This is a genomic window from Micromonospora sp. BS32 (genome assembly GCF_059089345.1).
Window position 1 is genome coordinate 1 of the sequence record NZ_JBSSHR010000017.1, and the last position, 56,310, is coordinate 56,310.

55 protein-coding genes and 2 tRNA genes (1 of these 57 only partly in view) are annotated in these 56,310 nt (G+C 72.2%); 20 read left to right on the plus strand and 37 right to left on the minus strand.

Annotated elements, in window-relative coordinates:
* Positions 1 to 613: 613 nt before the first annotated feature.
* Positions 614 to 838: a hypothetical protein gene (locus tag AC5RWQ_RS22585; RefSeq protein WP_494284679.1), complete on the plus strand. Its 225-nt coding sequence runs from the start codon at positions 614 to 616 to the stop codon at positions 836 to 838.
* An 8-nt stretch (positions 839 to 846) separates the two neighbouring features.
* Here AC5RWQ_RS22585 and AC5RWQ_RS22590 read toward each other — a convergent pair whose 3' ends face one another.
* From AC5RWQ_RS22590 to AC5RWQ_RS22620, 7 genes are all read right to left on the minus strand, one after another.
* Entirely contained in the window at positions 847 to 1,644 is a 798-nt protein-coding gene (locus tag AC5RWQ_RS22590; RefSeq protein WP_494284680.1) for a carbon-nitrogen hydrolase family protein, read from the minus strand.
* A gap of 39 nt (positions 1,645 to 1,683) precedes the next feature.
* Entirely contained in the window at positions 1,684 to 2,517 is an 834-nt protein-coding gene (locus AC5RWQ_RS22595; RefSeq protein ID WP_494284681.1) for an EamA family transporter, read from the minus strand.
* A gap of 109 nt (positions 2,518 to 2,626) precedes the next feature.
* The gene (gene clpX / locus AC5RWQ_RS22600) at positions 2,627 to 3,922 is read right to left on the minus strand and encodes an ATP-dependent Clp protease ATP-binding subunit ClpX (RefSeq protein WP_334487184.1); all 1,296 of its coding nucleotides are present in this window, start codon (positions 3,920 to 3,922) and stop codon (positions 2,627 to 2,629) included.
* A gap of 212 nt (positions 3,923 to 4,134) precedes the next feature.
* Positions 4,135 to 4,797 (minus strand): ATP-dependent Clp protease proteolytic subunit, encoded by a 663-nt coding sequence (locus tag AC5RWQ_RS22605; RefSeq protein ID WP_030333536.1) that lies wholly within the window; start codon positions 4,795 to 4,797, stop codon positions 4,135 to 4,137.
* A 10-nt stretch (positions 4,798 to 4,807) separates the two neighbouring features.
* Positions 4,808 to 5,449 (minus strand): ATP-dependent Clp protease proteolytic subunit, encoded by a 642-nt coding sequence (locus AC5RWQ_RS22610; protein WP_494284682.1) that lies wholly within the window; start codon positions 5,447 to 5,449, stop codon positions 4,808 to 4,810.
* 172 nt (positions 5,450 to 5,621) lie between these two features.
* On the minus strand, positions 5,622 to 6,974 hold the full coding sequence (gene tig / locus AC5RWQ_RS22615) for a trigger factor (protein ID WP_494284683.1): 1,353 nt from the start codon (positions 6,972 to 6,974) through the stop codon (positions 5,622 to 5,624).
* 148 nt (positions 6,975 to 7,122) lie between these two features.
* Positions 7,123 to 7,196: transfer RNA gene (locus AC5RWQ_RS22620), tRNA-Pro, on the minus strand.
* 261 nt (positions 7,197 to 7,457) lie between these two features.
* Between AC5RWQ_RS22620 and AC5RWQ_RS22625 the strand changes: the two genes are divergently transcribed.
* A tRNA-Gly gene (locus AC5RWQ_RS22625) sits at positions 7,458 to 7,531 on the plus strand.
* A gap of 209 nt (positions 7,532 to 7,740) precedes the next feature.
* The gene (locus AC5RWQ_RS22630; protein WP_494284684.1) at positions 7,741 to 8,403 is read left to right on the plus strand and encodes a 2'-5' RNA ligase family protein; all 663 of its coding nucleotides are present in this window, start codon (positions 7,741 to 7,743) and stop codon (positions 8,401 to 8,403) included.
* Between the two features lie 204 nt (positions 8,404 to 8,607).
* On the opposite strand, the gene AC5RWQ_RS22635 is transcribed toward AC5RWQ_RS22630, so the two are convergent.
* The 3 genes from AC5RWQ_RS22635 to AC5RWQ_RS22645 form a co-directional block, all read right to left on the minus strand.
* The gene (locus tag AC5RWQ_RS22635; protein ID WP_494284685.1) at positions 8,608 to 9,720 is read right to left on the minus strand and encodes a hypothetical protein; all 1,113 of its coding nucleotides are present in this window, start codon (positions 9,718 to 9,720) and stop codon (positions 8,608 to 8,610) included.
* A complete protein-coding gene (locus AC5RWQ_RS22640) occupies positions 9,717 to 10,235 on the minus strand; it encodes a SigE family RNA polymerase sigma factor (protein ID WP_494284686.1) in 519 nt (172 codons plus the stop codon). The genes AC5RWQ_RS22635 and AC5RWQ_RS22640 overlap by 4 nt, the downstream gene beginning before the upstream one ends.
* Positions 10,236 to 10,839: 604 nt before the next feature.
* On the minus strand, positions 10,840 to 11,319 hold the full coding sequence (locus AC5RWQ_RS22645; protein WP_494284687.1) for a heme-degrading domain-containing protein: 480 nt from the start codon (positions 11,317 to 11,319) through the stop codon (positions 10,840 to 10,842).
* 289 nt (positions 11,320 to 11,608) lie between these two features.
* On the opposite strand from AC5RWQ_RS22645, the gene AC5RWQ_RS22650 reads away from it, so the two are divergent.
* Entirely contained in the window at positions 11,609 to 11,917 is a 309-nt protein-coding gene (locus AC5RWQ_RS22650) for a hypothetical protein (protein ID WP_494284688.1), read from the plus strand.
* Between the two features lie 164 nt (positions 11,918 to 12,081).
* Positions 12,082 to 12,828, plus strand: a complete 747-nt coding sequence (locus AC5RWQ_RS22655; RefSeq protein ID WP_494284689.1) for a phosphotransferase family protein — start codon at positions 12,082 to 12,084, stop codon at positions 12,826 to 12,828.
* A gap of 615 nt (positions 12,829 to 13,443) precedes the next feature.
* Here the strand turns inward: AC5RWQ_RS22655 and AC5RWQ_RS22660 are convergent.
* Entirely contained in the window at positions 13,444 to 13,875 is a 432-nt protein-coding gene (locus AC5RWQ_RS22660) for a hypothetical protein (RefSeq protein WP_494284690.1), read from the minus strand.
* 374 nt (positions 13,876 to 14,249) lie between these two features.
* The gene (locus tag AC5RWQ_RS22665) at positions 14,250 to 15,026 is read right to left on the minus strand and encodes a nucleotidyltransferase domain-containing protein (RefSeq protein WP_494284691.1); all 777 of its coding nucleotides are present in this window, start codon (positions 15,024 to 15,026) and stop codon (positions 14,250 to 14,252) included.
* 191 nt (positions 15,027 to 15,217) lie between these two features.
* Here AC5RWQ_RS22665 and AC5RWQ_RS22670 point away from each other — a divergent pair, with 191 nt between their 5' ends.
* The 3 genes from AC5RWQ_RS22670 (at position 15,218) to AC5RWQ_RS22680 (ending at position 19,467) form a co-directional block, all read left to right on the plus strand.
* Complete coding sequence (locus tag AC5RWQ_RS22670; protein WP_494284692.1) at positions 15,218 to 15,637, plus strand: hypothetical protein; 420 nt, start codon at positions 15,218 to 15,220, stop codon at positions 15,635 to 15,637.
* Positions 15,638 to 15,745: 108 nt separating this feature from the next.
* Entirely contained in the window at positions 15,746 to 18,676 is a 2,931-nt protein-coding gene (locus AC5RWQ_RS22675) for an Hsp70 family protein (protein ID WP_494284693.1), read from the plus strand.
* A gap of 80 nt (positions 18,677 to 18,756) precedes the next feature.
* Positions 18,757 to 19,467, plus strand: a complete 711-nt coding sequence (locus AC5RWQ_RS22680) for an alpha/beta hydrolase (protein WP_494284694.1) — start codon at positions 18,757 to 18,759, stop codon at positions 19,465 to 19,467.
* Between the two features lie 27 nt (positions 19,468 to 19,494).
* Here AC5RWQ_RS22680 and AC5RWQ_RS22685 read toward each other — a convergent pair whose 3' ends face one another.
* The gene (locus AC5RWQ_RS22685) at positions 19,495 to 21,378 is read right to left on the minus strand and encodes a propionyl-CoA synthetase (RefSeq protein ID WP_494284695.1); all 1,884 of its coding nucleotides are present in this window, start codon (positions 21,376 to 21,378) and stop codon (positions 19,495 to 19,497) included.
* Positions 21,379 to 21,533: 155 nt separating this feature from the next.
* Here AC5RWQ_RS22685 and AC5RWQ_RS22690 point away from each other — a divergent pair, with 155 nt between their 5' ends.
* On the plus strand, positions 21,534 to 21,797 hold the full coding sequence (locus AC5RWQ_RS22690) for a hypothetical protein (RefSeq protein WP_494284696.1): 264 nt from the start codon (positions 21,534 to 21,536) through the stop codon (positions 21,795 to 21,797).
* A 67-nt stretch (positions 21,798 to 21,864) separates the two neighbouring features.
* Here the strand turns inward: AC5RWQ_RS22690 and AC5RWQ_RS22695 are convergent, their stop codons facing one another.
* Positions 21,865 to 22,404: a hypothetical protein gene (locus AC5RWQ_RS22695; protein WP_494284697.1), complete on the minus strand. Its 540-nt coding sequence runs from the start codon at positions 22,402 to 22,404 to the stop codon at positions 21,865 to 21,867.
* 111 nt (positions 22,405 to 22,515) lie between these two features.
* Between AC5RWQ_RS22695 and AC5RWQ_RS22700 the strand changes: the two genes are divergently transcribed.
* Together AC5RWQ_RS22700 and AC5RWQ_RS22705 are read left to right on the plus strand one after the other, a co-directional pair.
* The gene (locus AC5RWQ_RS22700) at positions 22,516 to 23,751 is read left to right on the plus strand and encodes a GNAT family N-acetyltransferase (protein WP_494284698.1); all 1,236 of its coding nucleotides are present in this window, start codon (positions 22,516 to 22,518) and stop codon (positions 23,749 to 23,751) included.
* A gap of 50 nt (positions 23,752 to 23,801) precedes the next feature.
* Entirely contained in the window at positions 23,802 to 24,131 is a 330-nt protein-coding gene (locus AC5RWQ_RS22705; RefSeq protein WP_494284699.1) for a hypothetical protein, read from the plus strand.
* Positions 24,132 to 24,172: 41 nt separating this feature from the next.
* On the opposite strand, the gene AC5RWQ_RS22710 is transcribed toward AC5RWQ_RS22705, so the two are convergent.
* The 4 genes from AC5RWQ_RS22710 to AC5RWQ_RS22725 form a co-directional block, all read right to left on the minus strand.
* A complete protein-coding gene (locus tag AC5RWQ_RS22710; protein WP_334487233.1) occupies positions 24,173 to 24,640 on the minus strand; it encodes a ribose-5-phosphate isomerase in 468 nt (155 codons plus the stop codon).
* A gap of 71 nt (positions 24,641 to 24,711) precedes the next feature.
* Positions 24,712 to 25,914: a DUF1015 family protein gene (locus AC5RWQ_RS22715; protein ID WP_494284700.1), complete on the minus strand. Its 1,203-nt coding sequence runs from the start codon at positions 25,912 to 25,914 to the stop codon at positions 24,712 to 24,714.
* Between the two features lie 70 nt (positions 25,915 to 25,984).
* Positions 25,985 to 26,338: a hypothetical protein gene (locus tag AC5RWQ_RS22720; protein WP_494284701.1), complete on the minus strand. Its 354-nt coding sequence runs from the start codon at positions 26,336 to 26,338 to the stop codon at positions 25,985 to 25,987.
* A 173-nt stretch (positions 26,339 to 26,511) separates the two neighbouring features.
* A complete protein-coding gene (locus tag AC5RWQ_RS22725; protein WP_494284702.1) occupies positions 26,512 to 27,135 on the minus strand; it encodes a mycothiol-dependent nitroreductase Rv2466c family protein in 624 nt (207 codons plus the stop codon).
* Between the two features lie 222 nt (positions 27,136 to 27,357).
* Here AC5RWQ_RS22725 and pepN point away from each other — a divergent pair, with 222 nt between their 5' ends.
* Positions 27,358 to 29,904 (plus strand): aminopeptidase N, encoded by a 2,547-nt coding sequence (gene pepN / locus AC5RWQ_RS22730; RefSeq protein ID WP_494284703.1) that lies wholly within the window; start codon positions 27,358 to 27,360, stop codon positions 29,902 to 29,904.
* Positions 29,905 to 30,031: 127 nt separating this feature from the next.
* On the opposite strand, the gene AC5RWQ_RS22735 is transcribed toward pepN, so the two are convergent.
* The 14 genes from AC5RWQ_RS22735 to AC5RWQ_RS22800 form a co-directional block, all read right to left on the minus strand.
* Complete coding sequence (locus AC5RWQ_RS22735; protein WP_494284704.1) at positions 30,032 to 30,445, minus strand: DUF5130 family protein; 414 nt, start codon at positions 30,443 to 30,445, stop codon at positions 30,032 to 30,034.
* The gene (gene ctaJ / locus AC5RWQ_RS22740; RefSeq protein ID WP_494284705.1) at positions 30,432 to 30,731 is read right to left on the minus strand and encodes an aa3-type cytochrome oxidase subunit CtaJ; all 300 of its coding nucleotides are present in this window, start codon (positions 30,729 to 30,731) and stop codon (positions 30,432 to 30,434) included. The genes AC5RWQ_RS22735 and ctaJ overlap by 14 nt, the downstream gene beginning before the upstream one ends.
* A gap of 54 nt (positions 30,732 to 30,785) precedes the next feature.
* Entirely contained in the window at positions 30,786 to 32,249 is a 1,464-nt protein-coding gene (locus AC5RWQ_RS22745; protein WP_494284706.1) for an amidase, read from the minus strand.
* Between the two features lie 51 nt (positions 32,250 to 32,300).
* Entirely contained in the window at positions 32,301 to 33,398 is a 1,098-nt protein-coding gene (locus tag AC5RWQ_RS22750) for an amidohydrolase family protein (protein ID WP_494284707.1), read from the minus strand.
* Positions 33,398 to 33,922 (minus strand): 3-hydroxyanthranilate 3,4-dioxygenase, encoded by a 525-nt coding sequence (locus AC5RWQ_RS22755; RefSeq protein ID WP_494284708.1) that lies wholly within the window; start codon positions 33,920 to 33,922, stop codon positions 33,398 to 33,400. Before AC5RWQ_RS22755 ends, AC5RWQ_RS22750 begins: the two co-directional genes overlap by 1 nt.
* Positions 33,919 to 34,341 (minus strand): RidA family protein, encoded by a 423-nt coding sequence (locus tag AC5RWQ_RS22760; protein WP_494284785.1) that lies wholly within the window; start codon positions 34,339 to 34,341, stop codon positions 33,919 to 33,921. Before AC5RWQ_RS22760 ends, AC5RWQ_RS22755 begins: the two co-directional genes overlap by 4 nt.
* Positions 34,342 to 34,364: 23 nt before the next feature.
* The gene (locus tag AC5RWQ_RS22765; RefSeq protein ID WP_494284709.1) at positions 34,365 to 35,138 is read right to left on the minus strand and encodes a 2-keto-4-pentenoate hydratase; all 774 of its coding nucleotides are present in this window, start codon (positions 35,136 to 35,138) and stop codon (positions 34,365 to 34,367) included.
* Positions 35,135 to 36,217 carry a 4-hydroxy-2-oxovalerate aldolase gene (gene dmpG / locus AC5RWQ_RS22770; protein ID WP_494284710.1) on the minus strand — a complete coding sequence of 361 codons (1,083 nt, stop codon included), beginning with the start codon at positions 36,215 to 36,217 and terminating at the stop codon, positions 35,135 to 35,137. Before dmpG ends, AC5RWQ_RS22765 begins: the two co-directional genes overlap by 4 nt.
* Entirely contained in the window at positions 36,214 to 37,146 is a 933-nt protein-coding gene (locus AC5RWQ_RS22775) for an acetaldehyde dehydrogenase (acetylating) (RefSeq protein ID WP_494284711.1), read from the minus strand. Before AC5RWQ_RS22775 ends, dmpG begins: the two co-directional genes overlap by 4 nt.
* A gap of 58 nt (positions 37,147 to 37,204) precedes the next feature.
* Entirely contained in the window at positions 37,205 to 37,999 is a 795-nt protein-coding gene (locus AC5RWQ_RS22780) for a 2-keto-4-pentenoate hydratase (RefSeq protein WP_494284712.1), read from the minus strand.
* 75 nt (positions 38,000 to 38,074) lie between these two features.
* Positions 38,075 to 39,556 carry a 2-hydroxymuconic semialdehyde dehydrogenase gene (locus AC5RWQ_RS22785; RefSeq protein WP_494284786.1) on the minus strand — a complete coding sequence of 494 codons (1,482 nt, stop codon included), beginning with the start codon at positions 39,554 to 39,556 and terminating at the stop codon, positions 38,075 to 38,077.
* A 20-nt stretch (positions 39,557 to 39,576) separates the two neighbouring features.
* Positions 39,577 to 40,911, minus strand: a complete 1,335-nt coding sequence (locus tag AC5RWQ_RS22790) for an FAD-dependent oxidoreductase (protein ID WP_494284713.1) — start codon at positions 40,909 to 40,911, stop codon at positions 39,577 to 39,579.
* The gene (gene kynU / locus AC5RWQ_RS22795; RefSeq protein ID WP_494284787.1) at positions 40,908 to 42,224 is read right to left on the minus strand and encodes a kynureninase; all 1,317 of its coding nucleotides are present in this window, start codon (positions 42,222 to 42,224) and stop codon (positions 40,908 to 40,910) included. Before kynU ends, AC5RWQ_RS22790 begins: the two co-directional genes overlap by 4 nt.
* Complete coding sequence (locus AC5RWQ_RS22800; RefSeq protein WP_494284714.1) at positions 42,200 to 43,102, minus strand: tryptophan 2,3-dioxygenase; 903 nt, start codon at positions 43,100 to 43,102, stop codon at positions 42,200 to 42,202. The genes kynU and AC5RWQ_RS22800 overlap by 25 nt, the downstream gene beginning before the upstream one ends.
* Positions 43,103 to 43,248: 146 nt before the next feature.
* Between AC5RWQ_RS22800 and AC5RWQ_RS22805 the strand changes: the two genes are divergently transcribed.
* The 3 genes from AC5RWQ_RS22805 (at position 43,249) to AC5RWQ_RS22815 (ending at position 45,215) form a co-directional block, all read left to right on the plus strand.
* The gene (locus AC5RWQ_RS22805; RefSeq protein WP_494284715.1) at positions 43,249 to 43,722 is read left to right on the plus strand and encodes an Lrp/AsnC family transcriptional regulator; all 474 of its coding nucleotides are present in this window, start codon (positions 43,249 to 43,251) and stop codon (positions 43,720 to 43,722) included.
* A 146-nt stretch (positions 43,723 to 43,868) separates the two neighbouring features.
* Positions 43,869 to 44,393, plus strand: coding sequence for a hypothetical protein (locus AC5RWQ_RS22810; RefSeq protein WP_334487277.1), 525 nt, complete (start codon positions 43,869 to 43,871; stop codon positions 44,391 to 44,393).
* A 12-nt stretch (positions 44,394 to 44,405) separates the two neighbouring features.
* Positions 44,406 to 45,215: a class F sortase gene (locus AC5RWQ_RS22815; protein ID WP_494284716.1), complete on the plus strand. Its 810-nt coding sequence runs from the start codon at positions 44,406 to 44,408 to the stop codon at positions 45,213 to 45,215.
* Positions 45,216 to 45,256: 41 nt separating this feature from the next.
* On the opposite strand, the gene AC5RWQ_RS22820 is transcribed toward AC5RWQ_RS22815, so the two are convergent.
* Entirely contained in the window at positions 45,257 to 45,790 is a 534-nt protein-coding gene (locus AC5RWQ_RS22820) for an HNH endonuclease (RefSeq protein WP_494284717.1), read from the minus strand.
* Between the two features lie 284 nt (positions 45,791 to 46,074).
* On the opposite strand from AC5RWQ_RS22820, the gene AC5RWQ_RS22825 reads away from it, so the two are divergent.
* The 3 genes from AC5RWQ_RS22825 (at position 46,075) to AC5RWQ_RS22835 (ending at position 49,236) form a co-directional block, all read left to right on the plus strand.
* Positions 46,075 to 47,121, plus strand: a complete 1,047-nt coding sequence (locus tag AC5RWQ_RS22825) for a mechanosensitive ion channel family protein (protein WP_494284718.1) — start codon at positions 46,075 to 46,077, stop codon at positions 47,119 to 47,121.
* Between the two features lie 249 nt (positions 47,122 to 47,370).
* Entirely contained in the window at positions 47,371 to 48,744 is a 1,374-nt protein-coding gene (locus AC5RWQ_RS22830) for an MFS transporter (protein ID WP_494284719.1), read from the plus strand.
* A 63-nt stretch (positions 48,745 to 48,807) separates the two neighbouring features.
* On the plus strand, positions 48,808 to 49,236 hold the full coding sequence (locus AC5RWQ_RS22835; protein WP_494284720.1) for a globin: 429 nt from the start codon (positions 48,808 to 48,810) through the stop codon (positions 49,234 to 49,236).
* A 28-nt stretch (positions 49,237 to 49,264) separates the two neighbouring features.
* Here AC5RWQ_RS22835 and AC5RWQ_RS22840 read toward each other — a convergent pair whose 3' ends face one another.
* The 4 genes from AC5RWQ_RS22840 to ettA all read right to left on the minus strand — a co-directional run bounded on the left by AC5RWQ_RS22840 (position 49,265) and on the right by ettA (position 52,785).
* Entirely contained in the window at positions 49,265 to 49,849 is a 585-nt protein-coding gene (locus AC5RWQ_RS22840; RefSeq protein WP_494284721.1) for a type III secretion system chaperone family protein, read from the minus strand.
* Positions 49,850 to 49,980: 131 nt separating this feature from the next.
* Positions 49,981 to 50,658, minus strand: coding sequence for a DUF8185 domain-containing protein (locus AC5RWQ_RS22845; RefSeq protein WP_494284788.1), 678 nt, complete (start codon positions 50,656 to 50,658; stop codon positions 49,981 to 49,983).
* 14 nt (positions 50,659 to 50,672) lie between these two features.
* Positions 50,673 to 51,116, minus strand: a complete 444-nt coding sequence (locus AC5RWQ_RS22850; RefSeq protein ID WP_334487287.1) for an acyl-CoA thioesterase — start codon at positions 51,114 to 51,116, stop codon at positions 50,673 to 50,675.
* On the minus strand, positions 51,109 to 52,785 hold the full coding sequence (ettA, locus tag AC5RWQ_RS22855) for an energy-dependent translational throttle protein EttA (protein WP_494284722.1): 1,677 nt from the start codon (positions 52,783 to 52,785) through the stop codon (positions 51,109 to 51,111). The genes AC5RWQ_RS22850 and ettA overlap by 8 nt, the downstream gene beginning before the upstream one ends.
* Before the next feature lie 382 nt (positions 52,786 to 53,167).
* On the opposite strand from ettA, the gene AC5RWQ_RS22860 reads away from it, so the two are divergent.
* Positions 53,168 to 54,568 carry an alpha,alpha-trehalose-phosphate synthase (UDP-forming) gene (locus tag AC5RWQ_RS22860; RefSeq protein ID WP_334487291.1) on the plus strand — a complete coding sequence of 467 codons (1,401 nt, stop codon included), beginning with the start codon at positions 53,168 to 53,170 and terminating at the stop codon, positions 54,566 to 54,568.
* Positions 54,565 to 56,310: the 5' portion of a trehalose-phosphatase gene (gene otsB / locus AC5RWQ_RS22865; RefSeq protein WP_494284723.1), read on the plus strand. It continues 861 nt past the right edge of the window; the window shows 1,746 of its 2,607 coding nt (coding positions 1–1,746); the start codon lies at positions 54,565 to 54,567; its stop codon lies off the right edge, out of view. Before AC5RWQ_RS22860 ends, otsB begins: the two co-directional genes overlap by 4 nt.

The window sequence follows — 56,310 nt, forward strand, 5'->3', positions numbered from 1 at the left end:
GCCAAAGGAATCCCAACCAACAGACCCTCCCAAAAAGAAGGACTGCCAGTCCGGGGTATAAATCATAATTGGCACTGGCTTATCAAGCACCCTGTTGAGTTCTCAAAGAACAACCACACACCATCCGAAAGCCCTACACCGTAGGACCCCGTCCGGGGCAACCTCTCTAACCTACTCGGTCCGTCCCGCACTGTCAACCCCGTATCCGAGGTTTTCAACTTGATCCGGTCCGATCCACGCTGACGCACGCCGTATCCGGCGGTCGTTTCTGTCGTGGGAAGCCGCAGACCGGCCGATCGCCGCTTCGCGGCTATCCGCCCGGCTCCTGCCGGCTCTCGAACTCTACCCGGTCGGTTTCGCGAGCGCAACCCGGTGTTCCGGATTGGTCGCACCGCCCGATCCTCAGTCTCGCTCGGCGTTTCCGCCACGATCCTGGTGCCCGTTCTCGGCCCGTTTGTCCGGCCTCCCGCGTGCAGAGAGAAAGTTACGCGGAGGCGTCCCGGAAGGCAAATCAAAGATCGTCGCTGGGATCAGGGAGCCGGCGGCAGAGCCGCAGAGATCGACACGGGCCGGGCGCCGTCCATCGACACGTGGACGTGCCAGAGTGGCTGCCATGGATGAGGTGTCGCGGAACCCGACCGGCCCGCTCGCCGATGAGGCGCTGCTCGGACTGCTGCTGCCCTTCTGGCAGCTGGTGATCGGCGCGGTCGTACTCGTCGTGGTCGTGCTCTCGATCGGCCGGCTCGCCCGACGCGGTCGGTCCCGGATGACCACCGCACTGCTGGTGACCGCCTCGGCAATCGTCGGCCTGGCGGTGGTCGGCGTGCTGTTGCAGTAGGAGGGCGCTCAGAGCCGGCGGTTGGCCAGGCTCGGTACCTCGGTACGGATCGTCCGCAGCCGGTCGAGGTCCAGGTCGACCACGGTCAGGCCGGGGCCGTCCGGCACCTGGCCGAGCACGGTCCCCCACGGGTCGACCACCATGCTCCGCCCGAAACAGGTCCGCCCGGGGTCGTGGTCACCGGTCTGGCCGGCGGCCGCGACGAAGCACTGGTTCTCGATCGCACGGGCGCGCAGCAGCACCTCCCAGTGGTCCCGGCCGGTGTGCATCATGAACGCCGCCGGGACGACGAGCAGTTGGGCTTCCCCCTCCGTCGCCAACTGCCGGTACAGCTCCGGGAAGCGGAGGTCGTAGCAGATGGAGAGGCCGACACGCAGGCCCTCGACATCGACCACCACCGGCTGGTCCCCCGGGGCGACCGTCGCCGACTCCCGGTACGACACCCGGCCGGGGATCTCCACGTCGTACAGGTGGATCTTGCGATAGCTGGCGGCGAGCGCGCCGGAACGGTCGAAGACCAGCGAGGTGTTCCAGGTGCGCGCCGGATCGGGACCGGCCTCGTGGAAGGAACCGGCGACCAGCCAGATGCCGAGCCGCTCGGCCACCCCGGCGAAGAACGTCCCGACCGTCCCGTCCACCGGCTCCGGCGCGGGCATCCGGTCGGCGTGCCCGAGGTAGTCGACGTACTCCGGGAGGACCGCCAGATCGGCGCCGGCCGCCGCGGCCCTCGCCAGCACGGCCTCCGCCGCGGCCAGGTTGGCCGCGCGGTCGTCGCGGGCGTTGAGCTGGCAGACGGCGACGCGCATGGGGACCAGGGTACGGGCGGACCGACGCCGGGGACAGGATCAGATGCTCGCCAGCACCAGGGCGCCGGCGGCGAAGCCGAGTCCCGCCAGCTGCACCGGGCGCAACCGCTCGCGGTCGACGGCGAGGGCCAGCAGCACCGTGCTCGCCGGATAGAGCGCGGCGATGGCCGCCACCACGCTGAGGTGCCCACGGCCGGCAGCGGCCAGATAGAGCGCATTCGCGGCGCTGTCCAGCAGACCCGCGGCCGCCGCCCAGCCGAGCACCCGCCGGTCCAGCCGCAGGCCGACGCCCGTACCGGCGGCGAGCGCGACCCCGAAGACGATCGAGCTGAGCCGGACCGCCGCCACCGGCCACATGCCGGCCTCGGCGTCGGCCTGGCCGAGCAGGGCGAAGAAGACGCCGAAGAGCCCGCCGGCCGCGAGCGCCAGACCGAGGATCCCGGTGGAGACCCGGCCCCTCACGCCACCATCGCCGAGGCTGACCAGCGCGATGGCGACCACGGCCAGCACCGCGCCGCAGAGCGCCAGGGTGCCCGGCGAGCGGGCGGTCACCAGCCCGGCGACGATCGGCACCACTGCGGCGGTGATCGCGGTGACCGGTGCGACCACGGCCATCATCCCGGCGGCGAGCGCCCGGTAGAGCAGCATCACCCCGGCCGCACCGGCGACGCCCGCACCGAGACCCCAGGCCACGTCGACGGCGGTCGGGGTACCCGGCACCACGAGCACCAGCAGGAGCAGCAGCGGCACGCTCAACAGCTGCGACACCACCGTCACCGCGACGGGGTCGGCGCGGCGGGAGGCCTTGCCGCCGGAGAAGTCGGCCGTACCGAACGCGAGTGCGGACAGCGCCGCCAGCAGGATGGGGAACACCGGACGGTCCTACCAGACGGGTCGGGTCGGGGCCAGCGGGATCCCGGACGGACGGAAGCACGGCCACCCGGAGGCTGCCGTGCTTCCCGGACGAACTATGCGCCGGAGGTCAGGCCGACTTCTCCTCGCGGTCGCGGCGGGCCCGGCGGCCGGTGAACTCCCGCGGCACGATCGTCGGGTTGACGTTCTCCAGGACCACCTCGCGGGTGATCAGCACCCGGGCGGCGTCGGGGTTGCTCGGGACCTCGTACATCACGGAGAGCAGGACCTCCTCCATGATGGCGCGCAGGCCACGGGCGCCGGTGCCGCGGAGCATGGCCTGGTCGGCGATCGCCTCCAGGGCCGGCGGCTCGAACTCCAGCTCCACCCCGTCGAGCTCGAAGAGGCGCTGGTACTGCCGGACCAGGGCGTTGCGCGGCTCGGTGAGGATGCGCACCAGCGCGGAGCGGTCCAGGCTGCGGACGTTGGTGATCACCGGCAGCCGGCCGATGAACTCGGGGATCAGCCCGAACTTGAGCATGTCCTCCGGCATGACCTGGCTGAAGATGTCGTCGGTCGACCGATCGGAGACCGACCGGAGCCGGGCACCGAAGCCGGTGCCGCCGTGCCCGGTGCGGGACTCGATGATCTGGTCGAGCCCGGCGAAGGCGCCACCGCAGATGAACAGCACGTTGGTGGTGTCGATCTGGATGAACTCCTGGTGCGGGTGCTTGCGGCCGCCCTGCGGGGGCACGTTGGCCACGGTGCCCTCGAGCATCTTCAGCAGCGCCTGCTGGACACCCTCGCCGGAGACGTCCCGGGTGATCGACGGGTTCTCCGACTTACGGGCGATCTTGTCGACCTCGTCGATGTAGATGATGCCCGTCTCGGCGCGCTTGATGTCGTAGTCCGCGGCCTGGATCAGCTTGAGGAGGATGTTCTCCACGTCCTCGCCGACGTAACCCGCCTCGGTCAGCGCCGTGGCGTCGGCGATGGCGAACGGGACGTTCAGCATCCGCGCCAGGGTCTGCGCCAGGTGCGTCTTGCCGCACCCGGTCGGGCCGAGCAGCAGGATGTTGGACTTGGCCAGCTCGACGGCGTCACTGCCGGAACCCGGCGCGCCGGCCGACTCGGCCTGGATCCGCTTGTAGTGGTTGTAGACCGCTACGGCGAGCGCCTTCTTGGCCTGGTCCTGGCCGACGACGTAGTTGTCGAGGAACTGGCAGATCTCCATCGGCTTGGGAAGCTCTTCCCACTTCACCTCGCCGGACTCGGCCAGCTCCTCCTCGATGATCTCGTTGCAGAGATCGATGCACTCGTCACAGATGTAGACCCCGGGGCCCGCGATCAACTTCTTGACCTGCTTCTGCGACTTGCCGCAGAAGGAGCATTTCAGTAGGTCGCCGCCGTCACCGATCCGTGCCACCTACGTTCTCCCTGCACTCGTCGACCGGAACGCCGGCCCTTACCTGCGGACGCCGCGCGCCCGTCCGTGGTGAATCCCCACCGCCGGTCCGACCCGGCGCAGCGGTACAGACCCGACGTTACCCGCTGGCGGTGGTTTCTCCGACCCCCAAAACGGGTGTGTCAGAGGTCGGCCGGGAACCCTGCCCCGGCCGACCTCCGACCCGGTGTTGCTCAGCGAGCCGCGTTGGCGGCCAGCAGGCCCTTCTTGCGGCTGGTCAGAATCGTGTCGACCAGCCCGTACTCCTTGGACTCCTCGGCCGTCATGATCTTGTCGCGGTCGATGTCCTTGCGGACCTGCTCGATCGGCCGGTTGCAGTGCCGGGAGAGCATGTCCTCCAGCTGGGTCCGCATCCGCAGGATCTCCCGGGCCTGGATCTCGATGTCCGAGCCCTGCCCGTAGCCGCCCTCGGTGGCCGGCTGGTGGATGATGATGCGGGAGTTCGGCAGCGCCATCCGCTTGCCCGGAGTACCGGCGGACAGCAGCACCGCCGCGGCGCTCGCCGCCTGCCCCAGGCAGACCGTGGAGATGTCCGGCCGGACGTACTGCATGGTGTCGTAGATCGCCGTCATGGCGGTGAACGAGCCACCGGGCGAGTTGATGTACATGATGATGTCGCGGTCCGGGTCGGTGCCCTCGAGCGTCAGCAGCTGCGCCATCACGTCGTTGGCCGACGCGTCGTCCACCTGGACGCCGAGGAAGATGATCCGGTCCTCGAAGAGCTTGTTGTACGGGTTGGACTCCTTGACCCCGTACGACGTGCGCTCGACGAACGACGGCAGCACGTAGCGGTTGTGCACGGCCGCGAACTGGGGCGGCAGGCTCAGGTCGGTCATCGTCAGCTCCTCAGCTCAGGGTCCCGGCGCCATCCGGAACCTGGGCGGCCCCGATGATCACCTTGTCGATGAAGCCGTAGTCCATGGCCTCCTGGGCCGTGAACCAGCGGTCACGGTCGGAATCCGCCTCGATCTGCGCCTGGTTCTGGCCGGTGTGGTGCGCGACCCGCTCCTGGAACATCCGCTTGGTGTAGAGCATCTGCTCGGCCTGAATCGCGATGTCCGACGCGGTGCCGCCGAGGCCACCCGACGGCTGGTGCATCATGATCCGGGCGTGGGGCAGGGCGTAACGCTTGCCCTTGGTGCCCGCGCAGAGCAGCAGCTGGCCCATGGAGGCCGCCATGCCCATCGCCACGGTCGACACGTCGTTGTCGATGAACTGCATGGTGTCGTAGATCGCCATGCCGGAGTAGACCGAGCCACCCGGCGAGTTGATCCAGAGGTTGATGTCGCGGTCCGGGTCCTCCGCCGCGAGCAGCAGCAGCTGCGCGCAGATGCGGTTGGCGACCTGGTCGGTCACCTCGCTGCCCAGGAATACGATCCGCTCCTTGAGCAACCGGTTGTAGACCGAGTCGTCGAGGTTGCCAATGGTGTCGCCACCGCGGGCCTCGATCGCCCGGAGCGGCTTCGCTGGGATGTGCATGTCGGTCATGGCAGCCCTTCGCTCTCCGTACCGTCGTACCCGACATTAACCGCTCACCCGGGTGATCGACTCCCGGTCCGGGCACTGTTCGCTCTCAGCGCAGCTGCCCTCGGGACGTACCCGGAAAACGATTTCGGCCGCCGTCCACCGCAACGGGCGGACGGCGGCCTACCGGGATCGGTCAGTGCTCGTGGTCGTGGTCGTGCGCCTGCTCGCTCTCGGCCCGCAGCGCCTCGAGGGTGACCTCGTTGCCGGCGGTGTCCTTGATCTTGATCTTCTCCATGACCGCGGCCAGCGCCTTGCCACGACGGACGTCGCCGAAGACGGCGGCCGCCGCGCCGGAGCGGACCAGCTGGTCGTAGTACTGCTGCGGAGCCATCCCGGCACGCTGGGCCCGGTGGACGATCTCGTGACCGAACTCGTCGTCGGAGACCTGGATGTCCTCGGCGTCGGCCAGGGTGTCCAGCAGCAGCTGGATCTTGACGCCCTCGGTCGCCGCCTCGTTCAGCTCGGCGTCGATCTGCTCCTCGGTCTTCTCCTCGGCGGCGAGGTACTCCTCCAGCGAGGCGCCGATCCGCTCGAGCTGGTCGACCATCGCCGCCTTGCGGCTCTCGACCTCCTCGCGGACGACACCCTCCGGCGCCGGCACCTCGGCCGCCGCGACGAGCTGCTCGAGGGCCTTGTCCCGGGCGGCGTAGATCTGCTCGACCCGCTTGCCCCGGGTGACCCGCTCGCGCACGTCGTCGCGGAGCTCGGCGATGGTGTCGAACTCGCTCGCCATCTGGGCGAAGTCGTCGTCCAGCTCCGGCAGCTCCTTCTCCTTGACCGTGCGGACGGTCACGGCCACCTCGGCGTCCCGGCCGGCGAAGTCGCCGCCCACGAGCTGGGTGGTGAAGGTGGTGCTCTCACCGGCGGCCAGGCCGACCACGGCCTCGTCCAGCCCCGGCAGGAGCTGCTTGCTGCCGACCTCGTGCGAGATGTTGCTCGCCGAGCCGCCCGGCACGTCCTCGCCGTCGACGGTGGCGTTCAGGTCAATCTGGACGTAGTCGCCCTCCTGGGCGGCCCGCTCGACGGTCTTCAGGGTGGCGAACCGCTCGCGCAGGCTCTTGACCTGCTCGTCGATCTCGCTGTCGTCGATCTGCAGCTCGTCGACGGTCACCTCGACGGTGGCCGGGTCCGGCAGGGTGATCTCCGGGCGGACGTCGACCTCGGCGGTGAAGTTGAGCGAGTCACCGTCGTTGAACTCGGTGATCTCGACCTCCGGGCGGCCGAGCGTCTTCAGGTCGTGCTCGCGGACCGCGGCCAGGATGTTCTGCGGGATGGCCTCCTGCACCGCCTCGTTGAGGACGGTGCCCCGGCCGACCCGCTGGTCGATCACGGCCGTCGGCACCTTGCCCCGGCGGAAGCCGGGAACCTGGACCTGCGAACCGATCTCGCGGTACGCCTTCTTGAGGCTCGGCTCGAGCTCGACGAACGGCACCTCGATGGCGAGCCGCACGCGCGTCGGGCTCAGAGTCTCGACGGTGCTCTTCACAGGCGTACTCCTTGACGGATATCAGTTTGATTCTGGGCGTGGATTCAGCGCATCGAGTGTAGGCGAGCCGACGTGCTGCTCCGGCAGCGCCCGGGTACCGCACGGGAAAAACGGCGGCATTCCGGGCGAGCCGGCCCGCGAACGACTGTCGGGGTGGCGGGATTTGAACCCACGGCCCCTCGCTCCCAAAGCGAGTGCGCTACCAAGCTGCGCCACACCCCGTGGCGACCAGAAGTGTATGACGTCGGCACCCGGCGGAGGTGCCGGGGAGGCACCCAACGCGCCGAACCGGCCCGAACCGGACATCGCCGCGTGTTCCGGCGTGGCGGTCGGAGGCGGCAGTTCGGGCTCCCGCCGCGGTGCGGCCACGCTTTCCGGGCACGTTGACCGGATCGTGGCGGGGCGGTGCGGGACGACGCCTGTGCGCGCGGGAGCGAGGGGACCGGGTAGGCTGTCGGCGCGCCCCACGCTGTCGGGGTGCACGCGGGCGTAGCTCAATGGTAGAGCTTCAGTCTTCCAAACTGATTACGCGGGTTCGATTCCCGTCGCCCGCTCCACCCACGAAGGCCCAGGTAGACCGCATGATCGCGGCACCTGGGCCATTCGCTTCTCCCCCATGTTGGATCTTGCGCGCCAATCGCGTGCCATTCACGGTCGGCGTCGGCCCTCTCCGGTGATGCGGCGGTCCATCGCCCGGGCGATCTCGCGGTCGCGCTCATTGGTGGCATGCTGGTAGATCAGGGCGGCGCGCATGGTGCCGTGTCCCGTGGCACTCGCTGACCTTGCCCCAGGACAGCACGCCGACCAGGTCCACGATCACTGGTGGTGGCGGCCCGGCTGGCGTGTCGGCCGACGCTCTTACGCCTTCCACGTCACCTTCGAAGGCCAGCCCGACCTGTACCGCCTGGCTGACGCGTACCGGTCGGCACTGAGCGTCGCACCGCCCGTAACCCTCATCCCAGACCAGTGGCTTCACCTGACTATGCAGGGCCTTGGCTTCACCGACGAGGTAACCGACGAGAGGCTGGCCGCGATCATCAGGGAAGCAGGTCACCAGCTCGGCCACCTGCCCGCAGTCGACGTGCAGTTTGGTGAGATGGTCGTCGCGGATGAAGCCATCGCCATACCAGCCATGCCCGTCGAGGCCGTCCGGCAGCTGCGCACCGCCACTCGGACAGCCATCGGGCACGTCGTCGGTGAGGACCAGGTCCCCGAGGACCCCCACCGGTACCGGCCACACGTCAGCGTCGCCTATCTGATCGCAGGTGGGCCGGCCGAGCCGTACATCCGGGCCGTCGAGGGCGCCAAGCCCGAGCCGACCACGGTCCAAATCAGCCACGTCGACCTGATCGAGATGCACCGCGACCAGCGGATGTACGAATGGTGCGTTGCTCCCGACATCGCCGTAACCGTTCGCTGCTTCGGCTGACTGTCGGGCTCGGACGCCTTCTCAAACACGGTCTGACACCCTCTGAGCTGTGATCCGACAGCTGATGTGCGACGCAGCTCCGCCAGGTGATGTGCGACAGATCCAGCAAGCCAGGGGCGACAGGATCGCCGCCGAGGCAACGCCCTGTCATGTCGAAATGAGTGCGTTGGTCGATGGATCTGGGGGATCCCGAGCGGGCAGCTGTCATCCGATTTTCGTGGTGTAGCCGCTGTGTAGCGGTGTCATCAACAGTTCGACGATTTCCCGGCTGACGTGCGCCTGGCGGGTTCCGTTGTCCAGGCCGCGCCGGGTGCACGAGCTGAACGTGACCCAGACCCGGCTGACCGCCCCGTTGGCTCCGCTTGCGCCGTCGGCCCCGGTGAACTGGAGCACCACGTCCGGGGCGACCTCGACGCTGTCCCGGCACCGCGACGGTGGCAGGTCCGGGTTGCGGCCCTCCGGCGCGGCGTTGGCCGCTTCGACAAGCCGCCGAATCTCGGTGTCGCCGAGATTCGCCGACGCCTGCAACCGTTCGTCGGTCCCCCCGGCGTAGTAGCACACCGCGACATAGTCCGGATCCACTGGAATCATGGATGGCGCGCCGCTGCCCGCGCCACTGGCGGGGCGGGTCGTGGCACAGCCGGCATGGTCGACGTCGACAAGGTGCGCGCTGCTCAGGATCTCCCGCCGCTCCGGCTCGTCGGTCGTGCGTACGTCCAGGTAGACCTTTCGGGACGGTACGGCGAGCTGGCCGGCGTAGCGGCCGTCGGGTAGCCGTCCCTCGGCCAGGGTGGCCGGTACACCGCCGATCAGCACATGGCGGGTAGTCATGCCCTCGTGCAACTTGTCGGCGGTCGCGCCGATGACGGCCACATTCTTCGTGGTCGGCTCCGGCGTGTAGCAACTTCGGGTCATCCCCTGGGCGCGCACGACGCTGGGCCGATCGGTCATGTTGCAGCCGTAGTTATTGACCTCCCAGCCGCCCGGCACCGCGATCTGCAGGCCAAGCGAGCTGTACCAGACCCAGTCGTGCGGCAGCGCGGGCGTCTGTCCGCGTGCCGCCGGCATTTCTCCGGATGCCGTCGGCGAATCCGCGACCGAGCCTGCCCCGCCATCCGGCACCCCGAACTCGATGGCGAGGCCGCCGACCATGGCCGCGGCCGCGGTGACGAACGCAACGCCTGCCACGCGTAGCTGGCGTCGCCGGTTGGCGCGCCGCCTGGCCTGGGGAAGCAGGCCAGACTGGCCACCTGCCACCACGTGCTCCCGGCTGCGGAACACGTCCCGCAGCACGTCCTCGATGTCGCGGTCACTCACGGCAACGTCTCCTTCCGCATCGTAGGCAGCACCGCCCGCAGCGAGGCGAGCGCTCGCGTGGCCTGTGATCGCACGGTCCCGGTTCGGCAGCCGAGGATGGCGGCGATCTCCGCGTCGGCAAGGTCCTCGTAGTAGCGCAGTACCAGCACCGCCCGCTGTTTTCTGGGCAGGCGCCCCAGCAGCTCCCATGCCGCTTCGCGATTGGCGTACGAATCCTCGCTGCCTGCAACCACGTCGCACACACGGCTGCCGAGCCGCGCCTCGCCCGGCGTCGCCACCGGGATCTCGCCGCGCCAGAGCCGCCGGCGCCAACGCAGGTGTTCGTTGACGATCATTCTCTTCAGGTACGCGTCCGGCTGCTCTAGGGTCGAGATCCGCGGCCAGCGCGGGTACACCTTGGCCAGCACGGACTGCGTAAGATCCTCGGCCGAATGGCGGTCCCCGCACAGCATCAGCGCGAAGCGCATCAACGCCTCGCCGCGTGCGGCCACGAATTCCTCGAGTGTCGGCGCCACCGCACCTCCTGTCTCTGTCACCTAATAAAGGCTTCGGGAGGCGCGATCCGCTGCACGCCGCTGCACGCCGCTGCCTCGTCGGATTCGAAGCGCGTACGCAGGCCGGTCGAACTGCACGGTAGGGGTCGATCCTCCAGCACGCTCGATGGCGACAACGGCTAGTGACCGGTCGTGGGGAACGACTCTCTTCTCAGGGGCTGGACCTTGGACACGATGGCCCGGGCTGGGGTATGCGGCTTGAACGAGGTCGAGGCCCTGCGCTGCGGTGGGGAGTCCGCGCGACCGTGTAGGACGACGATGTCGCCGATGGCTCCCGCAATAGCCACTCCGGGTCCGCCGACCGTACCCTCATCTGCCGCAGACCGCGCGTCACGCACGGTAAGCAGCGGGCGTCCGCTGTCTCGGGCGGTGGTCGCTGGTCGCTGGTTGCTCAAGTGTCAGCAGCGGTGGCGTGGAGGCGATCGGAGGGGTCAACACCAAGACCAGTTGGTGAAGCGTCAGATGTCCAGGCGTGTCGGCTTCCCACTCCTACGCATCCTGCTCGGCTGCCGTTGCCCTCCGTCACCACCGAGAGTGAGACAGCCGAAAGTTGAGAAAGAGCCGTTCACGAGACGGCCCCCTTCTTGGAGCCCTTGGAATCCAGGAAGAGTCCGAGGGCCTCGACGACGAGGCGGTGGTCTTCGAGTTGGGGCAGTCCTGAGACGGTGACGGTGCCGACCGGGCCGGTGCCCCTGAGGATGATCGGGAAGCAGCCGCCGTGCGCGGCGTACAGGGCCGCTTCGAGGTGGGATTGTTCCTCGAAGGTGGTGCCGCGGTCGCGGTAGGTCTGGCCCACGAGGTAGGAGCTGTGTCCGAACCGGCGGACGACGCGGATCTTGCGCTCGATCCAGTCGTCGTTGTCGGCAGAGGTGCAGTGCAGTGCGTAGTGGAAGAGTTGGTGGTCGCCGAGGCGGATGTCGACGGTGACAGCGTGGCCGCGCTCTCTGGCCAGCCCGACCAGGCGAGTTCCCAGGGCCCAGGCGTCGTCATGGTCAAAGCGGTCGAACTGGAGGCGTTCTTCCTGCTCCTGAAGCTCCGGCGTCACGGCGTACCGTTCCCTTCCTCGATCGTCAGAACGATCTAAGCAGAGGAAGAACCGGCGAGCGGAACGTTCATCGTGCCGTACGTCCATCAGCAGATCGGGGTCATGCCGGCATCCGCTTCTGCCGCGGACAGGTCATCGCAGTGCCGAGACCGAACGGCGGGAGTTGTTGACCACCAGACGTCCGTCGGTCAGCATGCTGCGCATGCCCCATCAGTCAGATGAGCCGAGCACCTGCGCAGTCCGGATGCCCGCTCGGCAGTGGCGGAGGGTCGCCCGCATCCTCGACAACGTGGTTAACGTCGAGGCCGAGAATGGTGACCCGCACGGTCTCGTAGAGGCCGGAGTCCAGATTCTTCGAGAAGGCTGGCGCCAGACCTCTGGTTGGACTCCTGAAACAACAGGCTCCACCGATTGGCCTCACGACGATCAAGAGGTGACAGTGTCGCTGACAGGTGCGCAATGGAGATACGTGATCTCCTGCCTGGACCGGTGGCATGAGGTTGAAGGCCGCTTGGGTAAGAGCACGGCTGCAGAGTTGCTCCTGATTCGGGAACTCGTGGTCAGCCAAGCGGAGGCTTGTCTGCCAGGACAGCTCTGAACTTGGCATTTCCAACCGTGCATCACGGACACACTCATCTGCCGCTGAGTGTGCGCGGATCTGCCGATGTGCGCGAGTCGGCCAGGTCGCTTGCCTGTGCGCCGTAGCGCACTTCGATTCGCACGCAATAAACCCGGGGCGGCGTCGATGATCATCCCGCGATAATGGCCGACGTGGAAGAAGTTGAGGTCGTCGTCGCCCATGACGAGCGGGCGACCCTGCGTGTCGGTGATGTGTTCCTGAAGATCGACGCTGATCAGACGCGCACCGACGTCGAGGTCGAGGCGATGGCTCTGGCGCCGATCCCGGCTCCGCAGGTCCTGTGGCGCAAGCCACCCGTGCTCGCGCTCGCCGCCCTGCCCGGGATGGCACTGGGCCGCCTCGGCGAGCCGTCGCCCGCGTCGTCGGCGGCGTGGGCCGCGGCGGGTGCGGCCGCGCGGACGCTGCACGACGCGCCCCTGCCGCCATGGCCCGGTCGGCGCCTCGACGAGATCGCATCGCGCCTCGACGGCGAATGCGAGTGGCTCGTCACGAATGGTGTCCTTCCCACGGACGTGGTCACCCGTAACCGCCAGGTTGCTGAGGCTGCGCTGCGGCCGTGGAAACCGGTGTTCATGCACGGCGACCTGCAGATCACCCACGTGTTCGTCGACGATGACGAGATCACCGGTGTGATCGACTGGTCCGAGGCGGCCCAGGGCGATGCCCTGTACGACCTCGCCGTCCTGACGCTCGGACACGAGGAGCACCTTGACGATGTGGTCGCCGGCTACGGCACCGATGTCGACCTCGACGTGATCCGCGGGTGGTGGTCGTGGCGAAGCCTGGTGGCGGCCCGCTGGCTGGTCGAGCACGGCTTCGACCCGTCCCTGCCCGGCTGTGAGTTCGACGTGTTGAGATCCCGGATGTGAGGCTGCACGAACCCGACGGCCACGAGCTGTGACATGGGGGCACGGCTGGATATGTGCCGTTGCCACCGATCGCAGCGAAGGTCGTTGTCTGTCGTAGCTCACGACCAAGGCGCACCATCGACGACATTGCTATGCGACGCCAGGCATGGCATCCGGATCTGCCGCGGTCCGCGCTCGGCTGTCGCAGATCAGTTGGCGGACGACTGTCGCGCATCAGTCGACGGAGGACATCTGCATCTCGACACGACTGCCGAATTGCGCTCTATCAGATCAAGGCGGCCCGCAAAGCGGGCCGCGCCGGCCCGGCCCCGGCCTGCTGGCGCGACCTCCGGCCGGCATCGGCCGGGCCGGCCGGCCACGCTGACGGACGATAGGACTCTGAAGACCTCGGGGCTCCGCCCCGAACCCCGACCCTCCTCAGAGCTGCCGCCGCAGATCTCCGAAACCCTGGCACCGGTGAGGCACCCGCCGCCCCTCAGTAGGTACAGGCCCAGCAGACCTCGGTCACTCTTCCGACCCCGGTACGGCGTCCCACCCAGCGCCGGTGGCGGTCCGATCAGGGTCGGTGCGACCAGGAACAGCAAGAACGACAAGGTTCGGCGCCGCCGCTGGCGCCTATGGGTGGTCCAGGGGAGGGAGATTCACATGCTTGCCAAACGGCTCGATGGATCCATCCCAACCGTTCCAACCCTGTTGAGTGATCTGCCCGTCAGCGTAGGTGTAGGACCAGCGGGCGCCGTCTTCGCCCTCGATATGAACGATTCCTGAGCGAACGAACGGCGCAATCGCGACGTAGAAGGCCGTAGCCTGGTCCGACCACTTGGGGTCTCCCTCGTCGTCGTAACCAAACTCGATCCAGTCTCCGTCGCGGATGATCGAGGCTCCGGCCTCCTCCGCCATGTCGGCCAGCGTGTCATTTGAAGGAAACACATCCGGTTTGAACCAACCGTCTCGTACAGCCATGGCGGCCTTGACATCGGCGACCGCAGCGACGTCGTCCGACTCCGGGAGGTTCAGGCGGCCGGCAGGCTTGACCAGGTATCCCACGGCGCGCACCCTACAGCGGTCGATGTCTACCCGCCAAAGGCACTGGCTCTACGGGCAGGAGTAGGCCGGGTGGCCGACGGGGGGACGCACCTGCCAGCACCCACAGAAGCGTCGGATGGTGGCGTGCCAACTACGTGCCAGTAGCCAGTGCCCCGAGCCGGCACGAGCTTGTGACCCACTCCGATGCGACGAGCAGGCGTATCGGGCATCCCGGGGCGGTGATCCTCGTCCTTCCAAACTGACTACGCGGGTTCGATTCCCGTCGCCCGCTCCACCACCTCCGGCCCAGGTCAGAGGCTGTATCCCCGATCCTGGTCCGGTCGACCACTCCCCCGCCTCCAACCTCCCGGCGGGGAGATCCGCACGGACAGGAATCAGCTGCCGAAGCGACGCCAGGCGTCATCGGCCACCGCGTTGACGCTGTCGCCTGCGATGACAACGTCTGTGGCGCTGAACTCCTCCGCTTCCCCCGCGCGCCAGCGGATCGCCCGGTGCGCGAGATCGGCGTACTCGGGGAACAACTGCGCGAGGTACTCGCCTGCCGCGGCCTTGGAGATGATGTCACCGTGGGCCAGCGTGTAATGCAGCCGCGCGGGTCCGAGCACGAACTCGGGGACGATCTTGCCGTCCATCACCGCGTCATGGGCCACGCCGGCCAGCTCCGACGGGAACGTCGCAACCAACGACTGCCAGTACTCACGCAGGTTGTCGAGGTTGTAGCGGCGCAACTGCTCCGCATCGACCCGTACGCCAAGCTCTGCGACGGCTGGGCCGCGAACCGGGATGCCGTAGCGCTGCAAGGTCAGCCACAGCACCGGCGTGAGCTCGCCGCAGGGCTTGTCGGTCTTGAACTCGCCGTTGACCACGAAGGGCACGGCCCGCCTGTCGGTCGGCCAGGACCGCGCCAGCGCGGGCTCGAGGTAGACCCCGTCGAAATGGGGTGACCGAGGCAGCTCGGCGTGGATCTTCGCGAGCTGGGCGAGGTCGTCATCGGTTGCCGGGCGCGATGTGACGATCACCGTGTCGACGTCGCTGGCGCCGGGCTGCCAGGCGCCGAGCGCGGCGGACCCCACGACGTAGAGGCTTCGCACGTAGCCGGGCAGTGCCTGATCAACCGCTCGAAGATAGCCCCGCGTCAGCTCCTGGATCATGAAACGTGACCGTAGCAACTGGACGTCGACACCAGAGTCCCCTGACCGGGCCATCCACGGGCCCGCGCCAGCGGTGAGGGACCCGCCCTGGCCCGGCGGCGAGGCGGAAGTCCAGGTCGCCGACCGGTGAGCCCCCGACGACGGCCCGGACGGGACGGCGGGGCCGGTGGCGGCTGACTAGCATGCGCGCCATGACGACAGCCGATGCGGAGCTGACCGCCGCGCCGCCCCCGCCGAGCGTCCTGGCCCGTACGCAGTTCGCGCTGGCAGGCGTCTACGCCGCCGCCATCGCCATCGCCCTCGGCCGGGCCGCATCGTTCTCCGGGCACCTCTACCTGCCCCGCCAGGGGGACGAGGCCACCGGCAACGCCGACCTCTGGCCGGGCCTCTGGGGGCCGGTGGCACTGCTCATGATCATTGTGATCGGCGTGCTGCCCGTCGTCGCCCTGATGACGGCGCTCGTCGCCGTCGTCCGGCTCGTCACCGCCCGGGTACGGGGTGGGGCCGCGTACCCGCGGAGCCTGCTGGTGAGCACGGTCCTCGCCGTCCTCGTCGTCGCCTCGTGGACGACGCCCTTCGTGCAGACACTGCACCACTGGTTGCTCGACTAGCCGCTCCAGCCGGCTCCGCCGGGTCGGACCGGACCGGTCGGCTGGGCGGGCGGCGAGGGCTGCGTACGATGCGGGCCGGGCATCCCCTCGCCACGGAGGTATCGACGGATGGCAGGCCAGCAGGACGGGTTCGCCCTCGGCGTCGACCTCGGCACGTCCAACACGGTGGCCGTGCTGCGCTGGCCGGACGGGCGGACCCGACCGCTGCTCGTGGACGGACACCCGGTCCTCCCGTCCGGCGTGTACGCCGACGCGGACGGCCAACTGCACGTCGGCCGGGACGCGCAACGGCTGGCGCAGGCCGACCCGGCCCGGTACGAGCCGAACCCGAAGCGCCGGGTCGACGAGCCGACGGTGCCGCTGGTCGTCCGGTCGTACACCCCGGCTGAGCTGCTCGCGGCGACCCTGTGGACGGTGGCGGAGGCAGCGGTCGCCGCCACCGGCTTCCTGCCCCCGGCGGTGGTCACCTACCCGGCGGCCTGGGAGGCGCCGCGCCGGCAGGTGCTCTCCGACGCGCTCGCCCTGGCCGGCTGGCCGTCGGCCGCCGAACACACCATGTCCGGCCCGGTCCCGCCGGGAACCCGACTGCTCCGGGAACCGGTGGCCGCGGCCCGCTACTTCACCGAGGTGCTGCGCCGCCCGGTGCCGGTGGGCGGCGCGGTGGGGGTCTTCGACTTCGGCGGCGGCACGCTGGACGTGGCGGTCGTCCGCAACGAGGGCGCCGACCCGTGGGGCGACTCAGGCTTCACCGTCGTCGCCACCGGCGGGATGGCCGACCTGGGCGGGCTGGACCTGGACGCCGCTCTGGTCGGTCGGCTCGGCGAGCTGATCGGCGACGCGTACCCGGAGCAGTGGGCCCGGCTGACCCGCCCGGAGACCACCACCGGCTGGCGGGACCGCCAGCAGCTCTGGGACAACGTACGCGGGGCGAAGGAGATGCTCTCCCGGGCGACCAGCGCCCCGGTCGCGGTGCCCGGCGTGGAGGCGGCCGCCCGGCTCACCCGGGCCGACCTGGAACGCCTCGCCGCTCCCCTGCTCGCCCGGGCCGTCACCGAGACCCGCCAGGTGATCGCGGAAGCGGGGCTGACCCCGGAGCAGCTCGCCGGGCTGTTCCTGGTCGGCGGCTCCTCCCGGATCCCGCTGGTCGCCCGGATGCTCCACGCCGAGCTGGGCGTCGCGCCGACCGTGCTGGAACAGCCCGAACTGCCGGTGGCCGAGGGGGCGCTCACCGACCTGCCGCTGCCCCGGCGGCCCGGCCGTCCGGCGCCAGCCGCGCCGCCGGCGCCGCCCGTCGCCGCCGGGCCGCCGCTGCCGACGGTCGCCGGCGGATCCGGGCACGCCGGGACGACGGTCGCCGCGACACCGGGGCAATCGGCCGCGCCGCCCGCGCACCCCGGCGGGACGCCGGCCGGCACCCCCGTGCCCGCCGGGTCACTCCCTGCCGGCCCGCTCGGCACCCTGGTCGCCGAGCCCTGGCCGACACCGCCGGGCACGCACACCACACCGCCCGGCACCCACGCCGCGGCAGAGGGCGGGCACGGCACGCCCGGCACGCACGCCGCAACGCCGGGCGGGTACGCCGCGCCGCCAGCCGGGCCGCCGCCCGTACCCGCTCAACCGGCGCCGCCCGGTCACGGGCCCGGGGCGTACCCGGGTACCGGCGTACCCGGAAAGGGGCCGGCCGGACGCGGACGGCGGACGCTCTGGATCGCCCTCGGCGCGGGCCTGGCACTGGCCGGCGTGGTGACCGCGACGGCGCTCTGGTTCACCCGCGACCGCTACCCGGCCCTGGAGTTCCACACCCTGCGCCAGGTGGCCCGCCCGGCGGCCGGGGCGGAGCGGGCGTCGGCGATGTTCACCGCGGTCGTCGGCGACCGGGCCTACCTCGCCCACCAACTGCCCGACGACCGGCTGGAGGTGGTGGCCGTCGACGCCGCCACCGGCGAGGAGGCCTGGCGGCGCACCACGGCGTCGGGCGCGGGGGGCTGGGCCGGGATCCGCGCGCTGCCCGGCGCGGTCGCGGTGGTCGCCGACGAGGCCGGGGACAGCACCCTGCGGGACGTGGTGGTGCTCGACGCCGACTCCGGTGCGGAACGCTGGCGACACCCGATCCACGGGGACGACACGCTCTTCTTCACCGCGGACACCGCGGTGTGGCTCGACCGCGCCGGTGGCCGGCTGGTCGGGCTGCGGCTGCGCGACGGCCGGCGGGAGTGGGAACAGGCCAACCCGCGCAACGACTACGGGGACCTGCGGACCACGGTGCTGGCGGTCGGCTCGGCGGAGGCGGTGAGCGGGCCGGCCCACCTGGACGGGAGCCCGCGCGCGCCGTGGCTCGGCGAGGCCGACCGGCTGGTGCAGGTGGGCGCCGACCGGTCGGTCCGGGTGCTCGACATGGACAGCGGCCGGGTGCTGCGCCGCCGGCCCAACGTCGCCGACGTCGGCGACCCGGTGGCCGCGTACGGCGACCGGCTGTACGTCACCGCGGAGGACAGCGGATACCGGCTGCTGGCGTACGACCTGGGCAGCCTCGCCGAGCCCTCGGTGCTCTACACCGCGCCCGACGACCGGCGCCGGCCGAAGTCGCTGGTCGCCTGCGGTGAGCACCGGGCCTGCCTGCTGGAGGTGCCGGCCGGCGACGCGGACGGCACCGAGGTGGTGGCCGCGACCGAGGGGAAGCCCGCCGCGCGCTGGCCGGCGCCGGACGCCGAGGACCTGCTGCCGCTCGGCGAGCACCTGCTCGCCCGGACGACTTCGCCGAAGGCGACCGTCACCCTCTTCGACCCCACCGGCAAGCGGCTGCTCGCCGACCGCACCGGCGTGGCCGGTCGGGTCGACGCCGGCAACCTGCTGGTCTTCGCCGACTCGCCCAGCACGGTCGAGGACGACCGCAGCGTCGCCGGGGTGTCCGCCTCCGGGGCGCTGGTGGAGATGGGACAGCTGGAGAACGTCCGCAGCGCGTCGTGTTCCTGGAACACTGAGGTGATCGCCTGCGGGGCGGAGAAGGACTTCGTCCTGTACGGGTTCGCCGGCGACTGACCACGGGTTTCTCCGGGGCGGCCCGGGGAAGTGCCGCAGCCGCAGCCCACTGTTGGCGTACGACAGGAGGTGCCGGAGCCGTGCCTGAGCCAGCCGAAGCCGCCAGTCGGCGGGGTCGTCTTCGCCGGCCGAGCCGCGACGGTCGACCCGTCCCGGACGGCGCCGCTTCCGCGCGTACGGGCCTCAACCCGGTGGTCCTGGGCAGCCGACGGCTCGGTCTGTGCCACCTTCCGCCCGAGCCACCCGAGCGGCTGGTGCTGCTGCTGCACGGGGCGGGCGGCTCCGCCGCCCAGGGACTGGGCCTGCTGACCGCGTACGCCGACGAGCGGCGCCTGGCACTGTTCGCCCCCCAGTCCGTCGGCCCCACCTGGGACGTGATCGGCGGAGGGTACGGGCCGGACGTCGCCCTCATCCAGGTCGGGCTGGACCAGGTGGACACGTGGTTGCCGCCCGACGGCATCCCGACGGCAGTGGCCGGGTTCTCCGACGGAGGCTCCTACGCGCTGTCGTTGGGGCTGATCAACGGGGACGTCTTCGACGCGGTCCTCGCCTTCTCTCCCGGGTTCATGGCGCCGACCTCCACCACCGGGGTGCCGTCCTGTTTCGTCTCGCACGGCCGCGACGACGCGATCCTGCCCATCGACCGGTGCAGCCGCCGGGTCGTCGCCGCGCTCCGGACCGCCGGCTACCCGGTGCAGTACCACGAGTTCGACGGCGGCCACGAGGTGCCACCGGCCGTGGCGACCGAGGCGCTCGACTGGCTCTCCACCCGGCCTGCGGCCACCGCCTGACCCACGCGGCACCCCCGGGCACCCAGCTCAATCCACGACGGCGCCCAGGTCGCGGAAGACCGCCAGCGTCGACGGGTCGTCGATGGTGGGCGGGACCGGCTCGTCGCGCCCCTCGACCAGGCCGCGCATGGTCCGGCGGAGGATCTTGCCGGAGCGGGTCTTCGGCAGCGCCGGCACGACGGTCACCCGCCGGAACGCGGCCACCGGGCCGATCCGCTGCCGGACCAGCCCGACCAGCTCCGTGGTGAGCACCTCCGGGTCCACGTCGGCACCGGCCTTGAGCACCACGTACCCGCTGGGCACCTGGCCCTTGAGCGGGTCGGCGACGCCGATCACCGCGCACTCCGCCACCGCCGGGTGGCCGGCCAGCACCTCCTCCATCGCCCCGGTGGAGAGCCGGTGGCCGGCCACGTTGATCACGTCGTCGGTGCGGCCCATCACGAACAGGTAGCCGTCGGAGTCGAACCGGCCGCCGTCACCGGTCAGGTACCAGCCGGGGAAGGTGGACAGGTACGAGCGGACGTACCGCTCGTCGTCACCCCAGAGGGTGGGCAGGCAGCCGGGCGGCAGGGGCAGCCGGATCACGATGGCGCCGTCCGTGCCGGCCGGCACCTCCTCGCCGCGCCCGTCCAGCACCCGCACGTCGTACCCGGGGACCGGCACCGACGGGGAACCGGGCTTCAGCGGCAGCGGCTCCAGCCCGCGCGGGTTCGCCGCCACCGGCCAGCCGGTCTCGGTCTGCCACCAGTTGTCCACCACCGGCACGCCGAGGGTGGCCGACGCCCACTCCCAGGTGTCCGGGTCGAGCCGCTCCCCGGCGAGGAAGAGGGTCCGCAGGCTCGACAGGTCGTACCGGCCGGGCAGCTCGCCGGCCGGGTCCTGTCGGCGGATCGCCCGGATCGCCGTCGGGGCGGTGAACAGCGCGCCCACCCGGTGCTCGGCGATCACCCGCCAGAACGCCCCCGCGTCCGGGGTGCCGACCGGCTTGCCCTCGTACAGCACGGTGGTGGCGCCGGTGAGCAGCGGTGCGTACACGATGTAGGAGTGACCGACGACCCAGCCCACGTCGGACGCGGCCCAGAAGACGTCCCCCGGCCCGATGCCGTAGACGTTCGTCATCGACCAGCGCAGCGCCACCGCGTGCCCGCCGTTGTCCCGGACCACGCCCTTCGGCCGGCCGGTGGTGCCGGAGGTGTAGAGGACGTAGAGCGGGTCGGTGGCGGCCACCGGCACGCAGTCGGCCGGCTCCGCGCCGTCCAACGCCTCCGACCAGGTCAGGTCCCGACCCGGGGTCAGGGTCGCCGGGTGCTGCGGCCGCTGCACGATCACGCAGTGGTCGGGGGTGTGCGTCGCCTCCGCCAGCGCCTCGTCGAGGATCGGCTGGTACGGCACGACCCGGTCCACCTCGATGCCGCAGGACGTGGCGACCACCACCTTCGGGCGGGCGTCGTCGAGGCGTACCGCCAGCTCGTGGGCGGCGAAGCCGCCGAAGACCACCGAGTGGACCGCGCCGATCCGGGCGCAGGCGAGCATCGCCACCACCGCCTCCGGCACCATCGCCAGGTAGAGCAGCACCCGGTCGCCCCGGCCCACCCCGAGCCGGCGCAGCGCGCCCGCGAACCGGGCGGTGGCGTCGCACAGTTCGGCGTAGGTGTACGTGCGGTTGGTGCCGGTGACCGGGCTGTCGTAGATCAGCGCCGGCTGCTCGCCCCGGCCGGCGGCGACGTGGCGGTCCAGCGCGTTGTGGCAGGTGTTCAGCTCCGCGTCGGGAAACCAGCGGTACAGCGGCGCCGCGCTGTCGTCGAGGATCCGCTCGGGCGGCCGGGACCAGTCGATCTCCCGGGCCGCGTCCCGCCAGAAGCCGTCGGGGTCGGTGAGGCTCCGCTCGTACGCCGATCGATACGCACCCATGCCGCCATGCTCGCCGCCCGGACCCGGCCGGCACGACGGCCGGACGGTCCCGGTGCGCCGGAAGCACCGCGGGCGTCGCCGAGCGGCGGCCCCGGCCCGACGGACGGCGCCGGCATGTCGTTTTTGCCCGACCCGACCGGGGTACGGCAGTCGGCATGGAGACGAAGACGAACGCGTACCTGACCGGTGGCCCCCTGGACGGCAGCACCCAGCAGACGGCTGAGGCCCTGCACGAGGTCGAGCTGGACGGGATGATCCACCGGTACGTGCGCACCACGAAGCAGCACGGCGACGACGGCACGGTCTACAACTACGACGGCATGGTGGCCCCCGACGGCGGCGAGCCCGGCGTCGAGGACCCGGCGGCACGGGTCGCCTCCCCGAAGGCGGACGCGGAGGGGCACGGCGGCACCCACTGAGGTCCCGGCCCGGCCCGGGGCGGGCGCGCGCGGGCGGGCGGCCCAGGCCGGCCCGCCCGGGCGTGCCTCACCGGCCGGTGACGAAGTTCCAGGCTTCGACGACCCACTCGGTCTGCTGCAGGTAGGCGATCCCCACCCCGGCCAGGAAAACGGCCGTGACCAGGTGCGCACCCCGCGCGCTGCGCCGGACCCGGCCCAGTTGCCGCTCCAGCACCACCCGGCCGAGCAGCCGGGACAGCGCGAAGAGGCCGACCGCGACCAGCAGGCTCAGCACGAAGGTCAGCAGCGGGGCGGCCAGGTCACCCCGGCCGGAGATCGCCCAGATCCCCCAGCAGACGAACGCGAAGAGCGCGCCGGCCAGGCTCCACTCGCCGCCGCGACGCAGCTGCGCGAGGTGCCAGCTCATCGGCCGGCGGGGCGCCGACGGCTCGGACCAGGTCCGCTCGTCGGCGTCCACCACCGGGAACGGCTCGGTGCGCGGGATCCGCGGCTGGCCGACCGAGGCGACGCCCCGGCGGAAGCCGTCCCGCTGCGGCGGCACCTCGACACCCGGCTGCGGCGGCACCTCGACGGTCCGCTCCGCCCACGGTTGTGTCTGGTCTGCCATCTCGTGTCCTCCCCAGAACCGGCGCCGGCCGTCGGCCGAACCGCCGTCTTCGAGGGTAGCCAGCCCGCAAACCGGTCGCCGCCCCGCGCGCCGATGGGCTAGACAGATGCGATGACCGACACCACACCGACCGTGCGGGTCCCCGGGCCGGAGGACTTCGACGCCATCGCCGACCTGATGGGTGACGCCTTCCACTCCCCCTTCGACGCGGAGACCCGCGAGGTGGAGCGGAGGATCTTCGAGCCGGAACGGTCACTGCTGGTTCGGGACGGCGACACCCCGGTGGCGCACGCGGCGGCGTTCACCCGGGCGCTGACCGTGCCGGGCGCCACGGTGCCGGCCGCGCACGTGACGATGGTCGCGGTGGCCGCCACGCACCGGCGGCGTGGGCTGCTCACCGCGCTGATGCGACGCCAGTTGCGGGAGATCCTGGACGCCGGCCGGGAGCCGGTCGCGGTGCTCTGGGCCAGCGAGGGCCGGATCTATCCCCGGTTCGGCTACGGCCTGGCCGCGCAGCGGCTGACCATGGACTGCCCGGCCACCACCGAGCTGCGGCTGCCGGAGCCGGCGTCCGCGTCGGGCAGGCTGCGCCTGGGTCAGCCGGCCGCGTGCCAGCCGGAGCTGGCCCGACTGTACGACCGGCTGCGCCCCGGCCGTCCGGGCTGGTCGAGCCGGGACGAGCGCTGGTGGCGGTACGTGCTCAGCGACCCCGCAGCGCAGCGGGGCGGGGCGACCGCCCGACGGGTGCTGCGCCACGACGGGCCGGACGGCCTGGACGGGTACGCGCTGTTCCGCACCGCCGACGAATGGGACGCCAACGGCCCGAGGGGACAGGTCCGGGTGGACGAGGTGGTGGCCGCCACACCGGAGGCGTACCTGGCGATCTGGCGCACCCTGCTCTCGGTGGACCTGACCCGACGGCTCTCCTTCACCCGCGGAGCGCTGGACGAGCCGCTGCTGCGCCTGGTCGACGAGCCGCGCCGGCTCGGCGCCCAGCTGGTCGACGCGCTCTGGGTCCGGGTGGTGGACGTGCCGGCCGCGCTGGCCGCCCGCCGGTACGCCACCGCGGTGGACGTGGTGATCGAGGTGGCCGACCCGCTGCTGCCGGAGAACAGCGGCCGGTGGCGGCTGACCGGCGGCCCCGACGGGGCCACCTGCCTGCGCACCGACGATCCGGCGGAGCTGGCCTGCGACGTCCGCTGCCTCGGCGAGCTCTACCTGGGCGGCGCCGGGCTGACCGCGCTGGCCGCCGCCGGCCGGGTCCGCGAGCTGCGGCCGGGGGCGCTCGCCACGGCCGGCCCGGCCTTCGGCTGGCACCGGGCACCGGCGGCGATGGAGATCTTCTGACCGCCGCCCGACCCGGTGCCGGCCGGGGTCCGGGGCGGTACGGTCGACTGATGGCGGATGCGGAGCGACGGCGGCGCCGGCTGCGGCACCAGCCCGACGGCGGCGCCGGGGAGGATGACGGCCCGACGGCCGCCACGGCCGAGGTGCACGACGGGATGCCGACTCCCCGGGCCCGGCGCGGTGGCGGCGCGGACGACAGTGAGCGGGGACTGCGGGGCCTGGTCGGCTCCGGCTCCTCGCAGGTGGGGGTCGCCGCGGCGCTGCGCGCCCGGGACGCGGCGCGGCCGACCGACGAGGACCTGGCCGAGGCGGAGGCCCGCCTGGTGATCGTCCGGCGCAACTGGGTGCCCCGCGAGGACCTGCCCCGCTCGGGCCGCTGAGCCGGCGGGCCGGCCCACCGGTGGCCGGCCCGGTCACGAGGTCAGGGCAGGTCGGGCAGCGCCCGGGTGCGCTCGTACTCGGCGACCTGGGCGATCCGGCGGGAGTGCCGCTCGTTGCCGGAGAACGGCGTGGTGAGGAACGCCTCGACGATGGCGGTGGCCTCGTCCAGGGTGTGCTGGCGGGCGCCGACGGCCACGACGTTGGCGTCGTTGTGCTCGCGGCCCAGCTGGGCGGTCTCGATGTTCCAGGCGAGCGCCGCCCGGACGCCGGAGACCTTGTTGGCGGCGATCTGCTCGCCGTTGCCGGAGCCGCCGATGACCACACCGAGGCTGCCCGGGTCGTTGACCACCCGGTCCCCGGTGTGCAGGCAGAAGGCCGGGTAGTCGTCGTCGGGGTCGAAGACGTGCGGGCCGACGTCGACCAGCTCGTACCCCTGCTTGGCCAGATGGTTGGCCAGGTGCACCTTCAACTCGAAACCGGCGTGGTCGGATCCCAGGTAGACGCGCATACCGCGCAGTCTGTCAGGCCGCGCCCCGGCACACCGCGCGGGCGGCGTACCGGGGCGGATTCGTCACAGCCTCAGCGGGGCAGCTCGGCGACGACCAGGCCGCCGCGCGCCTTCGGGGTGAACCAGGTGCTCTTGCGGGGCATCTTCTCCCGGGCCAGGTTGACCGCGACGAAGTCGTCCACGGTCACCGGCGCGATGAGCACGGCCAGCGCGGCCCGGCCGGCGTCGACCTCGCCGGTGAGCCAGCTCGCCGGGTAGTCGCCGCCGACGTAGGTGATCCGCTTGTCGCCCGGGTCGAGGCCGAGCGCGTCGCGCAGCAGCAGCCGTTCGACCAGGGCGTGGTCGAGGTTCTCCAGCCGGGCGGCGCCCTCGTCGCGCGGCAGGGTGACCGCGTACCCCTGGCCGGCGAGACGGAGGTGCACGGTGCCGCCGGCCGACGGGACGTCGACCGGGCCGTCGATCGGAGTGATCTCGGCGCCGGCGGCGCGGAGCCGCTCGAGCAGCTCGTCCGGCGTGCTGGTGAGCTCGCTGACCAGCCGGTTGTACGGCTGGATGGCGACCGATGCCGGCGTGGTGACCACGGACAGGAAGCGGGGCAGGCCGCCGGTCTGCGCGGCGAGGCTGCGGTGGTTGCCGTCGGCGACCACCAGCTCGCCGCCGCCCGCGAGGGCGGTCAGCTCGTCCTGCTCCGGCCCGGGGCCGAGCAGCCAGATGGCGTGCGTCCGCCCGGCCTGGTCGATGTCGGTCGCGGCGGGCGCGCCGGCCGACTCGGTCGCCGCCGCCAGCGCGGCGTGCAGCTCGTCGCCGCGACCGGTCTGGAGCAGGAGTACGGGCGAGAGCAGGTGCCCGAGCGCCTCGGCCAGGGCGACCCGCTCGCGCACCTTGGCGATGAAGACGTCCTCGTTGCGGATGACCAGGCCGGGCTCGTCGGCGCTGGTGGAGATCTGGTCGGTGTCCACCATGGCCCAGAGCCCGTACGCGGACTCCTCCCCCGGCGCGCTGATCCGGTAGAGGACCACCACCTGCTCGGCCGGGGTGTAGCTGCCGTCGGCCTTCGCCTCGGCGAGCCGGGCCACCGCGTCGGGAAGCGCGTCGAGGAAGGACTTCCCGATGCTCTCCGGCGCCCGGTGGGGCATCTCGATGCCCAGGGCACTGTGCGGGTTCGCCTCGATGATCGCGGTGATCTCCGCGTCGTCGGCGAACTCGTCGTAGTTCTGCGCGCCGGTGCCGCCAGTGGTGATCCAGGCCCGGGCGATCGGATGCACGACCGTCATGGAAGGTGACGCTACCGGCGGCGGAGGCCCGGACGACGGCGACCCCGCGCGGGTCCACCAGATGAACCGGTCAGCCCCGCTCGGCCGTACCCCGGGCCCGACGGTGTCGCCCGGTCGGGCCGGGGACGGGCGCGGGACGGCCGGCCGGCGCGGTACCGGCCGGGCCGAGGGTGCGGACGGCCCCGCCACCCGCGGCGGCCGGCCGGGCCACCACCGCACCGGGCGGGGTGGCCCGGGAGGCGACGGGGACCCGGGCGACGCCGACCACGATCGGCGAGGCGAGCAGGTCGACCATGTCGGCGGAAAGGGTCGGGCTGACCGTGGCCCAGGGGCAGTCGTCGACCGACCAGTAGGTGGCGCGGACATCTGGCGCCCCCTCCCCGGTCGACGGATCGTCAGCGGACGGGTGGCGGTGCTTGGCCATCGGGAATGCCTCCGGGCAGCCGGGTGCGGCCACTGCGGGTGGCCGCTGCGCTGGACACCGGGTGAAACGACCCCGCGTACGGGAGGGTGACGCCCCGCTTGCCCGGGCCGGGTGGCCACGGACGGCACCGGGCCCGCCGGCGGAGGCCGACGGGCCCGGACCGGGGCGGCGGGTCAGTCGAAGATCGGGCCGAGTTCGCGGGAGCGCTTGAGCTCGTAGAAGCCCGGGGTGCCGGCGACCAGCAGGACGCCGTCCCAGAGCCGGCCGGCGGCCTCGCCCTTCGGGGCCGGGGTGATCACCGGGCCGAAGAAGGCGACCTTGCCGCCGTCCGGGCCGGGGGCGTGGATGACCGGGGTGCCGACGTCGGTGCCGACCGGCCGCATCCCGGCCTCGTGGCTGGCCCGCAGCGCCTCGTCGTACGCGGTGGAGTCGGCGGCGTCGGCGAGCGCCGGGTCCAGCCCGACCTCGGCGAGGGCGGCGGTGAGCAGCTCCCGGCCCAGCGGCTCCTTCCCCAGGTGGATGCGGTTGCCCAGGGCGGTGTAGAGCTTCGCCAGCACCTCGGGCCCGTGCGCCTGCTCGACCGCGATGCAGACCCGCACCGGGCCCCAGCCGCTCTTCATCAGTTCCTGGTACTGCTCGGGCAGGTCCCGGCCCTCGTTGAGCACGGAGAGGCTCATCACGTGGAACGCGATGTCCAGCTCCCGGACCTTCTCCACCTCCAGGAGCCAACGGGAGGTGATCCAGGCCCACGGGCACAACGGGTCGAACCACATGTCGACGGTGACACGCTCGGTCACGGTGGAGTCCCTTCGCGACGGGGTGCGTCGGTGACCCGACGCCTCTGTCACCGATCCTCACCCCGGACGGCATCGACCGGCAGCGGAATGAGAGCGTGACCTCGACCACCGCGGGGCGTCGGTGCATGGAAGACTCGGCTCGGGCCGGCCGTCACGAGCGGCGGGCGGGGCTGGCGCAGCCGCGACGCGGCAATAGTGGGATGGAGACGAACAGTGCCGGGAGTGCGCAACCTGACCCAGGTGGAGGCCACCGAGCGGGCCCGCCTGCTCGAGGTGACCGGGTACGACATCAACCTGGACCTGTCCACCGCCGTGCAGGCCGATGGCCGCACGTTCCGGTCGGTGACCGAGGTCCGGTTCCGCTGCACCGAGCCGGGCGCCAGCACCTTCATCGAGACCGCCGCCGAGTCGGTGCGCTCGGCGACGCTCAACGGCGTCGAGGTCGACCTCGCCGGCTGGTCCGCCGAGAAGGGCCTGGCGCTGACCGGCCTGGCCGCGGAGAACACCCTGGTGGTGGACGCCGACTTCGGTTACTCCAACAGTGGGCAGGGCCTGCACCGCACGGTGGACCCGGTCGACGGGGAGACCTACCTCTACAGCCAGTTCGAGACGGCCGACGCGCAGAAGGTCTTCGCCTGCTTCGACCAGCCCGACCTGAAGAGCGTCTACACCTGGCACGCCACCGTCCCGGAGCACTGGCGGGTGGTGTCCAACATGCCGGTGGAGCGCGAGGAGCCGGCCGGCGAGGGGCTGAAGACCGTCCACTTCGTCGAGTCGGCGCGGATGAGCACCTACATCACCGCGCTCTGCGCCGGGCCGTACCACGAGGTGCGGGACAGCCACGACGGCATCGACCTGGGCGTGTTCTGCCGGGCGTCGATGGCGCGCTACCTGGACTCGGACGACCTGTTCCTGATCACCAAGCAGGGCTTCGACTTCTTCCACGAGAAGTTCGGGGTCCGCTACCCGCTGCCCAAGTACGACCAGCTCTGGGTGCCGGACTTCAACGCCGGCGCGATGGAGAACTTCGGCTGCGTCACGCACGCCGAGTCGCACTACATCTTCCGCTCGCAGGTCACCGACTTCGAGTACGAGCAGCGGGCCAACACGATCCTGCACGAGCTGGCGCACATGTGGTTCGGTGACCTGGTCACCATGCGCTGGTGGAACGACCTGTGGCTCAACGAGTCGTTCGCCGAGTGGGCCAGCCACTGGTGCAACACGCACGCCACCCGGTTCTCCGACGCGTGGACGACCTTCCTGTCGATCCGGAAGAACTGGGGCTACCGGCAGGACCAGCTCTCCTCCACCCACCCGGTCTACTGCGAGATGCCGGACCTGGAGGCCGTCGAGGTCAACTTCGACGGCATCACGTACGCCAAGGGCGCCAGCGTGCTCAAGCAGCTCGTCGCGTACGTGGGCGAGGAGCCGTTCCTGGCCGGCCTGCGGGCGTACTTCGGCAAGCACGCCTGGGGCAACGCCACCTTCGACGACCTGCTCTCCGAGCTGGAGACCGCCTCCGGCCGGGAGCTGCGCAAGTTCGCCGCGCAGTGGCTGGAGACCGCGCAGGTCAACACGGTGCGCCCCGAGGTCGTCATCGGCGCGGACGGCACCTACGAGCAGGTGCTGGTCCGCCAGGAGGCCCCGGCCGGGCACCCGACGCTGCGTACCCACCGGATCGGCGTGGGCCTCTACGACCTGACCGACGGCCGCCTGGTCCGCCGGGAGCGGGTCGAGGTCGACGTGACCGGGGAGCTGACCGAGCTGTCGGTGCTGCACGGCAAGCCCGCCGCCGACGTGCTGCTGCTCAACGACGACGACCTGACCTACACGAAGCTGCGGCTGGACGAGCGGTCGATGGCGACCGTGGTGCAGCACATCGCCGGCTTCGACTCGTCGCTGGCCCGGGCGCTGTGCTGGACCGCCGCCTGGGACATGGTCCGCGACGCCGAACTGTCGGCCCGCGACTACGTGGCGCTGGCGCTCGCCGGGCTGCCCGCCGAGACCGACATCAACCTGGTCACCGCCACCCTGCGGCAGGCGAGCACCTCGCTCACCTTCTACGCCGACCCGGCGTGGGCGCCGACCGGCTGGGCCGAGCTGGCCCGGACGGCGAAGGACGCGCTGACGAACGCCGAGCCGGGCAGCGGCTTCCAGCTCGCCTGGGCCCGCGCGTACGTCTCGGCCGCCCGGTCGGACGAGGACCTGGCGACGCTGCGCGGCTGGCTCGACGGCACCGGCGTGCCGGCCGGCCTGACCATCGACACCGAGCTGCGCTGGGCCATCCTCCAGTCGGTGGTGGCCAACGGGGCGGCGGGCGCCGCCGAGGTCGAGGCCGAGCTGGCCGCCGACCGCACGGCCAGCGGCGAGCGGGAGGCGGCGTACGCGCACGCGCTGGTCCCGACGGCGGAGAACAAGGCCGCCGTGTGGGCGGAGCTGACCGGCCCGGAGTCCCTGCCCAACTGGCGCAACCGGGCGCTGCTCCAGGGCTTCACCCACCCGACGCAGGTGGAGCTCACCGCGCCGTACCGGGAGAAGTACTTCGCCACGGTGGCCCAGATCTGGGCGCAGCGGGACAGCGAGCCGGCGCAGGAGTTCGTGCAGCTCGCGTACCCGGCCTACCTGGTCGAGGAGGAGACGGTGGCGGCCACCGACGCGTGGCTGGCCGGCGACGGCCACCCGGCGTCGCTGCGCCGGCTGGTCGCCGAGGGCCGTGACGGCGTCGTCCGGGCCCTGAAGGCCCGCGCGAAGGACGCCCAGAGCGCCTGAGCATCGGTACCCGGCCCGGGGCCGGCGTGGGTGGAAGCCCGCGCCGACCCCGGGCCGTTATCGCTGAGGAACGAGAAAGCCCGGTCCGCTTCACGCGGACCGGGCTTCGTCGTACGAGCGGGTGGGCTCAGCCCTTGCCGGCGTGGCTGGCGAGCTGGTCGAGGCCCTGAATGATGCCGCCGGCCAGGTCGCCGCCGCCGAACGAGGCCACCATGCTCAGTGCGGCGAGCTTGGCGTACGTGTCGGGGATGCGCTTGCGCGCGTACCGGCCGGTGACGACCTCCAGCTGGCGCTGGTTGGGCGAGACCGCGATCAGCACGGACTTGTCGGGTTCGGCGAGCTGGCGGTGCAGCCGCTCGGCGTGCTCCCGGATCGGCTCGTCGAGGCCGCCGACGTAAACCGAGAAGACCAGACCGGTCCCCTGGTCGGCCAGGCGGAGCGCCTCGTCGATGCGGAGCAGCTGACGGGTCGAGAACGGCCCGTCGAGCACGTCGGGCGGGGTGCCCGTCCCGGCCTCGGCCTGCTTCTCACCAACGGTCACTTGCGCCTCCGGTTCCACCGGCCGGCGCCTCGATGCCGGCCTTCTCCTGCTTGTGGCTGGTCAGCGCCGGTGCCTGCGCGCCGGCGGCCAGGGCGGTGCCGGCCGAGTCGGCCAGCTGCTCCGGACGGCCCAGGAACCAGACCGGAGTGAAGTCGAAGCGACGGCCCGGCCGGTAGCGCTTGGCGCCGCCGCCGCCACGGTTGGCGGCGAACACCATCCCGGTGATCACCAGCACCACGGCCGCCGGGATGCCGACGAAGATCAGCAAAGTCTCAGTGACAGACAATCCCAACGCCCCCAGGCGGAAAGAGAGACCAGAACATCCGGTTCGGGTGGAAGATCATTCTGTCGACCCCCCGACTCCGCTGCCATTCACGTTAGCGGAGTCGACGCCCCGCCAGATTGCGGGGTGCCGATCCCATCCGTCACTACAGTCTTCCAGTTGCGCTGCGGTGGCGAGGAGTCGGGCGTCGTCGCCGTACCGACCGGTCAGCAGGACCCCGACGGGCAGGTCCGTCGCGGTCCGCCCGATCGGCAGGGAAACGGACGGTTCGCCCGTGACGTTGAAGATGGCGCAGTACGGCGAGAATCGGCGCTGCCGGTCGAAGTCGGCCGCCGGGTTCCCCTCGGCGGTGAACCAGCCGACCGGGGCCTGCGGCGCGGCGAGGGTGGGGCAGAGCAGCAGGTCGCAGCCGCCGGTCCGGTGGGCGCCGAGGCGTACCTGGGCCTGGAGTTCGCCGAGGGTGGCCAGCAGCGCGCCGGCGCCGACGGCCGCGCCGCGGGAGCGCAGCAGCCGGGTCAGCGGCAGCAGCTCGGCCTCCCGCTCGGGCGGCACCGGGGCGAGCGCGAGGACGTACCAGACGGTCTCGAAGAGCGGCCACGCCGCCGGCCCGAGCGGCGGGTCGACCTCGACCACCTCGTGGCCGGCGGCGGTGAGCAGCGCCGCGGCCCGGTCCACGGCGGCGACGCAGTCGGGGTGGACCGGGCCGTCGGCGAGCATCGGGGCGGTGAACCGGCCGATCCGGAGCCGGCCGGGCGCGGCCCGGCGGGCCACGCCGAGGTAGCCGCCGTCCGGGCGGGGCGGCGGGAGGTAGGGCTCGCCGGGCACCGGCACCGCCATCGCGTCGAGCAGCGCGGCGACGTCGGCGACCGTACGCCCGATCGGTCCGTTGGCGGGTAGGCCGAACGCGCCGAAGCCGAGCGGGCCGCCGGAGACCAGGCCGCGGCTGGGCTTGTAGCCGACGAGGCCGCAGAGCGAGGCGGGGATGCGCAGCGACCCGCCGCCGTCGGAGCCCTGCGCCACCGGCACCAGGCCGGCCGCCACCGCGGCGGCCGCGCCGCCGCTGGACCCGCCGGCGGTGTACGCCAGGTCCCACGGGTTGCGCGCCGGCGGCGCGACCAGCCCCTCGGAGTAGAGCGAGCAGCCCAGCTCCGAGGTGGTGGTCTTGCCGAGGCTGACCAGGCCGGCGGCGGTCATCAGTCGGACCACGTCGGCGTCGATCGGCGGGACGAAGTCGGCGAAGGCGGCCGAGCCGAAGGTGGTGCGCACTCCGGCGGTGAGGGTCAGGTCCTTGATCGCGGTCGGTACGCCGTGCAGCGGGCCGCGCTCGTCGGCGGGTGTCGCGTCGGCGACCCGGGCGGCGGCGAGCGCCCGCTCGGCGGTGACGGTCACGAACGCGCCGACCGTGTCGCCGAGCGCCTCGACCCGGTGCAGGTGGTGCGCGACCAGCTCGACGCTGGACAGCTCGCCCCGGCCGATCGCGGCGGCCTGCTCCAACGCGGTCAGGTCGTGCGGCTCGGCCATCCCGTCATCCTGCCTGTTCGCCACGCCGAGCGGCGGCCCGACACGACCGGGTCAGGACGGCGTCTTGTCGTCGTCGAGGATGCCCGTCCAGTCCCGGTCGATCGAGACCAGCTCGCGGATCGCGAACCCCTGTTCGAGACCGAGGAAGCGCAGCGCGTTGCCGCCGAGCAGCTTGTCCCGCTGCTCGTCGGTGAGGAAGTCGGACCGGTGCACCACCTGCCCGACCGGCCGCTCCCCCAGCGGGTACGGGTAGTCGCTGCCCACCAGCACCCGGTCGGCCCCCATCGTGTCGACCAGCAGCCGCAGCGCGGCCGGCTCGAAGACCACCGAGTCGACGCTGAACCGGTCGACGTAGGAGCTGGGCGGCGCGGTGGAGGCGCCGCGTACCAGGTCACCCCGGCGGTGCCAGGCGTTGTCGGCGCGGCCCAGCCAGAACGGGAAGCTGCCGCCGCCGTGCGCGAAGCAGATCCGCAGCGTCTCGGGCACCCGGTCGAAGACGCCGCCGAGGATGAGCGCGAGTACCGACAGGTGGGTCTCGGCGGGCATGCCGGTGAGCCAGCGGGCCATCCACCGGTCCAGCCGCGGGCCGCCCGGCATGTCCCACGGGTGCACGAAGACCGGCGCCCCGACCTCGGCGCAGTGGGTCAGGAACGCCACGATGCCCGCATCGTCCAGGTCCCGATCGCCGACGTGGTTGCCGATCTCCACCCCGACGTGCCCGGCGGCGAGGCAGCGGTCCAGCTCGGCGCAGGCGGCGTCGGGATCCTGCAGCGGCACCTGGCAGAACGGGACCAGCCGGTCGCCGCCCGCCGCGGTGACCTCCAGGGTGAGGTCGTTGAAGATGCGGGCGACCTTCACCGCCTGGTCGGCGGGCCGGTCGTAGCTGAAGAAGACCGGGGTGGGCGAGACCACCTGCACGTCCACCCCGTCGGCGTCCATGTCGGCCAGCCGGATGCCCGCGTCCCAGCACTCCGCGCCGACCGGCCGGAACTCCGTCTCCCCCACCATGATCATGGCGGCGCGCTCGGAGTCGACCCGCAGCCAGGGCCAGCCGGACCCGCCGCACGCCGCGCCGAGGTCCGGCCACCCCCGGGGTACGACGTGCGTGTGCACGTCGACCAGCGGAGATCGCGCGGCCGGCACCGGCATCAGCCCTTGCCCGGGTGCAGCGCGCCGCACTCGCCGCAGGTGCGCGCCTTCTCGTTGGCGTAGAACGCCTGGAACACCGGGGGCAGGTCGGCGGCGATGTCGCGGACCTGGAGCTCCACCTCGTGCACCTTGTGCCCGCACTCCGGGCAGTACCACTGGAACCGCTCCAGCGTGCCCTCCTCGCGGACCCGCTCCACCACCACGCCGATCGAACCGGCCTCGGGGCGCTGCGGTGAGTGCGGGGTGTTGCGCGGCAGCATCCACATCTGACCCTCGCGCACGTGCACCGTACGCGGCCCCTCCGGGCTCATCAGGTTGATGTGCATGTTGCCCTTGACCTGATAGAAGAACTCCTCGTACGGGTCGACGTGGAAGTCGGTGCGCTGGTTCGGCCCACCCACCACCATGACGATGAAGTCGTCCCCGCCGGGGAACATCTCCTTGTTGCCCACCGGCGGCTTCAGCAGGTGCTGGTTCTCCGCGATCCAGCCGGGGAAGCTGAACGGCTCGGCGATCTCACTCACGACGGACCTCCTTCTGGGAGCAGGGCGACGGCCTGGATCTCGATCAGCAGGTGCGGGTGCGGCAACTGGTGCACCGCGACCGTCGTCCGGGTCGGCCCGGACGCGTCGAAGAACTCCGCCCACACCTCGTTGTAGCCACCGAAGTCGTTCATGTTGACCAGGTACGTCGTCACCTGGACGAGGTCGGCGAGCTCCGCGCCGACCGAGCGCAGCAGGTCCCGGACGTTCCCGATGACCGCCCTGGTCTGCTCCCGGATGTCGAGGTCGGTCGTGCCGAACTCGTCCACGGCCACGCCGGCGAAGCTGTTGTCCGGCCGGCGGGACGACGTACCCGAGACGAAGACGAACCCACCGGCGACCTTGACGTGCGGGAAGGCCCCGCGCGGGACGGCCTTCCCGGCGACCACCCGGGCGGTCACGCCGCCCTGGGTCGGCGGCTGGCTCACGACGACGCCTTCAGCGACGCGGTGCCGAGCTTCTCCACGACCGCTCGGACGTGCGCGCCCGGGCGCAGCGGGACGGCGGCCGTGGCGGCGCCGGCGAGGAAGACCCAGCCCTCGCGCAGCCGCACCCCGTGCCGGCCCGCGAGGCGGATGCCCTCGTCGAGCGCCCGGCGCGGGTCACCGAGGATCGCCGCGGTGGAGCCGACCTGGGCCACCCGCCCGTCGATCTCCAGCAGCACGCCCAGGTTGTCCAGCCCGTCCGGCACCGGCGACCAGGGGCCGACCACGAACGCTGCGGCGGAGGTGTTGTCGGCGACGACGTCCGGCAGGGAGAAGGTGAAGTTGGCGTACCGGGAGTCGATCAGCTCGATCGCCGGCGCCACCGCGCGGACCGCGTCGGTGAACGCGCCGACCGGCTCGCCCGGCTCGGGGAGGCGGTCCAGCAGGAACGCCACCTCCGGCTCGACGCGGGGGTGGATGAATTTTCCGACGTCCACGGTCCCGCCGTCGGGGACCCGCATCACGTCGGTGAGCCGGCCCCAGATCACCTCGTCCACGCCCATCTGGGCCATCTTCGCCCTGCTGGTCAGCCCCATCTTGAGCCCGACCAGCCGCTCGCCGGAGTCGAGGCGGCGCTGGAGCAGCGCGGTCTGCACCGCGTACGCGGCGTCCACGTCCAGGCCGGTCTCGGCGGCGAGTTGCGGGACCGCGGTGGCGCTGTCGGCCGCCGCGGCCAGCTTCTCGGCGATCCCCGCGATGTCCGGACCGATCATGCTGTGCCGCCCTCCCCCTGCTCGGCGCGTCGACCCGCGAGGTCGAGCGCCACGTCCACGATCATGTCCTCCTGGCCGCCGACCATCCGGCGCCGGCCCAGCTCCACCAGGATCGAGCGGACGTCCACCCCGTACCGCGCGGAGGCGCGTTCGGCGTGGCGCAGGAAGCTGGAGTACACCCCGGCGTACCCGAGGGAGAGCGTCTCCCGGTCGACCTGGACCGGCCGGTCCTGCAGCGGTCGGACCACGTCGTCAGCGGCGTCCATCAGCGCGAACACGTCGCAGCCGTGCTTCCAGCCGTGCAGCTCGGCGACCGCCACGAAGACCTCCAGCGGGGCGTTGCCGGCGCCGGCGCCCATCCCCGCCAGCGAGGCGTCCACCCGGACGGTCCGGCCGTGCGGGGCGTCCGGTCCGGTCGGAGCGTCGCCGACGATCCGGCCGTGTTCGACGGCGACCACGCTGTTGGCCACCCCGAGCGACAGGTTGTGGTGGGCGTGGATGCCGATCTGCGTCTCCGGCGCCAGCACCTGCCGGTACGCGTCGACCCGCTGCGCCACGTCGGACATCAGCAGCCGCCCACCGGAGTCGGTGACGTAGACGCAGTGCGCCCCGTACGACTCCATCAACCGGGCCTGCTCCGCCAGCCCGGCCGGGTCGTTCATGTGCGACATCATCAGGAACCCGGAGACGTCCATGCCGTTCTCCCGGGCCCAGGAGATGTGCTGGGCGGAGATGTCCGCCTCGGTGCAGTGGGTGGCGATCCGCACGCTGGTCACCCCGAGCGCCTTCGCCGCCCGCAGGTCGGCGATGGTGCCGATCCCGGGTAGCAGCAGGGTGGTCAGCTTCGCGGTGGTCAGCACCTCGGCGGCGGCGGAGATCCAGTCGGTGTCGCTGGCGGCGCCGTGGCCGTAGTTGACGCTGGAGCCGGCCAGGCCGTCGCCGTGCGCCACCTCGATCGCGGCCACCCCGGCGGCGTCGAGCGCGGCGGCGATGGTGCGCACCTGGTCGACGGTGTACCGGTGGCCGATGGCGTGCATGCCGTCCCGCAGCGTCACGTCCTGGATGTAGAGGTCCGTCACGCCGGAACTCCCTTCGTCCGCACCGCGACCAGCCGCTCCGCGGTGCGCAGCGCGGCCGAGGTCATGATGTCCAGGTTCCCGGCGTACGCGGGGAGGTAGTGCCCGGCCCCGGAGACCTCCAGGAAGACCGAGACCTGCAGCCCGGCGACACGCCGACCCAGCGACGGCAGGTATGCGTCGACCCGGTCGAACTGCACGTCCTGCTTGAGCCGGTAGCCCGGGACGTACTCCTGCACGGTCGCCACCATCTCGGCGATCGAGTCGGCGACGGCGGCCCGGTCGGCGTCGGCGTCCGGGCAGAGGCAGTAGACGGTGTCCCGCATCAGCAGCGGCGGGTCGGCCGGGTTGAGCACGATGATCGCCTTGCCGCGTTCGGCGCCGCCCACCACCTCGATCGCCCGGGCGGTCGTCTCGGTGAACTCGTCGATGTTGGCCCGGGTGCCGGGGCCCGCCGACTTCGAGGCGATGGAGGCGACGATCTCCCCGTACGCGACGGGGGTGACCCGGCCGACGGCGGCGACGATCGGCACGGTGGCCTGCCCGCCGCAGGTCACCATGTTCACGTTGGTCTCGTGCAGGTGCTCGTCGAGGTTCACCGGCGGCACCACGTACGGGCCGATCGCGGCGGGCGTCAGGTCGACCACGGTGCGGCCGTGCGCGCGCAGCACCGCGTCGTGGTGCCGGTGCGCGCCGGCCGAGGTGGCGTCGAAGACCAGCTCGACGTCGGCGAACTCGGGCAGCGCCACCAGCCCGTCCACGCCGTCGGCGGTGGTGGCCACGCCGAGCCGCCGGGCCCGGGCCAGGCCGTCCGAGGCCGGGTCGATGCCGGCCATCGCGACCATCCGCAGGCTGTCGCTCAGCCGCAACACCTTGATCATCAGGTCGGTGCCGATGTTGCCCGACCCGAGCACGGCCACGCCGATGCTCATGCTGTGCCGCCTCTCGTTCGCGACTGCGGGGCTCGCAACCCCGGCTCACTCCGCACGCTCACGCCACCTCCGCCGAGAAGCAGGTCCGCACCGAGCCGAGCCCGGAGATCCGGGCCTCGTACGCGGCGCCCGGCGTGACCGGCACCATCGGCCCGAGCGCCCCGGAGAGCACCACGTCGCCGGCGCGCAGCGGATCCCCGGCGCGGGCCATGGTGCCGGCCAGCCACTCCAGGGCGTGCAGCGGGTTGCCCAGGCAGGCCGCCCCGGCGCCGACCGACACCGGCCCCCCCGCGCGTTCCAGCACCATGCCGCAGAGCCGCAGGTCGACGTCGGCGAGCCGACGGGGCGTGGTGCCGAGCACGAAGAGCCCGCTGGAGGCGTTGTCCGCGACGGTGTCCACGATGGAGATGTCCCAGCCGGCGATCCGCGAGTCGACGATCTCGATGGCCGGCAGCACGTGGTCGACGGCGCGGATCAGGTCGACGGTGGTGACCCGTTCGTCGGTCAGGTCCGCACCGAGGACGAAGGCGATCTCCGCCTCCACCCGGGGTTGGAGCAGCCGGTCGATCGGCACCTCGACGCCGTCGCCGACCGCCATCGCGTCGGTGAGCGCCCCGAAGTCCGGCTGGTAGACCCCGAAGTTCTCCTGTACCGCCCGGGAGGTCAGCCCGATCTTCGCGCCGACCCGGCGTTCGCCCCGGTCCCACCAGGTCTGCGCCTGGCGCTGCTGCACCTGGTACGCCGACTCGACGTCCCCCTCGGGCAGCAGCCGGCCCCGCAGCGGCGGGCACGGCTTCCCGCTCGTCCGGGCCTCGGTCAGCTCCCGGTTGGCGGCTTCGATATCAGCTCTCATGCCGGCTCCTCGCTGCGCTCGGACCCGACATGAGGCTCGAAGGCGCTGTGCTGATGATTCGCTCGCTACGCTCGCTCATGAGAGGTCCACGCAGACGTTGGTGAGTTCGGAGTAGAAGTTCAGCGAATGCACGCCGCCCTCCCGGCCGATGCCGGAGGCCTTCACCCCGCCGAACGGGGTACGCAGGTCGCGCAGGAACCAGGTGTTGACCCAGACGATGCCGGCGTCCAGCCGGGCGCCGGCCCGGTGCGCCCGGCCCACGTCCCGGGTCCAGACCGTCGCCGCCAGGCCGTACTCGGTGCCGTTGGCCAGGGCGTACGCCTCGTCCTCGTCGTCGAAGGGGGCGACGTGCACGACGGGGCCGAAGATCTCCTCGGTGTTGGTCCGGGCATCCGGGCCGAGCCCGGTGAGCACCGTCGGCTGCACGTACGCGCCGCCGTCGCGGGCGTCGCCGAAGCGCGGCACCCCGCCCCCGGCCAGCACCTCGGCGCCCTCGGCGCGGGCCAGGTCGTAGTGGCCGCACACCTTGTCCCGGTGGGCGTGCGAGATCAGCGGCATGTTCACCGTCGCCTCGTCGGCCGGCCAGCCGTACGCCAGTGCGCCGGCCCGCTCGGCCAGCCGGGCGGTGAACTCCTCGAAGACCGGCCGCTGCACGTAGATCCGCTCCGTGCAGAGGCAGACCTGACCGCCGTTGGTGAAGCTGGACCGGACCGACCCGGCGACCGCGGCGTCCAGGTCGGCGTCGGCGAAGACCAGGCCGGCGTTCTTGCCGCCCAGCTCGAAGCTGACGGCCTTCACCCCGTCCGCGGCGGCCCGCATGATGGCGCCGCCGGTGGCCGACTCGCCGGTGAAGGTGATCGCGTCGACGCCGGGGTGCCGGGTGAGGAACTCCCCGGCCGAGTCCGGGCCGAAGCCGTGCACCAGGTTGAACACCCCGTCCGGCACGCCGGCGGCGGCCATCACCTCGGCGAGCAGCGTCGCCGACGCGGGGGTCTCCTCGCTGGGCTTGACCACCACCGCGTTGCCGCAGGCCAGCGCCGGGGCGACCTTCCAGGTGAGCAGGAGCAGCGGCAGGTTCCACGGCACGATGACGGCGACCACGCCGACCGGCTTGCGGACCGCGTAGTTCAGCGCCCGGCCGCCGGTCGGGGTGACCGTGGTGAACGACTCGGTGGGCGCGGTCGCCACGATCTCGGCGAACGCCCGGAAGTTGGCCGCGCCGCGCGGGATGTCCAGGGTCCGGGCCTGGGAGATGCTCTTGCCGGTGTCGGCGACCTCGGCGGCGACCAGGTCGTCGAAGCGGCGTTCCAGCTCGTCGGCGACGCGGCGCAGCACCTCGGCGCGCTCCCGCTCGCCGGTTCGGCCCCACGGGCCGCGCAGCGCCGCCCGGGCGGCGGCCACCGCGTCGTCCACCGTGGACGCGTCGGCCTCGACCACCTCGAAGACCGGCGCCCCGGTCACCGGGCTGCGCTTGGTGAACCGCTTTCCGGCGTCGACGAACGCGCCGCCGACGAAGTTGCGCAGCAGCCCCGGCCCGTCGGGCGCGTGCCCGGCCATCAGCCGCGGATCCCAGAGCGTCATCCCCGCCCCCTCCGGCTGATCGCCACGACGCCGCCGGCCAGCAACGCCACCGCGCCGACGGCGACCGCCCCGAGTGCCTGGTACTGCCGGCGCACCCGGCGGCGCACCTGCGCGTACGGGGTGGTGGAGAAGGAGACCAGCTCGTACTGAGAAACGTACCGGCCCGGCAGCGCCCGTTCCAGGGCGTGCTCGATCCGCTTGCGGGTCCGGAAGACCGGCGAGGCGACCTTGTCCCGCATCTCCACGAAGTTGGCCAGCGCCATCCGGGCGATCGCCTCCGCGTCGGCCTGCCGCCGGCGCTGGAACAGCGGCAGCGCGGCCGACCAGTCGTCGCCGCACTCGTCGAGGCAACGGTCCAGCTCGACCACGTCCTCGAAGGCGCAGTTCGCGCCCTGGCCGTAGAACGGGACGATCGCGTGCGCGGCGTCGCCGAGCAGGCCGACCCGCCCGTTGACCTGCCAGGGGGTGCAGCGGACCGTGCCGAGCACGCCGACCGGGTTGTGCTGGTAGTCGTCGACCAGGTTGGGGGCCAGTGGCGGCAGGTCCGGGTAGTGCCGGGCGAAGTGCTGCTCGATCGCGGCCGGGCTGCCCAGCGAGGCGAAGCTGGCGGTGCCGTGGGTGGGCCAGAAGAGGGTGCAGGTGAAGGAGCGGTCCGGGTTGGGCAGCGCGATCATCATCGAGGTGCCGCGGGGCCAGATGTGCAGGGCGCCCGGGTCGAGGGCGAACTCGCCGCCGACCGGCGGGATGGTGAGCTCCTTGTAGCCGTAGTCGAGGAAGTCCAGGCTCTCGGTCAGCACCCCGTACCCGAGGAGTTGCCCGCGCACCGCGGAGCCGGCGCCGTCGGCGCCCAGGACGACCGACGCGGCGGCGGCGACCTTGCCCAGCGGGGTCTCGAAGGTCATCTCGCCGCTGGTCGGGTCGAGCCCGACCAGCCGATGGTCGAAGGCGATCCGCACCCCGGGAAGCTTGTCGGCCGCGTCCAGCAGCGCGTTGTTCAGCGCGCCCCGGCTGATCGAGTTGATCGCCCGCTCGCCGCCGACGCTGTACGACTGGAACTGCGGCTCGCCCTGCACCGGGTGGATCATCCGGCCGCGCATCGGCAGCGCGTCCGCCATCACCTGCTCGTCCAGCCCGATCCGGCGCAGCGCATCCAGGCCGCGCTCGGAGAGCGCCAGGTTGATCGACCGGCCGCGCTCGACCCGCCCGGTCCTCGGGTCCGGCCGCCGCTCGTAGAGCGCCACCGGGTAGCCGCGGCGGGCCAGGAAGCAGGCCAGCAGGCAGCCGGCCAGCCCCGCCCCGACGACGGCGATCTCGTCGCGTTCCGTCCTCATGGGTGCACCTCGGAAACGGTCGCGGCCAGCGCGTCGGCGGCCCGCCAGCAGTCGTGGTACGTCGAGTAGAGCGGCACCGGGGCGAACCGCACGATGTCCGGCTCCCGGGCGTCGGCGATCACCCCGTGCTCGTGCCGCAGCCGCTTGGTCAGCTCGTTCGCGCTGCCCTCCCCGATCCGCACGGAGAGCTGGCAGCCGCGCCGCGCGGGGTCGCGCGGGGTGACCACGGTCAGCGGCCGGCCGGCGGTCACCTCGTCGAGGAGCCGTTCCAGCCACCCGGTGAGCCGGACGCTGCGCTCCCGCAGCGCGGGCATCCCGACGGTGTCGAAGAGCTCCAGCGAGGTCCGCACCGGCCCCATCGCGAAGATCGGCGGGTTGGAGATCTGCCAGGCCTCGACGGTGGCCGGCGGCCGGGAGACCGGGGTCATCTCGAACCGGGTGGCCGCCGCGGTGCTCCACCAGCCCTCGAAGCGGGGCAGGCCCGGGTCGCCGAGGTGTCGCTCGTGGACGAAGACGCCGGCGAGCGCCCCCGGCCCGGAGTTCAGGTACTTGTAGGAGCACCAGGCGGCGAAGTCGACGTCCCAGTCGTGCAGCGCCAGCGGCACGTTGCCGACCGCGTGCGCGAGGTCCCAGCCGACCACCGCACCGGCGGCCCGGCCGGCGGCGGTGATCGCCGGGATGTCCATCAGCTCGCCGGTGAGGTAGTTGACCCCGCCGAGCAGCACCAGCGCGACGGTGCCGCCCTCGGCGGCCAGGAAGTCGACCACGTCGGAGGTGCGCAGGGTGTCCTCGCCCGGGCGCGGGCGCAGCCGGACCACGGCGGTGTCCGGGTCGAGGCCGTGGAACCGGGCCTGGCTGCGGACCGCGTAGCTGTCCGAGGGAAAGGCGCTGTCCTCGACGACGATCCGGGTCCGTGCCCCCGCCGGCCGGTAGAAGCTCACCATCAGCAGGTGCAGGTTGACGGTGAGGGAGTTCATCACCACGGTCTCCGCCGGCGACGCGCCGACCAGTCGCGCGGCCGGCGCGGTCAACAGCTCGTGGTACGGCAGCCACGGCCGCTCCGCCTCCAGGTGCCCCTCCACCCCGAGCCGGCGCCAGGCGTCCAGGTCGGCGAGGAGCTCGTCCCGGGTGGCCCGGGGTTGCAGGCCGAGGGAGTTGCCGGCCAGGTAGGCGGCCTCGGGGTAGCGGCCGCCGTCGGAGGGCGGCACGTGGAAGAGGTGGCGGTGGCCGGGGTCGGCCTTGTCGAGGCGGTGGGCCTCCTGCTCCTGGTTCAACGTCGGTTCCCCGGTCACATCGCGGTCCGGGCCGACCAGAGCTCCGGGAAGACCACCCGGGCCATGCTCCGCTGCAACCAGGCCAGCCCGGCGGAACCGCCGCTGCCCACCTTCGCGCCCATGGTGCGCTGCACCGCCTTCACATGGTTCCACCGCCAGTCACCGAACTGCTCGGCCACCTCGGCCAGCGCCTCGCCGAGCAGCCGGAGCTCGTTCCGCGGCCCGTCGTCGCCGTAGATCTCCACCCAGGCCGCCTCGACCAGCGGGTGCGACCCGTGCTCGACGGAGACGTCCCGGGTCAGCAGGTCGGCCGGGAGGTCGTGGCCGTGCCGGGCGAGCAGGGCGATCACGTCGTCCCAGAGGCTCGGCGCGGCGAGGGCGGCCAGCAGTTCCTCGTGCACCTGCTCCTGCCGGCGGAACGGACGGATCAGGGCCGGGTCGCGCAGGCCGAGCAGGAACTCCAGGTGTCGGTACATCGCGGACTGGAAGCCGGAGCCCTCGCCGAGCTGGTTGCGGAACCGGTTGAAGTCGGCCGGCGTCATCCAGCGCAGCCCGCGCCAGGCCGCGTTGAGCCCCTCCAGGTGCAGGGCCGCCCGGCGCAGCGGCGCCAACGCCTCCCAGACCCGGTCGGCGCGCAGGTCCCGCTGGGCCTGGCGCAGCTCGTGGCAGGTGAGCCCGAAGTACAGCTCCATGATCTGGCTGACCATCAGGAAGGACATCTCGCCCGGGTCGGAGGTCACCGGCTGCTGCAACGAGTGCAGGGTGCTGGCGTGCACGTACGCGTCGTACGGCACCCGGTCGGCGAACTCCAGGGTCGGTTCGCCACGGTTTCGGGCCGCCCGCGCGGCCCGCTGCTGCGGGGTGGCCGGGCGTACCGCCGCGGTCGGCGCGGGCGCCCGCACGTCGGTCTGCTCCACGGTCTCGTCTCCTCCTGGTACGGGTGCCGACATGATCCCGCGGTCGCCGGGGCTTACGGAATGCCGATTCGATGGCACTGACCGCTGATCACCTTCAGTCCGGAACGCTCTTCTGCCGATCCGCTTGCGAAAGGTAAAGTCCCCGCGTGGATGAGATGGACTGGGCGCTGCTGCGTGAGCTGCAGGCCGACGCGCGACTGTCGTTCAGCGAACTCTCCCGCCGGGTGCACCTGTCACCGCCGGCGGTGGCCGAGCGGGTGCGCCGGTTGGAGGAGTCCGGCGTGATCACCGGCTACCACGCCCACGTCGACCTGACCCGGGCCGGCCGCAGCGTGGTCGCCCTGATCCGGATGTCCTGCTACGGCTCGCGCTGCATCCTGCACGACCCCGAGGTGGCCGGCTGGCCGGAGATCCGGGAGATCCACCGGATCACCGGGGACGCGTGCAGCATGCTCAAGGTGGCCGCCGGTTCGATCGAGGAGTTCGAGGCGGTGATCGACCGGCTCGCCCCGTACGGCCAGCCGTCCAGCACGATGGTGCTCTCCACCCCGCTGGACTGGCACCCGGTCGGGCAGCTCCCGCCCCGGCCGGCCGGGAGACCGGACGCCCGCCGCCGCTGAACCCGATCCGGGTACGCCCCGGCGCCCCCGTCCGGCCGCCCCTCACCCGCCGCCGGCGGCGTCGGGTTTGCCCCCGGGCCAACGGGAATGCAGGCCCGAACACCCGTCGCAGGATTCCGGCGAATCGTCGCCGGGAGGGGGGAATCATGCGGGGGCTCCACGCGTACCACCGCGCCTTTTCCGCCGCGCTGGCCATGTTCGCCCTGATCGCGGCGTTCGTGCTGGCGACGGCCACGCCGGCGAGGGCCGGCGAGAACGTGTTCGTCGAGGTCACGCCGAACAGCGCGCAGGCCGGCACCCGGGTCAACATCCGGGCCAGCTGCGACAACGCGAACAACCGGCAGGCGGACGTGCACTCCGACGCCTTCGGTCGGGTGATGCTCCGGCCCGACAACGGCTTCCTGACCGGGGCGGTGACCATCCCGGGCAACAAGCAACCCGGCGACTACACCGTCGACCTGCGCTGCTCCAACGGCAACACCGCGTCGACCATGCTGACCGTGCTCAACATGGCCCAGCCGAGCAAGGGCCCGGCGACCGGCGGCGGGGGCACCGCCGAGGACCGGGGAGTCGGCTCGCTGCTGCTGGTCGGCGGCCTGGCCGTGCTCGCCGTGGTGGCCGGTCTCGGGGTCTTCGGCAGCGGCCGTCGACGCGCCGGGACCCGCGCCTGACGTACCGCCGTCATGACCCGCCGACGCAGCCGTACGCCGCGGTCGGGTCGGGACCGGCTGCGCGCCGCGGCCCGGCTCGCGGCCCGGACGACGGGCCGGTTCCGCCGGGTGGCCCGCCAGGCGTTCTCCGCCAGCGTCGCCACCACCGACCCGATCGCCCACGCCCGGCCGGTGCGTCCGCCGACCGCCGGCCCGCGGTACGCGGGCCGCCATCCCGGCGTCGGGGTGCTGGTGATCGGGACCCTGATGGTGCTCATCGTGGCGATGCTCGGGGTGGAGCGGGTCACCGGGCTGAGCGTCCTGCCGGACCGGTTCATCGCCGGGCTGCGCCCCCCGCCGAAGAAGTTCCCGGTGCTGCCGGGGAGCCCGCCGACCCGGATCGCGATCTCCTCGATCGACCTCCAGGCGCCGGTCCACCACGTCGGCATTGCCGCCGACGGCAGCATCGCGGTGCCGGACGCCGCCCGCGCCCAGGAGGCCGGCTGGTACGACCAGGGCCCGACCCCCGGCCAGTACGGCCCGGCGGTGCTCGTCGGGCACGTGGACACCACCACCGGACCGGCGGTCTTCCACGGTCTCAAGGAGCTGCGCTCCGGGGACACCGTGGAGGTGACCCGGGAGGACCACCGGGTGGCCGTCTTCGAGGTCGACCAGGTGGAGCGCTACGGCAAGGACCGGCTGCCGACCGACGAGATCTTCGGCGACTTCAGCCGCCCGAACCTGCGGCTGATCACCTGCGGCGGCCGGTGGGTGGGCGGCCAGACGGGGTACACCGACAACGTCGTGGTCTACGCCTCGCTGGTCCGGGCCCGCGACGGCTGACCGCCGGCCCGACCGCCCCCGGCGCGGTCGGGCAGCCTCGGTCAGGCCGCCTCGGGCTCGCGCAGGTCGAGCCAGTCCGCCCAGCGTGGGTCGGGGGTCCGGTGCCCGAGCACCCGCCAGGCGGTGCCCTTCGGCGCGGCCGGCAGGGAGTGCAGCCGCCAGCCCAGCTCGGCCGGGGTCTTGTCGCCCTTCGTGTGGTTGCACCGGGCGCAGGCGGCGACCACGTTCTCCCAGGCGTGCCGGCCGCCCCGGCTGCGCGGGAAGACGTGGTCGATGGTCTCGGCCGGGCCGCGGCAGTAGGCGCAGCGCCCGCCGTCCCGGGCGAAGATCGCCCGGCGGGAGAGCCCGACGTGGGTCCGGTACGGCACCCGGACGAAGCGGGTGAGCCGGACCACCGAGGGGACCGGCAGCGCGTCCCGGGCGCTGTGCAGGATGCCCTCGCCGTCGGCGACGCAGACGGCCTTGGCGGAGAGGACGAGGATGGCGGCGCGACGCACGGACACGACACACAGCGGCTCGTAGGTGGCGTTGAGAACCAGCGCGCTGGAGCCCACCGTGGGTCGTATGTCAGGCATCGTGCTCACCCTCCCGGTCCAGCCGTTCCCACCGCTGGGCACGTCGGCCGGGCCCGGCACAGCCGGTAACCACGACCGACGCCGGCGGGCTCACCGACGTCCGTTGCGCCAATAGTCCCTGATAAGACCCCGGATTGCACGTACTAATCCGGGGTCCCTCATGAAGCTTTCTCCGGTCGTGTGAAGATGTCCGGTTACCAACCGGTGATCATGATGCACCGCGCAGGCCGGACGCCCGGAGGGTCGGCGACGGCCCACCCCACCCGGTGCGGTACGAAGACAGGGTGAGCCCTGCCAGCCTGATCTTCCTCGCCGAGCCGATCGACCCCACGCCGTCGCCGGACTGCCTGAACAACGCCCTCTGCAAGTTCATGCTGGACGCCACCGGGTCGGTCTGGTTCGCCGAGGGCAGCTACTGGATCCTGCTGAAACCGCTGCGGGTCGCCCTGATCCTGCTGCTGGCCGTGATCGCCCGATGGGCGCTGCACCGGACGATCAACCGGCTGGTCCGCACCACCACCGAGGGCGCGGTGCCGACCATGCTCCGGCCGCTGCGGGAGCGGATCCCGTCCGCCTCGCTCACGCCCGAGGAGTTCGTTCCGGAGCGGCGCCGGCAGCGGGCCGAGGCGGTCGGCTCGGTGCTGCGCAGCGTGGTCACGGCCTTCGTCTTCGGCATCGCGCTGCTGATGACCCTGCGCGAGTTCAGCTTCGACCTGGCGCCGCTGCTGGCCAGCGCCGGGATCGCCGGCGTGGCCCTCGGCTTCGGCGCGCAGAGCCTGGTGAAGGACCTGATCGCCGGCCTGTTCATGTTGATAGAGGACCAGTACGGCGTCGGCGACACCGTCGACCTGGGCGAGGCGACCGGTGTGGTCGAGTCGGTGGGGCTGCGGGTCACCACGGTCCGGGACGGGCGCGGGGTGCTCTGGTACATCCGCAACGGCGAGATCGTCCGGGTGGGCAACAAGAGCCAGGGCTGGGCGCTGGTGGTGGTGGACCTGCCGATCGGCTTCGCCGGTACCGAGGAGGCCAACGCGGTGCTGCGCATCGCCGCCGCCTCGGTGGCGATGGACCCCGACCTGGCCCCGGAGATCGTCGAGCCGCCGGAGGTGCTCGGCGTGGAGCAGATCACCGTGGACGGGGCGGTGATCCGGACGGTGGTCAAGACCACCGCCGAGGGGCAGTTCGCGGTGGGCCGCGAGCTGCGCCGCCGGCTGGCCGAGGCGCTGGAGAACTCCGGCATCACGGCCCGGATCGCGGCCGCCCGGCTCTATCCGGGCCGGCTCCCACAGCCCGATCCCACCCCCGGCACCGGCCAGAGTGGCGCCACCTGACCTGCGGGTGAAGCCCGCGTCACGACAAGCGAAAATCCGGGGGTCGCGGACCGCACGGCCCCTCGGGTATCGTCCGTTCGTTCAGTCGGAGATGCGACGATCAATCCGTTCGCCCTAGCCAGTTGTCAGACTATCGGGCAGAATCCGGTGCACAGCGCTCCCGCCGGAGCGTGATCAAGTCCTCGCTGATCCGTAGATCTGACGACGGGGTCCCGACGGGCCGTCACGAGCGGTCGACGTCGGGGCACGATGGAGGCGACGGTGTCCGAGCGAACCTCCCCGGAGCAGCCGGCCACCTTCAGTGAGGTGTTCGGCCAGGCTGAGTACCGGGCGGTCTTCACGGCCAGCGCGCTCTCCTGGATCGGCGACTACGTCGCCAAGGCGGCCGTCACGGTGCTGGTCTACCAGCAGACCAACGGTTCCGTCGCGCTCTCCGCCGCCGCGTTCGCGGTGAGCTACCTGCCCTGGCTCGTCGGCGGCCCGGTGCTCGCCACCCTGGCCGAGCGGCACCGCTACCGCCAGGTCATGGTCGTCTGCGACGTGGTCCGCATGGCGCTGACCGCGCTGATCGCCGTGCCGCACATGCCGGTCTGGGCGATCCTGGCCCTGCTCTTCGCCACCACCCTGGCCAACCCGCCCAGTCAGGCCGCCAAGTCGGCGCTGCTGCCGGTCATCCTCTCCGGTGACCGCCTGGTGCTCGGGCTGTCGCTGAACGCCAGCGTCGGCCAGGCCGCACAGGTCGTCGGCTACCTGGTCGGCGCGGCGGTGGCCGCCTTCAACCCGGCCGCGGCGCTGCTGCTCAATGCCGCCACCTTCGCCCTCTCGGCCGTGCTGGTCCGCCTCGGCGTCCGCGACCGGGAACCGGCGATGACCGAGGCGCACCGCAGCCACCTGTTGCGGGAGACCGGCGAGGGCTTCCGGATCGTCTTCGGCACCCCCGTGCTCCGGGCGATCGCGGTGCTGGTGTGGAGCGCCATGCTCTTCTCCGTCGTCCCCGAGGGCCTGGCCGCGGCGTGGGCCGGCGAGCGCTCCGACAGCGGGCTCGGCGCCGGGCTGGCGCAGGCCGTCATCATGGCCGCCAACCCGGTGGGCTACATCCTCGGGGGGCTCCTGATCGGCCGGGCGCTCACGCCCGCCCGCCGGCTCGCGCTGATGCGCCCGCTGGCGGTGCTGGCCCCGCTGGCGCTGGTTCCCGCACTGCTCGACCCGCCGCCGACGGTCGTCGCCCTGCTCGCCGCCGCGTGCGGCTTCGCGGTCGCCGGCATGCTGCCGACGGCCAACGGGCTCTTCGTCCGGGCCTTGCCCAACGGGTACCGGGCCCGGGCCTTCGGCGTGATGGCCACCGGCGTCCAGGCGATCCAGGGTGCCGCGGTGCTGAGCACCGGGCTGCTCGCCGACCGGTTCTCGGTGCCCGTGGTGGTCGGCGTGTGGAGCGCCGCCGGGGTGCTGCTGATGCTCGTCGCGGCGCTCCGCTGGCCGGACCGGACGACGGTCGACTCGGCGGTGGAGGCCGCCGAGCGGGCCAACGAGTCGGTGACGGCGGGTGACCGGGCGCACACCGCCGGCGCTCGTGCCGGCCGCGCGCCGGGCGAGCACGGCCGCCGCAGCCACGCTGTGACGTGATCGGCAGTCGTCCGGGGCGGTACGCCCCGGTCGGCCCGCCACCGCACCTGGCAGGATGGAACGGTGAATCCCGCAGCTGAGTCCGACCGGCCCGGTGCGTCGGTGACCCTCTTCGAGGCGGTCGGCGGCGAGCCGACGTTCCGCAAGTTGGTCGACGAGTTCTACGCCGGGGTGGCCACCGATCCGCTGCTGCGACCGATGTACCCGGAGGAGGACCTCGGGCCGGCCGCCGACCGGCTGAGCCTCTTCCTGATGCAGTACTGGGGCGGCCCGAACACCTACTCCGCGCAGCGTGGCCACCCACGGTTGCGGATGCGGCACGCCTCGTTCCGGATCGGCGCGGCCGAGCGCGACGCCTGGCTGCACCACATGCGGCGGGCGGTCGACCGGCTGGACCTGCCGCCGGAGATCGCTGTGGCGCTCTGGGAGTACCTGGAGCGCGCCGCGTACTTCATGGTCAACGTGATGGAGGACCCGGCCGAGGGCGCCTGAGCGGCGCCGCCCGGCCGGCCCGCCCGGTTCAGAGCAGGGCGCCCTCGTCGTGCAGCCAGTCCACGAAGGTGGTCGCTACCGCGGCCCCGCAGTCGATCATCTCGACCAGCAGCGCGTCGTGCGTGCCCGCGCCGAGCGGCACCTGGAGCTCGGCGTAGATGGGCAGCTGACCACGCTCGGTCGGGTCACCGATGTACGCCTTGCAGAACCGGCGGGTGTGGTTCCACTCGTTGACCACCCGGTAGGCACGGTCGGCCCAGTCCGGCGGAACGGTCGCATGTGGACGGGCCCGCATCACCAGGATCTCGTCCTCCGGGCCCTCCAGGGTGACCAGCACCGCGTGCCGCTCCCACATGGCCAGCAGGTTGCCGTCACCGTCGGCCAGGTACCGCACGTCCAGCAGGTCCAGCGCGTCACAGACCCGACGCAGAGTGACCGGCTCGACGGCGACCGGCACGTCCGTGATCATGGACCGGTCGGCGGCCGGACAATCGTCCCCCGGCTGGCGGGGGGCCGGTGGTCCGACCCGGACGACGCTGTCCACTGTGATCCCGCTTCGAGTTTCCGGGTCGCCGCCACCGGCGGGACCAGGGCGCCATGACCACCACGGCATCGCTCGCGCACCTCACTCCCCAGCGGATCCGGACGCCTACGGTGCGTTGGATCCGAGGATGGACGGTACCCGGACAGCCGGGTTGAAGCACCCCCCTAACGACAGCCCCAGCCCGGAAGAATGACCACAGGTCATACTTTCGGACGAACCTGGGCCGGCCGGACGGCGAGCTCCGAGACGGTGCGCGCCCATGCCGCTCCGTAGGGTCCCACCAGGCCGACCCAGCGTCCGGCCACCCGCACCTGGGCCTGCCCGGTGCCGCCGGCCGGCTCCGGTGGGCCGAGGAAGCCCATCCGGACCACGGCCTGGACCAGGCGCTGGGACACCTCGACCGGCTCTCCCGGCGGGTCGTCCGGGCGGACCGTCACCGCCACGTGGTCGAGCAGGGCGTCGCGGAGCACGCGCTGGCCCACCGCGCGCCCGGCCACCCCCTCGGTCGCGGCGGTGCGCAGGGTGCCGGCCGCCGCCTCGGCGACCCGCCGCAGCTCCGCCGCCGGGATCAGCTCGACCCGGCGGCTCGCGCCGGGCGGCAGCGGCCAACGCCACTGGGCATCCCGGCGGGCCGGCAGCGCGTCGTCGGCCGCCGCCAGCCGGGCCAGCAGATCGGCCGCGCCGACCGTCACGTCGTCCGGCGCGGTACCGGAGACGGTGCGGACGACCAGCACGTCCCAGGGCAGCCGGGCCCAGAGCGCCGTCCGGCCGGCCCCGCCGACCGGGCGGAGCCGGACCACGGTGGCCGGGTCGAACCGGACCAGCCGGGCCAGGAAGGCACCCGCGTCGGCGACCCCCGCCAGCCCGTGTCCGACCATCACCGGCGCGCCGCTCACGCCGCCCCGCCCGGCGCGTACGAGAGCAGGAAGGCCCGCTCCTCGTCGCTGAGCCGCCGGGGCAGCTTGCGGGTCAGGTCGAACGGGACCAGCACCGAACGGGCGGTGCTGGCCAGCACGTCACCGTCGTAGAGCTCGTACGCGACGGTGAAGGAGGCGGCCCGGATCTGCTCCACCCACAGTTCGATCCGAACGGTCGGGGCCGCCTCCGCGGTGGCCCGGCCGAGCGCGTAGTCGACCGGGCGCAGGTAGTCGACCTCGTGCCGGCGGATGACGACACCGTCGGCGAACGAGCCCACCCCCCACGCCCGGCCCCCGGCGAACATCAACGCCACCCGCGCCTCCTCGTAGAGCGTGAGGAAGCGCGAGTTGTTGACGTGGCCGTACGCGTCCAGGTCGGACCAGCGCAGCGTGCAGTGGTAGACGAACCGGTCAGTCACGGGTGAGCTTGCGGTAGGTCACCCGGTGCGGGCGGGCGGCCTCGGCGCCGAGCCGGTCGATCTTGTTCTTCTCGTACGCGTCGAAGTTGCCCTCGAACCAGAACCACTTCGCCGGGTTCTGGTCGTCGCCCTCCCAAGCCAGGATGTGCGTGGCGACCCGGTCCAGGAACATCCGGTCGTGGGAGATGACCACGGCGCAGCCGGGGAACTCCAGCAGCGCGTTCTCCAGGCTGGAGAGGGTCTCCACGTCCAGGTCGTTCGTCGGCTCGTCCAGGAGGATGACGTTGCCGCCGATCTTCAGGGTCAGCGCCAGGTTGAGCCGGTTGCGCTCGCCGCCGGAGAGCACCTTGGTCGGCTTCTGCTGGTCGGGGCCCTTGAAGCCGAAGGCGGCGATGTACGCCCGGGACGGCATCTCGACCTTGCCGACCATCAGGTAGTCGAGGCCGTCGGAGACGACCTCCCAGACGGTCTTGTCCCCGGCGAGGCCCTGCCGGTTCTGGTCGACGTACGACAGCGAGACGGTGGGGCCGACGTTGACGTCGCCGCCGGTCGGCTGCTCCAGCCCGACGATGGTCTTGAACAGGGTGGTCTTGCCGACGCCGTTCGGACCGATGATGCCGACGATGCCGTTGCGCGGCAGCGAGAACGACAGGTTGTCGATCAGCAGCCGGTCGCCGAAGCCCTTGCTCAGGCCGTGCGCCTCGATGACCGTGCTGCCCAGGCGGGGACCCGGCGGGATCTGGATCTCCTCGAAGTCCAGCTTGCGGGTCTTCTCCGCCTCGGAGGCCATCTCGTCGTACCGGTCGAGGCGGGCCTTGGACTTGGTCTGGCGGGCCTTGGCGTTGGAGCGGACCCACTCCAGCTCCTCGGTGAGCCGCTTCTTCATCTTGGCGTCGCGGCGGCCCTCGACGGCGAGCCGGGCGGCCTTCTTCTCCAGGTAGGTGGAGTAGTTGCCCTCGTACGGGTAGGTGCGGCCGCGGTCCAGCTCCAGGATCCAGTTGGCCACGTTGTCGAGGAAGTACCGGTCGTGGGTGATCGCCATGACGGTGCCGGCGTACTTGGCCAGGTGCTGCTCCAGCCAGGAGACGCTCTCCGCGTCCAGGTGGTTGGTGGGCTCGTCGAGCAGCAGCAGGTCGGGCGCCTCGAGCAGCAGCTTGCAGAGCGCGACCCGGCGGCGCTCACCACCGGAGAGCTGGGTGACGTCCGCGTCCGGCGGCGGGCAGCGCAGCGCGTCCATGGCCAGTTCGAGCTTGGAGTCGATGTCCCAGGCGTCGGCGTGGTCCAACTCCTCCTGGAGCTTGCCCATCTCCTCCATCAGCTCGTCGGAGTAGTCGGTTGCCATCTGCTCGGCGATCTTGTTGAACCGCTCGAGCTTGGCCTTCGTTTCCGCGACCGCCTCCTCGACGTTGCCGAGGACGGTCTTGGCGTCGTTGAGCGCGGGCTCCTGGGCGAGCATGCCGACGGTGTAGCCGGGCATGAGCCGGGCCTCGCCGTTGCTCGGCCGGTCCCACCCTGCCATGATCTTGAGGAGGCTGGACTTACCGGCGCCGTTCGGGCCGACCACACCGATCTTGGCCCCCGGCAGGAAGTTCAGCGTCACGTTGTCGAGCACGACCTTGTCGCCGTGCGCCTTGCGCGCCTTTTCCAGGACGTAGATGAACTGGGCCACGGTGCGGGCTACCTCCGTCGGTTGCTGTCGCCTGATGGGCGGCGCGGGCGCGGGCTGCGACTCCGCCCGCCACCGCCGGCCGGGAGCCGGCCGCACGCACGCCATCGTCAATCCTGACAGGTACGGCCCGCTTCGCCCACATCACCCCGCCGGAGGAGTACGGCGGCGAGCCGCGTCGCCGGCGGCTGATGCCGGCCTCGTGCTCGAGAAGCGGCAGGCCATCCTCATCCCGGCGCTCCGACCAGGGGATGTCGGCAAGATCACGGGTAGGGTTCGGCGATCGTGGGACGGGTACGGAACTCCGGCACGGGGCTCCAGAGGCCGCAGCTACGCTCAGTACGCTCATCGCGGTGGACCCGTCAGCACCCGGAGGTGGCCGATCGTGACCGTCCGTAGCTCCTTTGTCGTAGTGGCAAACCGATTGCCGGTCGACGAGGTGAGCACACCCGAGGGACGGCAGTGGCGACGCAGCCCCGGCGGGCTGGTCACCGCGCTGCATCCCGTGCTGGCCGAGCAGCGCGGCACCTGGGTCGGCTGGGCCGGCGGCACCGGCCCCGCCCCCGAGCCGTTCGACCTGGAGGGCATCCGCCTGCACCCGGTGCCGCTGAGCGCCGAGGAGCTGGAGCGCTACTACGAGGGCCAGTCCAACGCGACGATCTGGCCGCTCTACCACGACGCGGTGGAGACCCCGGCCTACAAGCGCCGCTGGCGCGAGGCGTACCGCCTGGTCAACGCCCGGTTCGCGGAGGCGGCGGCGGACGTCGCCGCGGAGGGCGCGACGGTCTGGGTGCAGGACTACCAGCTCCAGCTGGTGCCGTCGATGCTCCGTGAGCTCCGGCCGGACCTGAAGATCGGGTTCTTCCTGCACATCCCGTTCCCGCCGATCGAGCTGTTCATGCAGATGCCGTTCCGCACCGAGATCCTGCGCGGCCTGCTCGGCTCCGACCTGGTCGGCTTCCAGCAGCGGCTGGCCGCGCAGAACTTCGTCCGGCTGGCCCGGCACCTGCTCGGCCTGCGCTACGAGGGCCAGATGATCCAGGTGGACGGCCGCCAGGTGAAGGCCGGCGCCTTCCCCATCTCGATCGACACCCGGGAGATGGAGCGGATGGCCTCCGACCCGGCCGTCCAGGCCCGGGCCAAGCAGATCCGCGAGGAGCTGGGCAACCCCAAGACGATCATCCTGGGCGTGGACCGGCTGGACTACACCAAGGGCATCGAGCTGAGGCTGAAGGCCTTCCGCGAACTTCTCGCTGACGGAAAGTTGACAGTTCCCGACGCGGTTATGGTGCAGGTCGCCACCCCGAGCCGGGAGCGCGTGGAGCACTACCAGGCACTTCGCGTCAAGGTGGAGCGCGAGGTTGGTCGGATTAATGGCGAATTCGGACGGGTCGGCGTGCCGGCGGTGCATTATCTGCATCAGTCGTACAGTCGCTCCGAACTGGCCGCGATGTACGTCGCGGCCGACGTGATGATGGTGACCCCGCTGCGAGACGGAATGAATCTGGTGGCCAAGGAGTACGTGGCATCGCGCGCCGACCAGGGCGGCGCGCTCGTGCTCAGTGAGTTCGCCGGCGCCGCCACCGAGCTGCGCCAGGCGTTCCTGTGCAACCCGCACGATCCCGACGCGGTCAAGGACGCGCTGCTGCGGGCCGTACACGTGGAGAAGCCGGAGGCCCGCCGCCGCATGCGGATAATGCAACGCCACCTACGCACCCACGACGTGGGGCACTGGGCCAAGTCCTTCCTCACCGAGCTCGGCACCCCCGAGGCGGAGACCGCATGAGCGCCCCGCCGACCGACATCGTCACGCCCGCCGCCGGAACGATGGACCCGGAGCTGCGCGCCGCCATCGGGCGGATCGCCCGGGTCCCCCAGCTCCTGGTCGCCTGCGACTACGACGGCACCCTCGCCCCGATCGTCGAGGACCCGAGCAAGGCCGTCCCGCTGCCCGAGTCGGTGGCCGCCATCCGCGCGCTGGCCGCACTGCCGCAGACCACCGTCGCGGTGGTCTCCGGCCGCGCCCTGCGCGACCTGGCCGCCCTGTCCCGGCTGCCCAGCGAGGTCCACCTGGTCGGCAGCCACGGGTCCGAGTTCGACATCGGCTTCGTCGAGCGGCTCTCCCCGGAGCTGGTCGCCGTCCGCACCCGGCTGCGCGACGCGCTGCGCGAGATCGCCGCGGCCCACCCCGGCGTCCGGCTGGAGCGCAAGCCGGCCAGCGTCGCGGTGCACACCCGGGGCGTCGACCCGCAGGTCGCCGGGGCGGCCATCGAGGCGGTCCGCAACGGCCCCGCCAAGTGGGACGACGTGACGGTCACCCAGGGCAAGGAGGTCATCGAGCTGTCGGTGGTCGCCACCCACAAGGGCACCGCCGTCGACCAGCTACGCACCCAGCTCTCCGCCAGCGCGGTGCTCTTCATCGGTGACGACGTCACCGACGAGAACGCCTTCGGCAACCTGCACGGCCCGGACGTCGGCATCAAGATCGGCCCCGGCGACACCCAGGCGCACTACCGGGTGGCCGAGCCGATCGAGGCCGCGCGGGCGCTCGGCCTGCTGCTGGAGACCCGCCGGCACTGGCTCTTCGGCGAGCGGGCGGTCCCGATCGAGCGGCACTCGATGCTGGCCAACGGCCGCACCGTCGCCCTGCTCACCCCCGAGGCCAAGGTCACCTGGCTCTGCCACCCCAAGCCCGACTCGGCGGCGATCTTCGCCGACCTGGTCGGGGGCAGCCCGGCCGGGCACTTCAGCATCACTCCGGAGCGGGGCGGCATCCCGCTCGGGCAGCGCTACCGCAACGGCACGATGACCGTGGAGACCCGGTGGTCCGGGCTCACCGTCACCGACTGGCTCGACCTGCCGGCGAAGGAGACCACCCCGGACGGCCCAGCCGTGGTCACCGGCGACTCCACGCTGGTCCGGTTGCTCACCGGGTCCGGCCGGGCCCGGATCGAGTTCGCCCCCCGGCCCGAGTTCGGCCAGGTGCAGGTGCAGTTGCAGCCGATGGACGACGGCCTGCTGGTGCTCGGCTCCAACGAGCCGGTCGCGCTCTACTCCCCCGGCGTCGAGTGGGAGGTTCGCAACGACGGCGGGTACGAGACGGCGCAGGCCGTGGTCGACCTCTCCGCCGCCGGCGGCCAGGTCGTGCTGGAGCTGCGCTTCGCCACGCACAGCCTGGAGCACCACGCGGTGCCGATCCACCAGCGCCAGACCGCCGCCGAGCAGCCCTGGAAGGACTGGGTGGCCTCGCTGAAGCTGCCCTCCACCGCCCGGGACCTGGTCGCCCGCAGCGCGCTCACCCTGCGCGGGCTCTGCCACGAGGCGACCGGTTCGATCCTCGCCGCCGCCACCACCTCGCTCCCCGAGGAGCTGGGCGGGGTCCGGAACTGGGACTACCGCTACTGCTGGCTGCGGGACGCGGCACTGACCGCCCGCGCGCTGGTCGACCTGGGTTCCCTCGAGGAGGCCGAGGCGCTGCTGCGCTGGGTGGACGGCTGCATCGAGCGCACCGGCGGCCACCCGGAGCGG

Coding starts and splice junctions, on each gene's coding strand:
- AC5RWQ_RS22690 (WP_494284696.1), top strand. CDS start 21,534: ATGGAGACGAAGACGAACGCGTACCTGACCGGTGGCCCCCTGGACGGC.
- AC5RWQ_RS22775 (WP_494284711.1), bottom strand. CDS start 37,146: ATGAGCATCGGCGTGGCCGTGCTCGGGTCGGGCAACATCGGCACCGAC.
- AC5RWQ_RS22695 (WP_494284697.1), bottom strand. CDS start 22,404: ATGGCAGACCAGACACAACCGTGGGCGGAGCGGACCGTCGAGGTGCCG.
- AC5RWQ_RS22820 (WP_494284717.1), bottom strand. CDS start 45,790: ATGCCTGACATACGACCCACGGTGGGCTCCAGCGCGCTGGTTCTCAAC.
- AC5RWQ_RS22830 (WP_494284719.1), top strand. CDS start 47,371: ATGGAGGCGACGGTGTCCGAGCGAACCTCCCCGGAGCAGCCGGCCACC.
- AC5RWQ_RS22785 (WP_494284786.1), bottom strand. CDS start 39,556: ATGGCCGGGCACGCGCCCGACGGGCCGGGGCTGCTGCGCAACTTCGTC.
- AC5RWQ_RS22605 (WP_030333536.1), bottom strand. CDS start 4,797: ATGACCGACCTGAGCCTGCCGCCCCAGTTCGCGGCCGTGCACAACCGC.
- AC5RWQ_RS22745 (WP_494284706.1), bottom strand. CDS start 32,249: ATGGCCGAGCCGCACGACCTGACCGCGTTGGAGCAGGCCGCCGCGATC.
- AC5RWQ_RS22685 (WP_494284695.1), bottom strand. CDS start 21,378: ATGGGTGCGTATCGATCGGCGTACGAGCGGAGCCTCACCGACCCCGAC.
- AC5RWQ_RS22845 (WP_494284788.1), bottom strand. CDS start 50,658: ATGGTCGGACACGGGCTGGCGGGGGTCGCCGACGCGGGTGCCTTCCTG.
- AC5RWQ_RS22780 (WP_494284712.1), bottom strand. CDS start 37,999: ATGAGAGCTGATATCGAAGCCGCCAACCGGGAGCTGACCGAGGCCCGG.
- AC5RWQ_RS22585 (WP_494284679.1), top strand. CDS start 614: ATGGATGAGGTGTCGCGGAACCCGACCGGCCCGCTCGCCGATGAGGCG.
- AC5RWQ_RS22675 (WP_494284693.1), top strand. CDS start 15,746: ATGGCAGGCCAGCAGGACGGGTTCGCCCTCGGCGTCGACCTCGGCACG.
- AC5RWQ_RS22705 (WP_494284699.1), top strand. CDS start 23,802: ATGGCGGATGCGGAGCGACGGCGGCGCCGGCTGCGGCACCAGCCCGAC.
- AC5RWQ_RS22665 (WP_494284691.1), bottom strand. CDS start 15,026: ATGATCCAGGAGCTGACGCGGGGCTATCTTCGAGCGGTTGATCAGGCA.
- AC5RWQ_RS22720 (WP_494284701.1), bottom strand. CDS start 26,338: ATGGCCAAGCACCGCCACCCGTCCGCTGACGATCCGTCGACCGGGGAG.
- AC5RWQ_RS22670 (WP_494284692.1), top strand. CDS start 15,218: ATGACGACAGCCGATGCGGAGCTGACCGCCGCGCCGCCCCCGCCGAGC.
- AC5RWQ_RS22610 (WP_494284682.1), bottom strand. CDS start 5,449: ATGACCGACATGCACATCCCAGCGAAGCCGCTCCGGGCGATCGAGGCC.
- AC5RWQ_RS22590 (WP_494284680.1), bottom strand. CDS start 1,644: ATGCGCGTCGCCGTCTGCCAGCTCAACGCCCGCGACGACCGCGCGGCC.
- AC5RWQ_RS22750 (WP_494284707.1), bottom strand. CDS start 33,398: ATGCCGGTGCCGGCCGCGCGATCTCCGCTGGTCGACGTGCACACGCAC.
- AC5RWQ_RS22700 (WP_494284698.1), top strand. CDS start 22,516: ATGACCGACACCACACCGACCGTGCGGGTCCCCGGGCCGGAGGACTTC.
- AC5RWQ_RS22810 (WP_334487277.1), top strand. CDS start 43,869: ATGCGGGGGCTCCACGCGTACCACCGCGCCTTTTCCGCCGCGCTGGCC.
- AC5RWQ_RS22655 (WP_494284689.1), top strand. CDS start 12,082: ATGGCCGACGTGGAAGAAGTTGAGGTCGTCGTCGCCCATGACGAGCGG.
- AC5RWQ_RS22765 (WP_494284709.1), bottom strand. CDS start 35,138: ATGATCGGTCCGGACATCGCGGGGATCGCCGAGAAGCTGGCCGCGGCG.
- AC5RWQ_RS22815 (WP_494284716.1), top strand. CDS start 44,406: ATGACCCGCCGACGCAGCCGTACGCCGCGGTCGGGTCGGGACCGGCTG.
- AC5RWQ_RS22840 (WP_494284721.1), bottom strand. CDS start 49,849: ATGCCGTGGTGGTCATGGCGCCCTGGTCCCGCCGGTGGCGGCGACCCG.
- AC5RWQ_RS22790 (WP_494284713.1), bottom strand. CDS start 40,911: ATGAGGACGGAACGCGACGAGATCGCCGTCGTCGGGGCGGGGCTGGCC.
- AC5RWQ_RS22710 (WP_334487233.1), bottom strand. CDS start 24,640: ATGCGCGTCTACCTGGGATCCGACCACGCCGGTTTCGAGTTGAAGGTG.
- AC5RWQ_RS22715 (WP_494284700.1), bottom strand. CDS start 25,914: ATGACGGTCGTGCATCCGATCGCCCGGGCCTGGATCACCACTGGCGGC.